We start from the raw sequence: 57,671 nt of genomic DNA, 5'->3' as shown, positions 1-57,671 counted from the left end.
GAAGGTGGCCAGCGCCTGGTACTGCATCCGGGCGAAGGCGCACGCTACGACCGCATCGCTCTCCACCGCCAGGCACTGCCTGCCTATGGCGGCGCCTGGCTCAATGGCATGCTGGTGGTGCGCGACATGCGCCTGGCCGATTTCCTGGCCGAGCTGTCACGCTATAGCGCGCATCCTCTGGGCTGCGCGCCGAGTCTGGCCAAGCTGCGCATCTCCGGCTCCTATCCGCTGGCCGACGTGGGCGCCATCCTCGATACCCTGTGCGCCAGCCTGCAACTGCGGCGCAACACCGTCACCCGCTTCTGGGGCCGCCAGGTCGTCAGGATCGAACTGGCGCAGCGCTAAAAATATTTTCTGCAAAATGAGCTGTTGGACCGTGTTCGCGTGACTTGGAGGATAGGCAATCCCCATCTCACGCATCCACGAAAGGTTTTTTCATGTATCACCTTCCTCTCCGCTTATTGAAACGCAGCGTACTCGCCTGCGCCCTGTCCCATATCGGCATCGGCCTGGTCCTGGTTTTGCCGGCCGAATCTGCCCAGGCCCAGCAAGTACGCGTCTACAGCATCCCCGCAGGCTCCCTGGGTGATGTGCTGACGCGCTTCGGCAGCGACAGCGCCATCCTGCTGTCCTTTTCCAGCGAAGCCACGCAAGGCTTGCACAGCACCGGCCTGCAAGGCAGCTACAGCTTGCAGGATGGCTTCCGTACGCTGCTGGCCGGTAGCGGCCTGCAAGCCGTGCCACAGCCGAATGGCGGCTACCTGCTGCAAAAAATCCCCGCTGGCGGCGCAACCACGCCAGACAGCCGCGGCATGGCCGTCATGAGCGGCGTCACCGTGGTGGCGGCAGCCGAACGCAGTGCCGTCACCGGCGGCACGGGCAGTTATACGGGCGGCCCCGCCAGCGGCGCCACCGGCCTGGCGCTGAGCCAGCGCGAAACGCCGCAGGCGCTGACCATCGTCACGCGCCAGCAAATGGATGACCAGAACAGCAATGCTGTCTCCGAGGTGATGAAAAACGTCAATGGCGTCAATGTGCAAAACTATGACAGCGACCGCTGGAGCTTCTGGGCGCGCGGTTTCGCCGTCACCAATTTCCAGTACGACGGCGTCTCGGCCATCTATGACGGCGTGTATGACTGGGGCACGACCAATAGCGACATGGCCATCTACGACCGCATCGAAGTGCTGAAAGGCGCGACCGGCCTGATGAGCGGTTCGGGCGATCCGTCGGCCACCGTCAACATGGTGCGCAAGCGCCCCACCGCCGCGTTTACCGGTTCGGCCAGCGTGGGCGCCGGCTCCTGGGACAACTACCGGGGCGAGATCGACCTTGCCGGTCCCCTCAACACCAGCGGCTCGGTGCGCGGCCGCGTGGTGGGCGCCTACCAGGACAAGCATTCCTACCTGGACCGCTACACACAGCAAAAGTCGGTTGCCTACGGCATCGTCGAAGCGGACCTGACACCTGTTACCCTGCTGACGGCCGGTTTCACGCACCAGGACTACAAGCCGCGCGGCTCCACCTGGACCGGCTTCCCCGTGCTGTTTTCCGATGGCACCCGTACGAAATTCCCCACCTCGTGGAATCCGGCTACCGACTGGAGCCGCCGCGACATGCAGAACACGACCCTGTTCACATCGCTGGAACACAGCTTTGCCAACGATTGGAAGCTCAAATTCAACGCCAATCAGCTGCGCAGCAAACATGACAGCGTGCTCGGTTCGGCCAGCGGCGGCAATCCCGACCCCGTCACCGGCGAAAATACCTATTTCTTCATGGGCAAATACATGGGCGACCGCCGCCAGAGCACGGTCAGCGTCGACGCCAGCGGCCCATTCACCGCCTTCGGCCGCCAGCATGAAGCCATGTTCGGCTATTCTTCATCGACGGCGAAACAGCACGGCCCCGTCTACGAATCGGTTTATCCAGCCTTGGAAGGCAGTTATTTCGACTGGCGCGGCCAGTACGCGGAACCGGCCTTCACGCGCCTGGGCAATGACAATGACAGCACGCGCCAGAGCGGCTTGTATGGCGCCGTGCGCCTGCATCCGGTCGATGCGCTCTCGCTGATCCTCGGTGCGCGCATCAGCAATTACAAGCAGGACCAGGACCGTACCTTCTTCGACAGCAGCACCGCAGACATCCAGTCGCACATCGAGGAAAACAAGGTCGTCACGCCTTATGCCGGCGCCGTGTATGACCTCGACCAGACCTATTCGGTCTTCGGCAGCTACACCAGCATCTTCGCGCCGCAAAGCAACCGCGATATCAATCGCAACTTCCTCTCGCCCGTACGCGGCAAGGGCATCGAGGCGGGTGTAAAGGCGCAATACCTGGCTGGCAAGGTCAATGCCAGCGCGTCCGTATTCCAGATCCGCCAAAGCAATGTGGCCAGCTATGTGGGCAACGTCAATGGCGAGGAAGCCTACAAAGCCATGGACGGCGTCACCAGCCGTGGCCTGGAAATGGAAGTGACGGGCGAAGTGGCGAAGGACGTGAAACTGAGCGCCGGCTACACCTACTCGCATGTGCGCGACGCCGACGGCAAGGAGGTGTTTTCCACCATGCTGCAAACCACCCAGCCAGTCCACCTGGTGCGCGTGCAAGGCAGCTGGCGCCTGCCGGCGGGCCTGGACAAGCTCACCGTGGGCGGCGGCATCAACTGGCAAAGCCGCTACTACGGCAAGCTGTGGAACCCGGCCGCCGACGACTATGTCCGCATCGCCCAGGGCAGTTACGCCCTGGCCAACCTGATGCTGCGCTATGACATCAGCAAGACCGTCACGGCCAGCCTCAACGTGAATAATCTGTTGAACAAGCAGTACCTGACAGGACTGGGCTTGTTCGAAACAGGCTTTTACGGCGAGCCGCGCAACGTCATGTTCACTTTGCGCAGCAAGTTCTGAGTCAGGCAGCGAACAGCGCCTGCGCCCAGGCTGGCGGATGCAATTCGCCGGCCAGCGGGGCATAACGCATATCGAAGCGCGAAGCGAGTTGATACACGGTGGCGGCGCCATCGCGCTGCCATTGCCCCGAAAAACCCGGCACGCCGGTTGCGGCGCGCTTGCGGTCGAATGAGACGGAGCTGTGGACAAACTCCTCGTGCGTCTTGCTGCCCTTGGCATACGGTTCCAGCCAGGCCAGCGCCGCACCCAGGCGTTTATTCGCGCCATACCAGTCTTCACCGTGGACCTGCGCCATCAGGGCTGCCATCAATAACGGCTCCAGCGTGTAGACCACATAGTGCAGCGCATCACGCTGTTCAAAGTCCATCGGCAAGCCATCATCGTGGATGTTATGCGGCAGGTGCTCGGCAAAGCGCTGCTGCGCCGCTGCGATCAGCGCTGGCTCGCCGCTGACATACGCTCCCGCCGTACCGAGCTTGATGCGGTGGCTGTGCCAGTTGTTGCGCGCCGTGCCCGGTCCGCCGTTGAGGACTTTTTCAGCCAGATAACCGGTGGCCAAGGTGCGGCCAAAGCGGCGCACCTGCTCGCGCTGAGCATCGTCGAGCGCATCGGCGATCAAATCATACGCAAACAGCAGGCTGCTCAAGTCTGTTTCATCGATGGGATTGTAGGAGGGCTGAAAATTGGCCGTCCAGCCCAGCACATAGCGCCGCGCACCGTCCAGATGCTCCTGCTTGCCCGACAAGCGCCAGGCCAGCGCCTGCAGGCGTGCCTGGCGCCAGTCTTCCTGCGCCTGCTGGCTTTGCGCACGCGTGCCTTCGCCATCGAGCAAGCCGCTGGTGCGCACCAAGGACATCAGGTGCAGCGGCCGGTCCAGCGTTTTTTGCGCCGCCCTGGTCAATTCGGCCTGGGCCTGCTGTGCCGTACGTTCGCGCAAAGTGGCCGCGCGCTGTGGCGATGTGAGCGCAAACCGCTGCGCGCCGGCTGCCTGGGGCGCCGCACGGACGCCGGCGAAAGGCAGCGCCAGCAAGCCCGCCAGCAGCAGGCGCCGTTGAGGGTGCATTGTGTGCTGGCTCAAAACCGTGTCTCCCGCGCCGCGCGCAAAAAATTATCGAGGATGGGGGTGCAATCGAGCAGTTCGACGCCACCGGCAGAATGAAACTCGGGATGCCACTGCAAGCCCATCACAAAACGCGCGCGCTGGTAGCGGATCGCTTCGACGATATTGTCGCCCTGCGATACCGCTTCGATCGTGATATCGCGCCCCAGGTCCTTGACGGACTGGTGGTGGATGGAATTGACCAGCGCTTCGCCCGTCTTCGGAAACAGGCCTGCCAAGGAGGAGCCTTTCGGGAAGACGATGGTGTGGCGGTGGCGGTCATACAGATCGTTGACGTGCGAACTGGCGCCTTCCACATCGGAAGCGATATCCTGATACAGGGTGCCACCGAAGCCCACGTTGATCAGCTGGCAGCCGCGGCAAATGCCCAGCACGGGTTTGCCCGCGTCGACGAATTCATGCAGCAGTTCCAGTTCGTACACATCGCGCGCGCGGTCGCCGCTCCACTCGGGGCGGGTGGCCGTCTCCGAATACGTTTGCGGCGAGACGTCGGCGCCGCCCTGCAGCACCAGGCCATCGAGGTGGCGCGCATAGTGGCGCAAGGTGATGTTACTTGGATGTAGCAAGCCACCGGTATTGACGGTGGGGATCATGAACACCAGCACGTCGCGCGACATCACCCACTGCGCGATCGACTCTTCCAGATACTGCAGATTCTTGCTGCGCAAGCCGGTGGCGCCCGGCTCCGGATGGAAAATCCGCGCCGAAATGCCGATACGCAGGGTACGCCGCATGAAATCGCGGCTGGCCTTGTCGCGCATGGCGCGGTAGCGTGAAGTGATCACGCGCCAGGCCAGTGCAAACGGCGTATCGTTTTCCTTCAAATAGCGGGGAACCGCATCGCGCGCGCGGTGTTCACGGTCGTCGCCAGCAGGTGCCTTGCCCACGGTTTCGGGGCGGGGCGGTGGATTCGGATCGGCTGGGTCGGGAGGTTTTTTTTCGTCTGACATGGCATGGCTTGTTGTAAGCGGAGACGGTTTCAATATAAACCGCCCGCCCCTGGTACACGATTCAATTTTGTAACAAAAGCGCATAAGTGCCCCATAAAGAGCCGATATGCGGCGTATAAATGCAACAACGCCAGCCTTACGCGCGCTATCGCATATGCCGTGTTTACGCCGATGCACGCGCTTTTTACAGTATCTTTACGGCGCCGCTGCTAACCTTGACTACATCTCAACCACTGCTGCAAAGCCACCATGGAACCCCTTTCACGTCTGCCAGCGCGCCAGCACCAAGTCAGTCATCATTCCCATGCACGCCATCATCAGTCCCGCCTGCCCACTTTTCTCATGCATATCACGGTCGACAAAGCCTGCCTGGCCGAACTGCGCCAGCTGGTTGTCAAGACTTGCGGCAGCATGCTGTCGTTCATGCGCGTCGAGGCGATTGAACACGCCGAGCGCATGAAAGTATGGCTGTGCGTGACGGAGCCGGCGCTGCGCCTGACGATGGACGCCGTGATGCGCTTGCTGCCGGCGGCGGAATTTGGCCGCATCAGCGAAAGGAAAAGCACATGAGCACCTATCTGCAGCATCCCCCTGAAAAAACCATGTCCTCCTCGCGCATCACCACCCATTTCCAAGGCATATGGGTACCGATGGTAACGCCGTTCCGCGATGGCGAAGTCGATCTCGACGCGGCCCAGCAGCTGGCCGATGAACTGGCCGGCAGCGGCATCTCGGGCCTGGTTGTCTGCGGCACCACCGGTGAAGCAGCCATGCTCGATGCAACTGAGCAGACCATGCTGCTCGACGCCGTGCTCGAAGCCGTCGGCCCCCACTTCCCGGTCGTGATGGGCGTGGGCGGCAGCGATACGCGCGCCGTCACGGCCACCGTGCAGCGCTATAACGACCACCCGCTGGCCGGCCTGCTCATTTCCACACCCGCTTATGTGCGCCCTTCGCAGGAAGGCATCGTGCGCCACTTCCAGAGCATCGCCGATGCCACCGACCAGTCTATCGTGCTGTACAACGTGCCGGCGCGCACCGGCGTCAACATGACGCCGCACACCGTCGCCCAGCTGGCGCGCGACTCGCATTTCGTCGCCATCAAGGAAGCCGGCGGCAAGCTGCAGCAACTGGGCGAACTGCTGCTGGAAACCCGGCTGGACGTGCTGTGCGGCGACGACGCGCTGCTGCTGGCCAGCCTGACCATGGGCGGCCACGGCGCCATGTCGGCCGCCGCCCAAATACGTCCCGACCTGTATGCGCAACTGTACGACCTCGTCAAAAGCGGCCGCCATGGCGCCGCCAGCGTCCTGTTCAAGGCCCTGCTGCCAGTGATCCGCCTGCTGTTTTCCGAACCGAACCCGGCGCCTGTCAAGGCGGCGCTGGCCCTGCAAGGCAAGGTGCGCGACGAATTGCGCCTGCCGATGACACCGATGTCCTCTGCCGGCCAGGCCAGCCTGGCCGAGGTACTGGAACAACTGATGGAACTGCCGCGCTGGAGCGCCTGCGGCAGGGAAGCACAGGAAACACCGCGCGAAGGCTGTTTGCTGCAGCTGGTGTCGACCTCCAACATCATTCCTGCCGTACGCCACGATGATCATCGCTATCACAGCTGAACAGGGACGGATGGAGAAATCCATCCTGGCGGCAAGGCTGGCCAGTTCGCTGGCTGCCCTGCGCGCGCAAGCGGGACGCAAGGTGCTGCTGCTCGACGCCGACCCGCGCCACGGCGCCCTCGACCAGGCCCAGGCCGCGGGCGAGCCTGCATTGGCCCACCTGACGGCGCGCCCCATCAGCGCCAAGGGCTTGCAGCCCGAACTCGAACACCTGGTCAACTGCTACCACGACATCGTGATCGACAGCGAAGCGCGCGACTCGCTCGGCAGCCGCTCGGCCATGATCGCCGCCCGCGTGCTGGTGGTGTCCGTCGACGGCCTGGCCGACGAAGCAAACCTGGTGCGCCGCATCGCCCATGCACGCAGCATCAATCCCGGCCTGCGCGTGCTGCTGGTCACGGCGACCATGTCAGAGGCGGTGCATGCCCTGGCGGCGCAGATCGAAGCGGCCAGCGTGGTCGATGCCGGGCAGTTGTACGCCGCCGTGTTTGAACAGCCCCCTCCTTGCCAGCCTGATCACACCGCAGCCAGTTCCAAAGCAACTGGCTACGGTATCGTGTCAATTAAAACGTCTTGCTAACCGTCAGCTGCAGCGCCGTCTTGCCCAGGAATTTGCCATTCGCGGGCGAAGCGTAAGCCTGTTTATCTGCGTTCGTGCCGATTACGGCCAGTGCGCCCGTGACGACACCGAAATCGCGCGTCAGGCCCACCTTCCAGTCCGCGTAGCTCGACGCGTCACTGTTTTTCACGTTCTGGTAACCGGCGTGCAGATTGGCCGTCCAGCCTTCTGCCAGGCCGATATTCGCGCCCACGTCCACATAGCTGCTGTTTTTGCTGTTGGCGATGCCGAACAGGTTGGAGACCGCCTGCGAATACTTGATGTAGGCAGGACCGTAAGACAGCTGGCCATAGATTTCCTGGGTATTGGCATCGGCCAGGCCGATAACATCGCGCAAGCCATTGTCGGCATACACATACACCAGCACACCCACGTCATAGCCGATATCCCCACCCAATTGTCCACGCTTGCCGGCAGACAGGTCGAGCTCCACACCGCCGCTGCCGCCGCTGTCCCTGGTCCAGCTGATGCTCGAGGCCCAGGCGCTCGCGTACAGGCCGGTCGGGTTGTTGACATAGTCGGCGCCGCCCTGCAGGGCCGGGTTCAGCCGCGTTTGCGAAATGCCGCGATAACGGTAGTCCGAGACGCCGGCGAGATTGAAGCTCAGTTCATTGTCGGGCTTGACCTCGTCGGCGTGGACCGTGGTGCCCGCAAAGGTAGTGGCGACGGCAAGTGCAATCAGTATTTTATTCATGCGATTCTCTTTATTATTGGTATGGGCCTTTGCCAAATGGCGCAGCTGGCCCGATGCTGCAAAAAAAATGGGTAAAGCATCCCCCTGGTGCGCGCAGCACCGCTTTTCAAACAGGGGGAAGGACGGTATTAAAGCGGCAGCAGCAAGCGGTAACCGACTGCGGTTTCCGTCAGCAGATACTGCGGCTGGGCCGGATCGGCTTCCAGTTTCTGGCGCAGATGGCCCATGTAGATGCGCAGGTAATGGCCGTTTTCGCTATTCGACGGCCCCCACACTTCGCGCAGCAGTTGCGGGTTGGTGACCACCCTGCCGGCGTTTTTCACCAGCACCGACAGCAGACGGAATTCCGTCGGCGTCATGTGCACCAGTTGCTTGTTGCGCGTGACCAGGCGGTCTTTCAGGTCGACCCGCACGTCGCCAAACTGCACCACGCCATCCTCATTGGCGCTGGGCTGGCGCTGACGGCGCAAGGTGGCGCGCACGCGGGCCAGCAGCTCGCCTACGCCGAACGGCTTGGTCAGGTAATCGTCGGCGCCCGCATCGAGCGCACGGATCTTGTCCTGTTCATCGACCCTTGCCGACAGCACGATGATGGGCACGGCCGACCATTTGCGGATATCGGCAATGAAATCGATGCCGTCGCCATCGGGCAGGCCCAGGTCGAGCACGATCAGGTCGGGCCGGCGCGTGCCGGCGTCGATCAAGCCGCGCTGCATGGTGGCCGACTCGAAAATCTGCCAGCCCTCTTCTTCCAGCGCCGAGCGCACGAAACGGCGGATTTGCGGCTCATCTTCGACCAGCAAGGCAGTAGCGGAAGGTTCGTTCATCATATTTTTCCTGTGTCATTGATATCGGCGCCCGCCTCTGCTTCGTCGAGCTCCAGCTCGGGCAAGGCCGGCGGCGTCCCCAGCGGCAGCGTGAACACGAGGGCGGCGCCCTGTCCGGGCAGTTGCGCCTGCGCCCGTATCGTGCCGCCATGTGCTTCGACGATGGCGCGGCAGATGGCCAGCCCCAGTCCCACGCCCGGCTTGTTCGATTCGCGTTCGCCGCGCGTGAATTTTTCAAAAATCGCTTCTTCGCGGCCAGGCGGCAGGCCGGGGCCGTCGTCGCTCACCGTCACCTGCAGGAACTGGCCCAGCACCCTGGCCGCGATCGTGATGGTGCTGCCCGGCGGCGTGTACTTGGCCGCGTTTTCCAGCAGATTGCACAGCACGCGCTCGACCAGCACCGCGTCATAGCGCACCAGCGGCAAATCCGGCGCCAGTTGCGTCTGCACCTGGTGGCCCAGCAACTGGGGACGGCTGGCGCGCAAGGCACTGCCGACCACTTCTTCCAGCGCCTGCCATTGCAGGTTCAGGCGCACCTGGCCGCTTTCGATGCGCGCCATGTCGAGCAAATTGGCCACCAGGGCGCTCATGCGCACGGTTTCGGACTGCAGCGAGCGCGCCATGTCCAGCTGCGCACTCGACAAGGCAGGCCTGGACAGCGCCAGCGATTCGGCCAGTCCCACCAGCGACGTCAAGGGCGTGCGCAAGTCGTGCGACAGCGCCGCCAGCAGGGAATTGCGCAAGCGCTCCGATTCCATCTGCACCAGCGCGCCCTGCGCCACGTCGATGTAGTGCACACGCTCGAGCGCAATGGCCGCCAGCGCGGCGAAGGTGTCCAGGTGCTGCCGCTGTTCCGGCACCAGCAGCCAGCGGCGGTGATTCGGTTCATCGAGCGGCAGCAGCGCCAGCAAGCCGCGCGTGCGCATCGGCGCGATCAGCGGCAAATAAAAGATGTTCGAGCCGGGCAAGGTATCGGTGCCCGTGCCGGCCGCTTCCGCGCGGTCGAACGCCCATTGCGCAATGCCCAGGTCCAGCTCCGCCACGTTCGCTGGCGCCTGCAGCCGCCCCTGCTCATCGGGCAGCAGCAAGGTGGCGCGCGCCCGGAACGCCCGTTCGATGGCGCTCTTCGTGATGTCGAAAATCTGCTCGGTCTGCAGCACGCCCGACAATTCGCGCGAAAATTCATACAGGGCGCGGGCACGCGACTCGCGGTGCGACGCCACCCTGGCCTGGAAACGCAGGCCCGCCGTCAGATGGCCGGTGATCAGGCCCACCGCCAGCATCACGCCAAACGTGATGATGTACTGGAAATCGCCGACGGCAAACGAATAACGGGGCGGCACGAAGATGAAATCAAAGCAGGCCACGCCCACCAGGCTGGCCAGCGCCGCCGGTCCACGGCCCAGGCGCACGGCCACCAGCACCACCGTCAGCAGGGACAGCATGGCGATATTGGCCAGGTCCAGGTAGGGCTGCAGCGGCACCGAAGCGATAGCCGTCAGCAGGCTGGCGCCAGCGGCAAAGATATAGCGCCAATGGCGCGAAGGACGGCGCGGTCCATCGGCCTCGTCATCGCCCGTGGCTCTGCGCAGCGGGGCATCACTGGCAGGCAGGCCCACTTCGATCAGGTCGACATCGGGCGCCAGGCTGGCCATGCGCTGCGCCGGCGGCGCATTCCACCAGCGCGCCAGCAGGCCGGCACGGCCACGGCCGACGATAACTTTCGAGATATTCGCACTGCGCGCATACTCGACGACGGCGGCCGCGATATCGGCGGAAGCAACGATGGCGGTGCGCGCGCCCAGGTCTTGCGCCAGTTTCAGGGTTTTCAGGATGCGCTCGCGCTCGCGCGCCGGCAGGCGCTGCAAGTTGGGCGTTTCCACGTACAGCGCATGCCATTCCGCATTGAGCTGGCCAGCCAGGCGCGCCGCGCTGCGGATCACGTGTTCGCCGCCGGCGCGCGGGCCCACGCAGGCCAGCAGGGCCACGCCCGTCTTCCATACGGGATTGATGGATTTTTCGACGCGGTAAGCCTGCACGTCATCCTGCACCCGGTCCGCCGTGCGGCGCAGCGCCAGCTCGCGCAAGGCGATCAGGTTACCCTTGCGGAAAAAATTCTGCGAGGCGCGCTCGGCCTGCTGCGGCTTGTACACCTTGCCCAGCTTCAGGCGGCGCAGCAGTTCATCGGCCGGAATGTCGACCAGCACCACTTCATCGGCGCGGTCAAACACGGTGTCGGGCAGGGTTTCCGCCACGCGGATGCCGGTGATGCCGCCCACCACATCGTTCAGGCTTTCCAGGTGCTGCACATTGACGGTCGATAGCACATCGATACCGGCGGCCAGCAATTCCTCGACATCCTGCCAGCGCTTGGGATGGCGCGAACCGGCCACGTTCGAATGGGCCAGTTCATCCATCAGTATCAACGGTGGCGCGCGGCGCAGCGCCTCGTCGAGATCAAACTCCAGCAAGGTCTTGCCCCGGTATTCGACCGCTTTTAACGGCAGCAGGGGCAGCCCCTCAAGCTGGGCAGCCGTATCCTGGCGCCCATGCGTCTCCACCACGCCGACCAGCAGATCCTGACCATCGGCCAGCATCTTGCGGGCCGCGGCGAGCATGGCGTAGGTCTTGCCCACGCCGGCCGACGCGCCAAAATAAATGCGCAGCCTGCCGCGTGCGGCCTTTTTTTCCTGCGCCTGCACCTGTGCCAGCAGGGCATCAGGGTCGGGACGTTGGCTGTCGTTGGGGTGCATGGATCTCTTTTATGTCAGTACAGGGAGCAAAGCCGGCGGTGGCATGCGGCCCAATGGGGTGCATGCCGATCACGAAGTGACTGCCCCTTATCTTACTTCTGCGCCGCATCGAGCGCCAGATTCAGTTCCAGCACATTTACGCGCGGTTCGCCGAAAAAGCCGATATACGCGGTTTTCTGCAGCCTGGCGATGGTGTTTTCCACCTGCGCCAGGGGCAGGCCGCGCACGCGGGCCACGCGGCGCGCCTGGTAGACGGCGGCCGCCAGGCTGATTTCAGGGTCCAGGCCACTGCCCGAGGCCGTCACCAGGTCGACCGGAATGGCGGTGGTGTTGTCAGGATCGGCTTCCTTCAGGGCGGCGATGCGTCCCTTGACGGCGTCCACCAGGGCTGGATTGCTCGGCCCCAGGTTGGAGCCACCCGAGCCGGCGCCGTTGTTGGCCATCGGCGTGGTGGCCGAAGGACGGCCCCAGAAGTACCTGGGCGAAGTGAAGGACTGGCCGATCAGGGTCGAGCCGACCGGCTTGCCGTCGCGCTCGATGATGCTGCCATCGACCTGGTGGCTGAAGGCCAGCTTGCCGATGCCAGTGGTGGCGAGAGGATACATCACGCCGCAAATCACGGTCAGCGCGGCGAACAGGACGACTGCGGGGCGAACGATAGTGCTCATGATATTACCTTTAAACGAAATTGAGGGCGGACAAAATCATGTCGATCAGCTTGATGCCGATAAAGGGCAGAATGATGCCGCCCACGCCATACACCAGCAGGTTGCGGCGCAACAGGCTGGCCGCGCCGATGGCCCGGTACTGCACGCCTTTCAGCGCCAGCGGTATCAGCACGACGATGATCAGCGCATTGAAGATCACGGCCGACATGATGGCCGACGAGGGGCTGGCCAGGTGCATGATGTCGAGCGCCTTCAGTTGTGGATATGTACCCACGAAAGCGGCCGGGATGATGGCGAAGTACTTGGCGATGTCGTTCGAAATCGAGAACGTCGTCAGGGAACCGCGCGTCATCAGCATCTGCTTGCCGATTTCAACGATCTCCAGCAGCTTGGTCGGATTCGAATCGAGATCGACCATATTGCCCGCTTCCTTGGCGGCCTGCGTGCCCGAGTTCATGGCCACGGCCACGTCGGCCTGGGCCAGCGCCGGCGCATCGTTGGTGCCGTCGCCCGTCATCGCCACCAGGCGGCCTTCGGACTGGTAGCTGCGGATCAGTTTCAATTTATCTTCCGGCGTCGCTTCGGCCAGGAAATCATCCACGCCCGCTTCGGCAGCGATGGCGGCGGCCGTCAGCTTGTTGTCGCCGGTGATCATGACCGTCTTGATGCCCATGCGGCGCAATTCGGCAAAGCGCTCCTTGATGCCGCCCTTGACGATATCCTTCAGCTCCACCGCGCCCATGATGCGGCCGTCATCGACCACCACCAGCGGCGTGCTGCCGCGGCGCGAGATATCATCGACGGCGCGCGCCACTTCTTCCGGATACGGCAGGCCCAGCGCTTCCACATACTTGCGCACGGAATCGGCCGCGCCCTTGCGTACTTCGCGCACGGTGTGTTCATCGGCGCCAGGAATATCCACGCCGCTCATGCGCGTCTGCGCCGTGAATGGTACGAAGGTGGCGTGCAGGCTGGCCATCTCGCGTTCGCGGATATTGAAACGCTGCTTGGCCAGCACCACGATGCTGCGCCCTTCCGGCGTTTCATCGGCCAGCGAGGCCAGTTGCGCCGCATCGGCCAGCTGCTGTTCCGTCACGCCCGGCGCAGGCACGAAATTCGACGCCTGGCGATTGCCCAGGGTGATGGTGCCCGTTTTATCGAGCAGCAGCACGTCCACGTCGCCGGCCGCTTCCACCGCGCGGCCGGAAGTGGCGATCACATTGGCCTGCATCATGCGGCTCATGCCGGCCACGCCAATGGCCGACAGCAGGCCGCCGATGGTGGTCGGGATCAAACACACCAGCAGCGCGATCAGCACGGTAATGGTAACGGGCGTGCCGCTCTTGGCGGCCGCCACGGCAAACAGGGAATATGGCAGCAAGGTCACGGTGACGATCAGGAACACGATGGACAGGGCCACCAGCAGGATCGTCAGGGCGATTTCATTCGGCGTCTTCTGGCGCTTGGCGCCTTCGACCATGGCGATCATGCGGTCGATGAACGCTTCGCCAGGATTGACGGAAACGCGTACCAGCAGCCAGTCCGACAGCACGCGGGTGCCGCCCGTCACGGCCGAGAAGTCGCCGCCCGATTCACGGATCACGGGCGCCGATTCGCCGGTAATGGCGCTTTCATCGACCGAAGCCACGCCGGCGGTGACTTCACCGTCGGCAGGAATCACGTCGCCCGCTTCGACCAGCACCGTCATGCCCTTGCGCAGGTCGGTGGCTGGCGTCGGCAGCCAGGCCGTGCCGTATTTTGGCGTCTGCATCTTCTTCGCCATCACGGTTTGCTTCAGGGCGCGCAAGGAGGCCGCCTGTGCCTTGCTGCGGCCTTCGGCCAGCGCTTCGGCGAAGTTCGCGAACAGCACGGTAAACCACAGCCACACGGCGACGGCGGCGATGAAGCCGAATGGCGCTTCCCCCTTGCCGATCAGGGCCTGGACCGCCAGCATGGTAGTGATGATGCTGCCCACATAGACCACGAACATCACGGGGCTGCGCCACTGCGTGCGGGGGTCGAGTTTTTTAAACGCATCGACGATGGCGGGGCCTATCAATGCGGAATCAAATAAAGTCAGGCTTTTGCGTGACATGGTAGCCTCTTATTGGGTGAAAAGTTGCAGGTGTTCGATGACGGGGCCCAGGGCCAGCGCCGGAACATAGTTCAACACGCCGACCAGCACGACGACGCCGATCAGCAGCATGATGAACATCGGACCATGCGTGGGCATGGTCCCCGAGTTGGCCGTCAGGCGCTGCTTGCCAGCGAGCGAACCAGCGACGGCCAGCACCGGCACGATCACGGCAAAACGTCCGAACCACATGGCAATCGCCAGCATCACGTTATAGAACGGCGTGTTGGCAGACAGGCCGGCAAACGCGCTGCCATTGTTATTCGCAGCCGAGGTAAAGGCGTACAGGATTTCCGAAAAACCGTGCGCGCCAGGATTGGCCACGCCTGCCGTGCCGGCATCGACCATCACGGCAATCGCGGTACCGGTCAGCACCAGGGCAGGCGTCACCAGGATGGCCAGCGACACCATCTTCATTTCATAGGCCTGGATTTTCTTGCCCAGGTATTCAGGCGTACGGCCGATCATCAGGCCGGCGATAAACACGGCCAGGATGGCGAACATCAGCATGCCGTACAAGCCCGTGCCCACGCCGCCGAAGATCACTTCGCCGAACTGCATCAGCAGCAGCGGCACCATGCCGCCCAAGGGCATGTAGGAATCGTGCATGGAGTTGACGGCGCCGCAGGAAGCCGCCGTCGTGATGGCAGCGAACAGGGTCGACGAGCTGATGCCGAAACGGGTTTCCTTGCCTTCCATATTGCCGCCCGATTGCAGGCTGCTTTGCTGTTGGTCCACGCCCAGGGTTTGCAGCGCAGGATTGGCTTGCTGTTCCGCGCTCATCACGCCTGCCGTCAGGGCGACGAAGATCAGGGTCATGGCGGCGATCACGGCCCAGCCCTGGCGCATGTCGCCGACCATGCGGCCAAAGGTGAAGCACAGGCCGGCCGGGATCAGGAAAATCGCCAGCATCTGCAGGAAATTCGACATCACGCTCGGATTTTCATACGGGTGGGCGGAATTGGCGTTGAAGAAGCCGCCGCCGTTGGTGCCCAGCATCTTGATCGACTCTTGCGAGGCGACCGGGCCCATGGCGATCGTCTGCGTCTTGGCCACTTGCGCTTCCATCACCGGTTTGCCGGCGGCGTCGAGCACAGGCTGACCATCGGCCGTGGTTTTTGGCGTTTCATACGCCACCTGGTCGAGCAGGGTCACTTCCTTGTACGGCGAAAAATTCTGGATCACGCCTTCGCCCATGAACACCACGGACAAGGCCAGCGACAGCGGCAGCAAGATGTACAGGGTGGAGCGCACCAGGTCGACCCAGAAATTGCCGATCGATTTGCTCGAGCGCGAGGAAAAGCCACGGATCAGGGCAAAGATCACGGCGATGCCGGTGGCAGCCGAAAAGAAGTTCTGGCAGGCCAGGCCCAGCATCTGCGTCAGGTAGCTCATGGCCTGTTCGCCGCTGTAACCCTGCCAGTTGGTGTTGGCCACGAAGCTGACGGCGGTATCGAACGAGGAGTCGGGGGTAATCGCAGGCAGGCCCTGCGGATTGAACGGCAGCAGGTCTTGCAAACGCTGCAGGCCGTACACGAAGAAGGCGCCCAGGGTGTTGAAGACGATCAGGGCGATGGCATAGCCTTTCCAGCCCATGGCCTTGTCGTTTGACAGCCCCGCCCAGCGGTACAGCAGGTTTTCACATTTCTGCAGCCAGGCCAGGCCAGGCACGGGCGCGTCGCCAGCCACCCTGGCCATGTACAGGCCCAGCGGATACGCCAGGGCCAGCAGCACCACCAGGAACAGCACCAGTAACAGTATCGATTGGGTCGTCATCACAGCTCCTCCGCCTTGAGCAGCGCTACCAGCAGATACACGAGCAAGCCGGCCGACACCACGGCGCCCAGTACATAAAATGCGTTCATTTCACGCTCCCTAATTTGTCGCAGGCGATGGCGAAACCCGCCACCACCACGCAAAACACGGCAATCAAGCCGATATAGACGATATCCATTCCCACCCTCACTCAGGTTTGTGTTGATAAAAACAGGTTAACAAAAAGGGTATAAAAAATTGGTAAAGACTGGGGAGCGCCATGTAAACAACATGTAAAAATCGGGGCTGCAGCGCATATACATCGTGGGATTTGCCCTAGATTAGTACTAAAACATCACGATGCGGCGCACCATTGTTGCCAAGGAGTAGCGCTATTGCTCGCCGATCAAGATAGAATGCGCAAGCGTCCGCACAAGGACGCCATGCCTGCCGCCTGCCCTCCCCCAGTGACGCTGGACGGGATATACTGTATATTCATACAGCTATCGCCGCCGCTGTCATTGCGCCTGCAGCGCGCTGGCCTGGCGTTCCAACCCTTGTCTTTACTTAGCTTGAACACGTATGGCCACTAAAAAACCAGCATCCGACTACAGCGAATCATCCATCCGTGTCCTGAAAGGACTGGAACCGGTCAAGCAGCGCCCGGGGATGTATACCCGCACTGAAAATCCGCTGCATATCATCCAGGAAGTGATCGACAATGCCTCCGATGAGGCGCTGGGCGGCCACTGCACGCACATCGCCGTCACGCAAAACACGGATGGCAGCATCACCGTCGAAGACAATGGCCGCGGCATTCCCGTCGGCCTGCACCCGGAAGAAGGCGTGCCGACGGTGGAAATCGTGTTTACGCGATTGCATGCGGGCGGCAAGTTCGACAAGGGTTCGGGCGGCGCCTACGCGTTCTCGGGCGGCTTGCACGGCGTCGGCGTGTCCGTCACCAATGCGCTGTCCTCGCGCCTGGAAATCACCGTCTGGCGTAAGGAAAGCGACGGCAACGGCTTGCACCACATGGTGTTTGCCGATGGCGACGTGATCGAACCATTGCATTCAAAGCCGGCGCCGCGCGATGGCAAGAAGTCGGGCACGCGCGTGACCGCCTGGCCGAATCCGAAATATTTCGACTCGCCGCAGATTTCGCAAGTTGAGTTGCAACGCCTGCTGCGCTCGAAAGCCGTGCTGCTGCCCGGCGTCACCGTGACCCTGACCAACGCGAAGACGGGCGACACGCAAACCTGGATGTATGCCGAAGGCTTGCGCGGCTACCTGACCGAAGCGCTGGCGCAAACCTCCAGCGGCGAAACCCTGATTCCCCTGTTCGAAGGCGCGCAATACGCCAACGGCGAGAACGACGGTTTTGCCGAAGGCGAAGGCGCCGCCTGGGTGGTGGCGTGGACGGAAGAAGGCGCCATCGTGCGCGAATCGTATGTCAACCTGATTCCCACCTCGAACGGCGGCACGCATGAATCGGGCTTGCGCGAAGGCTTGTTCGGCGCCGTGAAAAACTTCGTCGAAATGCACTCGCTGCTGCCCAAGGGCGTGAAACTGCTGCCCGAAGACGTCTTTGCGCGCGCCTCCTTCGTCTTGTCGGCGAAGGTGCTGGACCCGCAATTCCAGGGCCAGATCAAGGAACGCCTCAATTCGCGCGACGCCGTGAAACTGGTCTCGACCTTTTCCAAGCCGCCGCTGGAACTGTGGCTGAACCAGCACGTCGAATACGGCAAGAAACTGGCCGAACTGGTGATCAAGCAGGCGCAGTCGCGCCAGCGATCGCTGCAAAAAGTGGAAAAGAAAAAATCCTCGGGCGTGGCTGTCTTGCCGGGCAAGCTGACCGATTGCGAATCGTCGGACATCGCGCGCAATGAACTGTTCCTGGTCGAGGGCGACTCGGCGGGCGGTTCGGCCAAGATGGGCCGCGACAAGGAATTCCAGGCCATCCTGCCCCTGCGCGGCAAGGTGCTGAACTCATGGGAAACGGACCGCGACCGCCTGTACGCGAATAACGAGATCCACGATATCGCCGTGGCCATCGGCGTCGATCCGCACACGCATGGCGACACGCCCGACCTGTCGGGCCTGCGCTACGGCAAAATCTGCATCCTGTCGGACGCGGACGTGGATGGCTCGCATATCCAGGTACTGCTGCTGACCCTGTTCTTCAAGCATTTCCCCGCGCTGATCGCCAAGGGCCATATCTGCATCGCCCGTCCGCCGCTGTACCGCGTCGATGCGCCCGCGCGCGGCAAGAAACCGATCCAGAAAATCTACGCGCTCGACGACGGCGAACTGCTGGCCATCGAAGACAAGCTGCGCAAGGAAGGCGTGAAACCGGGCGCCTGGGCGATTTCCCGCTTCAAGGGTCTGGGCGAGATGAACGCCGAGCAGTTGTGGGAAACCACCATGAATCCGGACACGCGCCGCCTGCTGCCCGTGACCCTGGGCGAAGTCGACCACATGGCCTCGGCCGCCCGCTTCAATATGCTGATGGGTAAAGGCGAAGCGGCCGGACGCCGCGCCTGGATCGAAGAACACGGCAATGAGGCGGAGGCGGATATCTGATGATCATCGGTATCGACCTCGGCACCACCAACAGCCTGGCCGCCATCTGGCGCGACGGCAAGGCTTCCATCATCCCCAACGCACTCGGTGAACACCTGACGCCGTCGTGCGTCAGCATCGACGAAGACGGCACCGTGCTGGTGGGACGCGCCGCGCGCGAGCGCCTGCAGACGCACCCGCAGCTGACGGCGTCGGTCTTCAAGCGCTATATGGGCAGCGAAAAGAAAATCACGCTCGGCACGCAGCAATTCCGCCCGGAAGAACTGTCGTCGATGGTGCTGCGCGCGCTGAAGGAAGATGCGGAAGCCTTTCTCGGCCACCCGGTCGAGGAAGCCATCATCACCGTGCCAGCGTATTTCAGCGATGCCCAGCGCAAGGCCACGCGCATCGCCGGACAGCTGGCAGGCTTGCGCGTGGAACGGCTGCTGAACGAACCGACGGCCGCCGCACTGGCTTACGGCATCCGCGACAAGGAACAGGAAAGCAAGTTTCTCGTCTTCGACCTGGGTGGCGGCACCTTTGACGTCTCGATCCTGGAACTGTTCGAAGGCGTGATGGAAGTGCGCGCCTCGGCCGGTGACAATTTCCTCGGTGGCGAGGATTTCGTCAGCGTGCTGGTCGACGCCTTTTTGGAAGAAAGCGGCTTACGCAGCGCTGCCGGCAGCCGATTGTTCGATGCGCGCCAGCAGCAGTTGCTGCGCGACGAGGCGGAGCGGGTAAAGCGCCTGCTGTCCGAGCAGCCGACAGCGCGCATGAGCACGCGTTATCAGGATAAAGACTATCACTGGGAAATCAGCGAAGACAAACTGGCGCAGTTGTGCGAACCGCTGCTGGCCCGCTTGCGCGTGCCGGTGGAACGGGCGCTGCGCGACGCCACCATCCGCGCCTCGGAACTCGATGAAGTAGTGCTGGCCGGCGGCGCCACGCGCATGCCGCTGGTACGCAAACTGGTCTCGCGCATGTTTGGCCGCTTCCCCGCCATCCACCTGGACCCGGATGAAGCCGTGGCCCTGGGCGCGGCCGTGCAGGCAGGCCTGAAGATGCGCGACGCGGCCCTCGATGAAGTGGTGATGACAGATGTGGCGCCATACTCATTGGGCATCGGCATCTCGCGCCAGGTGGGACCGAACCAGTATGAGGGCGGCCACTACATGCCCATCATCGAGCGCAACTCGGTGGTGCCCGTCTCGCGCACGGAAAACATCACCACCATTTACGATAACCAGAAAGAGATCAATGTAACGATCTACCAGGGCGAATCGCGGATGGTGGCCGACAACGTCTTCCTGGGAAAAATCACCTTCCCGATACCGCCCAAAAAGGCCGGTGAGGTAGGCATCGACGTGCGCTTTACCTATGACATCAGCGGCGTGCTGGAAGCGGAAGCGACGGTACTGGCCACGCAGGAACGCCACAAGATGGTCATCAGCGACAACACGGGCGTGATGACGCCGGAACAGATCGAACAGCGCTTCCTTGAGCTGGCCGACCTGAAGATCCATCCGCGCGAGCAGCTCGAAAACCGCACCCTGATTTCACGCGCCGACCGCCTGTACGAACAGTCGCTGGGCGATGTGCGCAATTACCTGGCGCATCATACGGCCAACTTCCAGGCTGCGCTGGAGACACAGGACCCGAACACCATCCGCAAATCGCGGCAGGTGCTCGATGAAGCACTGCGGCAGGTTGAAAGCGAAAGTTTTCTGTAAATGAACGACGGCATGCATCAGGGACAGCGCAGCCTGTGGGATATCCTCGGCACGGAGCCTACCAGCGACGAGCGCGCCATCAAGCGCGCTTATGCCAAGCAGCTGAAAGTTACGCGGCCCGATGACGACCCGGCCGCCTTCCAGCAATTGCGCGACGCGTATGAGTTCGCGCTGCGCCATGCGCCCATGTTTGCCGCGCAGTGGCAGGAACAAGCGCAGCAAGCAGAGACAACGGCGCCCGCCAAGCCGACGCTGGAAAGCGAACCGGCCGCTGTCCAGCCAGCACCGGCAGCGCCGGCCGAACTGTGGGGCGTGGTCGCACAGGAAGACGCGCCCGCAATAGAGACACCAGCAGCGCCCGAAAAATGGGACGGCGGCGTACACGATCCCATCGAAGAGGCGAACGCCCAGTGGCAGGCCTTCCTGGTGCGAGCCCGGCATGACGATCCGCACGCAGTGCTGCGCGACTTCCTGCAACGTTCAGAACTGCTCAACCTCGACGTGCGCGAAGAGTTCGAACTGTGCGCACTGCACTACTGCGCCAGCGCGGACTACGACATCGCCATCCGAGGCTCCCTGTTCGACAGCTTCGGCTGGAATGCAGGCCATGCCTTTTTAGCCCGCCACCACCCGGAGCTGATGCACAACGCCATGGCGCGCTACCGGGCCGACCGTTCCTACGCCCTGTTCCTGGACAACCGCGACCGGCATCGCGGCATCGCCTGCCTGCTGTCGCAACAGCCCCCATCGGCTTACGGGCGCCAGCTGTTCGACCAGGCGTTTACGGAGGAGGTCAAGGATTTGCTGCAGACGGTACGCTGGCACCACCCGGAAATGCTGGTCTACAAACTCGATGGAGATCTGTTTCAACGCTGGGAACACGCTGTCCATACCAAGCGCTATTTCAAGGAAACGGCCCTCACCTCGATAGGCCTGGGCTGCGCTCTCAATTTCATGCTGGCGACCATTGCCGGCGTAGGCCGCCTGCCGCTGCTGCAGCCGCAATGGGCCAATTTACTGCTTTGCCAGGCGCTGGCTTTTGCGCTGATGGCGATGCATGCCTTCAAATGGCCTGCTCCGCTATTCGCGCGCTGGCAATCACTGAAAGAACGCAGTGTCGAAAGCCTGCCTTTCTTGCGCGAACGGCCAGGCCTGCTGCACCTGGGATGGATAGTACCGTTCCTGGTCGTCGGCGTACTGTACTTCATACCGTCGCCAGGCAGCACCCTGCGCACCGCCACTGCCAGCGGCTTATGCTTCGCCACCCTGCTCGCCGGCGCCGCAAGCCGCTCACTACTGACTGGCAGACAATTGCTGTACACCATAGGGCTGACCTTGTTTTCCACCCTGATCATCATGGGTAACGGCACGTCTGCCGTGAACGGCAACGAAGGCATGATGCTGTCATTCTGCGCGCTGATGCTGGCCATCCGCGCCAAGGAAGGGCTGTATGCTGCATGCGGCGGCACCGTAGCGATGCTGCCCTGGCTGCGCATGGCATGGATCGTCGTGTGCATCGCCTTGATACTGGAACTGTATCTGCATCTGTTGCCTGCCGCCCTGCTCGGCGCAGCGCTGTTTGCCTGGTCTTGCATCGGCATGCTGCTCGCACCCTGTGAGTTCACCGTGAAGGCAGGCTGGCCTGTGGCGCTGGCGCCTGCCATCACCTCTTTCATACTGGTCCATCAGCAGGACGCCGGGCAAATGCAGCCGCTGCTGCGCCTGGCCATCGTCCTGGCGCTAGCAGTACTGTACTTCACCGTACGCAGTATCTATCAGTCGTACCGCATGTCCTTGTCCCAACCCGGGCTGTCATAATCAGCGCCATACGTTCAACCGCAACCATTTAAATTACTGAAACCCGCACCATGTCCACACAAACCAATTTATTTGACGATGCCCAGCCTGAGCCCATCGAGCCGGATGAACCGGTGTTCGATGGCGAAGCGCTGACCCTCTCTACTTTCGCCGAGCGCGCCTATCTCGATTACGCCATCTCGGTGGTCAAGGGCCGCGCCCTGCCCGACGTCTGCGACGGCCAGAAGCCGGTGCAGCGCCGCATCCTGTATGCGATGAATGAGCTGGGATTGAATGCCACGGCGAAGCCGCGCAAATCGGCGGCGGTGGTCGGCGACGTGCTGGGCAAGCTGCATCCGCACGGCGACCAGTCCGTGTACGACGCGCTGGTGCGCATGGCGCAAGACTTCTCGCTGCGTTATCCGCTGATCGATGGCCAGGGTAACTTCGGCTCGCGCGACGGCGACGGCGCGGCGGCGATGCGCTACACGGAAGCGCGTCTGACCCCGATCGCCAAATTGCTGATGGATGAAATCGGCATGGGCACGGTGGATTTCCAGCCCAACTACGACGGTTCGACGGAAGAACCAAAGCTGCTGCCGGCACGTCTGCCGATGGTGCTGCTCAATGGCGCTTCCGGTATCGCCGTCGGCCTGGCGACGGAAATCCCGTCGCACAACCTGACGGAAGTGGCCAAGGCGGCTGTCGCCATGATCCGCGATCCCAAGATCACGCACGCCGAACTGATGGCCATCATGCCTGGCCCCGATTTCCCGGGCGGCGGCCAGATCATCACCCCGCCATCGCAAATCCAGGACATGTATGCGAGCGGCCGTGGCAGCATGAAGGTGCGCGCGCGCTGGAAGATCGAAGAGCTGGCGCGCGGCCAGTGGCAAGCCGTGGTGACGGAACTGCCACCGGGTACCTCGTCGCAAAAAGTGCTCGAGGAAATCGAAGAGCTGACCAATCCGAAAATTAAACTGGGCAAAAAGGCGTTGTCGCCGGAACAGGTGGCCCTGAAGGCGCTGATCCTCAATTCGCTCGACACCATCCGCGACGAATCGGGCCGCGCTGCGCCGGTGCGCCTGGTGTTCGAGCCGAAATCGAAGAACCAGGACCAGAACGAATTCATGCTGATGCTGCTGGCGCATACTTCGCTGGAATCATCGACCTCGATCAACCTGGTGATGATAGGCGGCGATGGCCGTCCGCGCCAGAAGGGCCTGGGCGACATCCTGCGCGAGTGGATCGATTTCCGCTTCGAAACGGTGACGCGCCGTACCGGCTACAAACTGGGCAAGGTCAGGGACCGCATCCATATCCTGGAAGGCCGCGAAGCCATCCTGCTCAATATCGACAAGGTGATCCACATCATCCGCAATTCGGATGAGCCGAAAGCGGCCCTGATCGAAGCATTCAACTTGTCCGAACGCCAGGCCGACGACATCCTGGAAATCCGCTTGCGCCAGCTGGCGCGCCTGGAAACCATCAAGATCCAGCAAGAGCTGGCCGAATTACGCAAGGAAGAAAAGACCCTGCAAGACCTGCTCGACAACCCGGGCTCGATGAAGCGCGCCATCATCCGCGAAATCGAAGCCGATGCAAAACAGTTCGGCGATGCGCGCCGCACCCTGATTGAGGAAGCGCAAAAAGCCGTCGCCGAACAAAAAGTCGTCGATGAACCGGTGACCGTGATCATTTCGGAAAAAGGCTGGGTGCGCGCGCGTACCGGCATCGGCCACGATGCGGCGCAATTCACCTTCAAGGCGGGCGATTCCCTGCACGGCGCCTTCGAATGCCGCACGGTCGACACCCTGCTGGGCTTCGGCAACAACGGCAAGATATACTCGGTACCCGTCTCGGCGCTACCCAACGCGCGCGGCGATGGCGTGCCGATCACGACCCTGGTCGACCTGAGCGGCGGCACGCCCGGCAACGCCATCCGCATCCTGCATTACTTCGCGGGCAATGGCGCCACCAACCTGATGCTGGCCTCCAACGCCGGCTATGGCTTCATCGCCAAGGCGGCCGATATGGCCAGCCGTTTGAAGGGCGGGAAATCGTTCATCACCCTGGACGACGGCGACCTGCCGCTCGAACCAAAAGTGATTCCTGATGCGGCCAGCGCCCTGGCTTGCGTCACTGACAGCGCACGCCTGCTGGTGTTCGGCCTCGATGAAATGAAAACCCTGTCCAAGGGTGGCACCGGCGTCAAGCTGATGGAACTGGAAGGCAAGGACAAATTGCTGGCAGTGCAGCCGATCACCCAGCGCGGCGTGGTGGTGTCGGGCATCGGCCGGGGAGCGAAACCGCAAGATGTCACGCTGGGTGCTACCGCTCTCGCCGAGCACTTCGGCAAGCGCGCGAAGAAAGGCAAGCCATTGGCATCCAAGCTGAAACCGCAGAAAATGACGGCGATAGGCTAGTCTCATCACTGAAAAAAGACAGGCTCGCCTGTCTTTTTTTTCGCCTGCCGCCATCAAGGCCAGGCTCTTTCAATGCCGCGCCAGCCTGAGGATATCGGTCGCCGCTTCGACAATTTCAATCACCTCTTGCGGCGCCTCTGGCGTGCCAGCCAAGGCATAACGGTTCATGCCCAAGGGGATCAGCGCGGTAGCTGGCCCCGCACGGGGCCGGTCATCGGGACCGGGCACCATGCTAGTCAGCATTCCGGCACCGTTGGCGGCAGCGTCGAAATCAAGCACCTTGCGCCCCTTGCGGCTGGGTGGGAAGACAAACGTGGCCGTGGGCCGGTACACCTCGATACCGGCGCCATCTTCCTCGAACGAATGCGTCCAGCTGCCGCTGGGCAGTACTCTTGTCATGCCGTGCATGCCGTCTCCTTCGCTTAAAAACACGATATTACGCCGCCCAGGTTTTCATAGCCGCTCACGGACGGCGACCATGCCGTGCCATTCCACGCCTTGTGGAACAGCGCGCCGTTCGTGCCCCTGACGAATACGTCCAGGCGATTTGCGGCCCAGGCCGTGGCGCGCGGGCGCGATGTGCAAATACCGCCGAGGTTTTCAAAGCCCGTCAGCGAGGGCGACCAGGCCGTGCCGTTCCACGCCTTGTGATACAGCGCGCTATCGGTGCCGATGACGAACAGGTCGAGCCGGTTGGCCGCCCACGACACGGCTTCCACTTCACCCACGCAGATGCCGCCCAGGCGCTCGTAGCCATCGACCGATGGCCCCCATTTCGCGCCATCCCACCACTTGTGGTACAGCGCGCCATCGGTGCCCGTGACAAACACGTCAAGCCGGTTCGCCCCCCAGGCCACGACCTTCGGCGACGAAGTGCAGATACCTCCCAGCCGTTCATAGCCCGTCAGCGATGGTCCCCAGGCCGTGCCATCCCACCACTTGTGATACAGGGCGCGATCCGTGCCGATGACAAACACGTCGAGGCGGTTCGGTCCCCACGCCACCGCTTCGGGCTGACCCAGGCAGATGCCGCCCATCGCTTCGTAGCCGGTCACCGACGGTCCCCAGGCCGAGCCATTCCACCACTTGTGATACAGGGCGCGGTCCGTGCCGACGACAAACACGTCGAGGCGGTTCGGTCCCCAGGCCACGGCGCGCGGATCGCCCAGACACAAGCCGCCCAGCGCTTCATAACCGGTCAGCGATGGCCCCCAGGCCGAGCCATTCCACCATTTGTGATACAAGCCGCTATCGCTGCCCGTGACGAACACATCGAGCCGGTTCAGTCCCCACGACACCGCTTGCGGCGCGCTGGTCACGATGCCGCCCTGCGCTTCATAGCCGGTGACGGACGGCGCCCACGCCGTGCCATTCCAGGCCTTGTGATACAGCGCGCTGTCGGTACCCACCACGAAGACGTCGAGGCGATTGGCGCCCCAGGCGACCACGGGCGATGAGCTCTGGCGCGGCGTAACGCCGGTACCGCCGCCTGCCGCCGTGCCGATGCTGGCGCGCGGGCCATCGAGGCAAGCCTGCATGCGCGCCACCTGGCCGGCCGTGAACATGAACATGGCCGGGTCATCCACGTAATCCATGTAATTCATGAACATGTCGCCATTCGGCCCGTTATTGCAGGATACATGCGGGAACGAAGGCGTACCCGTGTTCGCGCCGCCCTGGTTGGGCGTATCGGCCACGTTGTCGGTACCCGTGCAGCCAGTGCCATCGTCGCCCCAGATATGGTTCAGGTTCAGCCAGTGCCCCACTTCATGCGTGGCCGTGCGGCCCAGGTGGAAAGGCGGCGCCGCCGTGCCGATGGTGCCGAAGGCCGACTGCAATATCACCACGCCGTCGGTGGCGGCCGGGCCACCGGGAAACTGCGCATAACCGAGCAAGCCGCCGCCCAACTGGCAGACCCAGATATTGAGGTAGGTATCGGCCGGCCAGGCATTCATGCCGCCTGTCGCTTGCGACTTGACGGCGTCATCGGCGCCAAACGAGGTGACGCTGGTCTGGCGCCGCTCGATGCCGCTGGTGGCCGCGCCATGGGGATCGACCATGGCCAGCGCGAATTCCACGCGCGCGTCGGCCGTCAACGGCAAGAAGGGGGCCGGCGTATTGGCCACATCCGTGTTGGCATGCCGGTAGTCGCGGTTCAGTACATCGATCTGGCTGGCCACCTGCGCATCCGAGATATTCTGCGCCGCCGTATTCCACACCACGTGCACCACCACCGGTATGGTGGTCACGCCAGAACGGGCAGCAAGCCCTTGGTCGCCCTCATACAGGCCGGCCAGGTTTTCGATCTCGTCGCGCACGCGCGCATAGGCCGGGTCTTCGTTCAGCAGGCGGCGATACACCGTCATGGTGGCGCAGGTGCGTACCTGCGGCGTGCCGCCTCCCTGGCCATTGCCTCCATCGCCGCCACCGCCCCCCATGCCGGCGCCACCGCCTGCGCCGCCCATGCCGCTGCCATTACCCGTGTTCATGCAACTGGAACCCATATCCGGCGCCGTACCGGGCATGCCACCGGCATGGCCGGCTGCCTGGTCGGCGTACGACACGCCCAGACGTTCTTCAACGCCAGCGTTCAGATCACCCTCGATGGGCATATCAGCTATCGTTTGCCGGTCGCCAGAACCGCCGGCCGGTGCTTTTTTCGTTTTGTTGATATTCATGACGTCTCCCTTTCAGTCTGCCTGCCAATTCACTATGGCATGCAGAAAACAGGAGCGTTTGAGGCACATCAACACTGTCTAGCGGAGAACAGTGAAAGCACCGGACGAAAAAAAAGACAGCCGTAGCTGTCTTTGGGATTGCAGGCCGCAGCCTGCGCGTACGAATACGCGCTTACTTGGCGGCGGCCGCCTTGATGTCGGCTTCGGCCTTGGCCTTGGCTTCTTCCGTCTTGGTGGCGGCGAGAGCCTTGTCGGCATTCGCATCGACTTTTTCTTTTGCGACCTTGGCATCCGCTTTCACGGAAGCCTTGCCGGCCTTGGCATCAGCCTTGGCAGCGGTTTTCTCGGCCTTGGCGGCTTCCTTGGCCTGGTCTTCAGGATCGGCTTTCACGACCTTGTCGTGGGCCTTGGCCTTGGTTTTAGCAGCCTTGTGGTGGGCGTCGGCTTTCTTTTCGTTGGCCTTGGCTTGTGCCTTGGCGACGTCTGCGTCAGCATTGGCATCGACCTTGGCTTCCGAAGCGGCAGCCTTGTTGACGTCTTTTTGCGCGGAAGCCTGGGCTTTCGCGACGGCTTCGGTGGCGGGCGCCGTTTGTGCAAAAGCAGCAGTGGCAAACAGGGTGGCGATCAGGGCGGCGAGTAATTTGTTCATGATGTGACCTTTCAATGTCGTTAAAATTATTCTTACCAAAGGCGGGCAAAATGTTCAAAGTTTGCCTGGCACCGCTGTCGTTTTCACGTCCGGCGATGGCATGACTACATCGTAGAGCAAGAAGCAAAACCACACTGTGCGTTAGCCCACGCAAGGGGGAAATATGTTCAGTTGAGCAATTTCCCCTGTGCCATTCAGACAGCCAGCGCCGCGTGCCGGGCGGCCACCCACTCTTCATTGGCCGGCTCCACGCCCACCACGATGCGGCTGTCCGCGCTGGAAATCACGCTGGCGTTGCCTGCATTGGCGGCGCTATCGAGCACGGGGCCAACAAAACCCAGCTCCGCGCAGATGCGCCGGCGCAGTTCTGCACTGTGCTCGCCGATACCGGCCGTAAACACCAGCAGGTCCAGTCCTTTCAATACCGCTGTCAGCGCGCCGATTTCACGCACGATGCGGCGCACATACAGGGCCAGCGCCGCGCGTATGCGCTCGCCCGTCGCATCCTGACGGCCTTCCTGCGCCAGCAGCACGGGCGGGTCGGCCGACACGCCTGAGACGCCCAGCAAGCCCGATTCGTGGTACAGCACATGCGCCACTTTTTCCAGCGACAGCTTCTCGATCTCCATCAGGTAAATCACGGCGCCCGGATCGAGCGCGCCGCAGCGCGTGCCCATCATCAGGCCATCGAGCGCGGAAAAACCCATGGTCGTGCCCACGCTGCGCAGTCCCTCCATCGCGCACAGGCTGGCGCCGCTGCCCAGGTGGGCCACGATCACCTTGCCGCGCGCAACAGGACCGAAGCGCTGCTCCAGCACCAGCGACTGGTATTCGTACGACAGGCCGTGAAAACCATAGCGGCGCAAGCCCCGCTCCCACGCATCGTAGGGCAAGGCCAGCATCTGCTCCACCTGCGGCACCGTATGGTGGAAGGCCGTGTCGAAGCACGCCACCTGGGCGATATCGGGCCGCGATGTCAGCAGCACTTCGATCGCTTCCAGCGCGAAAGGCTGATGCAGGGGCGCGAGCGGGATAAAACTTTTCAGGTCGGCCAGCACGGCGAAATCGATGCGCACAGGAGCGAAATACTTGCTGCCACCGTGCACCACCCTGTGCGCCACGGCCTTCAAGGTGCGCCCGGCCAGCTGGACCAGCACCTGCTCGCGGATAAATTCCAGCGCCGCGTGATGCGGCAGCTGCGGGTCCAGCTGCAAGGCTTGCGGCGGCTGGCCGCCAGCGCGGAAGGTGGCGCTTTCGCGGCCGATGCCTTCCACCTTGCCGCTCCATTCCGGCTGCTGCGGCACGGTGCGGCCGCTGGCTTCGAACAGGGCAAACTTGATGCTGGACGAGCCGCAATTGAGCACCAGGATCAGGGCGTTTTCTGTCGTGCTCATGGTGGCGTGCTCCTGTAATGATGGGCCAGCATCACGGCCAGCGCGCACGACGCGATGCGGCTGGCGCGCGAATCGGCGCGGCTGGTGAGAATGACCGGTATTTTCGCGCCCAGCACGATGCCGGCGCTGTTGGCGTCACCCATGTATTCGAGCTGCTTGGCCAGCATATTGCCGCTTTCCAGGTCCGGCACCAGCAAGATATCGGCGCGCCCCGCCACTTCCGAGACGATGCCCTTCACCGTGGCGGCCGCAATCGAAACGGCGTTGTCAAACGCCAGCGGACCGTCCAGGATTGCGCCCGTGATCTGGCCGCGGTCGGCCATCTTGCACAGGGCTGCCGCATCGACCGTGGCCGGCATGGTCGGATTCACCGTTTCCACGGCGGCCAGGATGGCGACCCTCGGCTGCGCCACCCCGATCACGTGCGCCAGGTCGATGGCGTTGCGCACGATATCGGCCTTGATGTCCAGGGTCGGTGCGATATTGACGGCAGCGTCGGTGATGATGAATGGACGCGGATAGGCGGGCGTCTGCATCAAAAAGCAATGGCTGACCCTGCGCTTGGTGCGCAGCCCGGCGCTGGCCGCCAGGATGGCCGACATCAGTTCATCGGTATGCAGGCTGCCTTTCATCAGCGCTTCCACTTCGCCCTTGCCCGCCAGTTCGGCCCCGCGCGCGGCCGCCGCATGGCTATGCTCGACGTCTTCGATGGCGATGCCTTCCAGCGACAGCCCGGCTGCTGCCGCCACCGCTTCCAGCCGCGCCCGGGGCGCCACCAGCACGGGCGTGATCAAACCTGCAGCATGCGCGTCGAGCGCGCCCGAGAGGCTCAGTTCATCGCAAGGATGGACCACGGCCACCTTGATCGGCCCCAGGGTGCGCGCATGTTCGAGCAGGCGGCGCGTGCCGTCGCCGTTATGCAGCCGCACTTCGGGCAAGGTGGCGCGCGCCCGTTCGATCTGTTCGGCCGGCGCAATCACTTCGGCCTCGCCATCGAGCACCACGGCGCCGTGCTGGTTGACGCAGCGGCAAGCCAGGATCACATGGCGATTGAGCGGTTCCAGCGCCGTCACGGTGACGCGGATATCGAGCGTGTCGCCCACGCGCACGGGCTGCAGGAAGCGCAGGGTCTGGCCCGCATACACGGTGCCGGCGCCGGGCAGGCGCGTGCCCAGCACGGCTGAAATCAGGGCCGCGCCCCACATGCCGTGCGCGATCACGCCCTGGTAGCGGCTGGACGCGGCAAATTCCGGGTCCAGGTGCTGCGGGTTGTCATCACCCGACATCACCGCGAACAGGGCAATGTCGTCGGCGCTCAGGGTGCGCACGATGCTGGCGCTGTCGCCCAGGGCGATCTGTTCGAAAGTGCGGTTGCGCACGACATGCAAATCATCGTCTTTACTGTTAATCATGTGAACCTTCTAGGCTGGACTGCTATTTTTGACAGGTTTGGTTTTCGGTTTGGATGCGGTGGCCGCTGCAGCGGCTTTTTCACCCGCTTGCGCACTGGCTGCCCGTTCGAATACGTCCAGCATCTGCTGCAGGCTGGCTTCTTCGTCTGGCGTGGGCGCGTCGGGCACCAGCAGCACTTGCTGCAGCCACTCGGCCAGCGCGCGGATGGCGTCCGGTTTGGCGCGCGACAACAACAGCGGCAAAGCCGCCATGGCGCCGTCGAAGTCATGCAGCATCAGGCGCGACTGCTGGCGCACGGTGCGGCGGAAAGTCTCCATGCCCAGCCCGCCCGTGTACTGCGGCTGTATCAGTTTCAGGGCCAGGTTGACCCGGCGTTCATCGGCGATCATGCGGAAGCGGTAGATATAAAACAGCGCGCGCACGCCCGCTTCGGCCAGCGCGCCCTGATTCACGTCATCGTCCATATGCCGGGTTTCGCAGCGCACGTATTCCAGGTGTTCGGGCGAGACGCTGGGGTGCGGCCGCGGCGTGACATCAGGCCCCTGGCCTGCCAGCGCCTGCAGCAGCGGCGAACCGTAGATCAGGTCGAAGGTCTGTTCCTGCACCGTGTCGCGCCAGTCGCGCCAGCTGTTCAAGCCCGCAGTCATGGCGCCGGAAAACGCCGCCTGCATGGCCAGCAACGGATTGTCGGGCGAGGCCGGCTGGCGATGTTCGCGCACTTTTTCCGCCTCTTTGGCCACCAGCGCGGCCAGCGGATTACGGTCCGTCCAGCGCTCGTACGATATGCGCAGCGGATGCATCAGTTGCAGCCAGCGCGCCGATTGCGGCGTGACCACGGCACGCACCCACGGCTGCACGAAACTGCGGTACAGCGACAGATTGACTTCCGACACGCGGGCGGCAGTGGCGAACTTGCGGTCGTTTTCCACCGATGGCTGCACGATGGCACGCACGTCATCGATGCTGCGGCGCTCGACCGACAACACATAATCGCCGCTGGCCAGGTCGGCGTTCGGCGTGTCGGGCGTCTTTTCAACGATCAGTGCCTGATAGATCCCGGCTGGCAGCAGGTTGATCAGGTCGATATTGCTGGCGAATTTCTGGTGTTCCTTGTGCCCCACCTTGCCGGACACGAAGATGCCCAGGTGGCCCACGCTGTCATGCACCGCATACACGATGGTCTGGTCATGCAGCAGCACGTCATTGTCGTCGCGGTACAGGTCCGTGATCCAGCCCAGCGCCTGCGGCGGCGGCGTGATGTTGTCGCCTTTCGAGCAGAATACGACGATGGGCGAGCGGATATTGCGCAAGTCCAGGCGCACGCCTTCGGAGGTGATCAGTTCCGCCGTGGCCAGGCGGTTGCCGATAAACAGATTGTCGACGATGTACTGCATTTCGACAGCGTTCAGGAATACATGGCCGCCCCAGTATTTTTCAAATTCCAGGTAGCGCGGCGCTTCCGTGTCGATGTTTGCGTACAGGTTGTACTGCTTGGTCCACAGGGTATTGGCCGGATTGAGTTTTTCGAAGTTCTGCACCAGGCTGGCGCCGTCGAACAATCCATTGCCCAGGTCGCCCGCCATCGCCGTGGCCCAGCTGCCGCCCATCAAGCCACCCGAATAGCGCATCGGATTGCGGCCATGCCAGCCGGCCCAGTACGACACGGGCGCACCGGCCACGATGATGGGGCCGAACAGTTCCGGGCGCATGGCCGCCGTCATCAGGATCTGCCAGCCGGCCTGGCAATTGCCGATGACGACAGGCTTGCCTTCGCTGTCGGGATGCAGGGCGATGACCTTTTCCAGGAAAATCGCTTCCGCATGCATCACGTCTTCCACCGTCTGGCCTGGCACGGGATTGGGCAGGAAGCCGATGAAATAGCAGGGATGGCCGGCGCGCAGGGCCACGCCGATCTCGCTTTCGGCCTTGAAGCCGCCGATGCCGGGGCCATGGCCCGCGCGCGGATCGACGACCACGAAAGGCCGTTTCGATGGCAGGGGATCGGGCGCATCGGGCGTCAGGATGCGCACCAGGCCATAGTTGACCGGGCGCTCCAGCTCCAGCCCCGTCATCACCACTTCGGCGGGGAAATCGAGCACGTTCGGCACTTTTTCAGCCATGTGCTCCTGGTACTGGTTGCCACGCCGGCGCATCACGTCCGCGTACAGCACGATGCGCTGCCACGAATCGCGCGCATAGTCGCCCAGCATGCCCAGGGACGGCAAGCCGCCGGTGGAAAAAGGTGCTGCAGTGTTGTTCGTCATGGCTATCCTTTTTTGCAGATGTCTACTTACAGAGTGCTGCCGGCCTGCGCCGGCGACAGAATCACATGAGGGTTACCTATCAGGCCATCTGGCTGATGGTCTTCCTGAAACGGGCCAGCGCAAAAGAAAACAGGGCCGTGCCGATCACCAGCAGGGCCAGGAACGGCTTCCACACCACCGCAATGCCCGCGCCCCGGTACAAAATCGCCTGGCTCAGTTCGACGAAGTGCGTGGTGGGCGCGATCAGCATGATGTTCTGCACCAGTTCCGGCATGCTTTCGCGCGGCGTGCTGCCGCCCGACAGCATCTGCAGCGGCAGCAGCACCAGGATCAGCAGCATGCCGAATTGCGGCATGCTGCGCGCCAGGGTGGCTAAAAAGATGCCCATCGAGGTGGTGGCAAACAGGTGCAATGCAGCGCCGCACAGGAACAAGGCTATCGAGCCTTCGATCGGCACATGCAGCAAGCCGCGCACCACCAGGTTCAGCGACAGCGCGGCGGCGATCAGCACCACCAGCCCCATCGACCAGACCTTGGCCAGCATGATTTCGGCCGGCGTGACCGGCATCACCAGCAAATGCTCGATGGTGCCGTGTTCGCGCTCGCGTATCAGGGCCGCACCCGTCAGGATGATGGACAGCATCGTCACCTGGTTGATGATTTCCATCAGCGAGCCAAACCAGGCCTGGCTCAGCGACGGATTGAAGCGCGCGCGCATCACCAGGTCCACCGGCAATGCCGTAGTGGCCCGGTAGCGCTTTGAAAATTCCGCCACTTCGCCGGCGACGATCTGCTGGATATAGCCGCTGCCGCTGAAAGCCTGGCTCATGCGCGTGGCGTCCACATTCAGCTGCAATTTGGTCTGGCGCCCGGCCAGCACGTCGGCCTGCAGTTTCGACGGGATCGTCAGCACGAAGGTGTAGCGGCCCGCATCGAGACCGGCGTCGACTTCGCCCTGGCTGATCATGGCCGGCTGCGTGAACTGCGGCGGAAAGAAGGCCGAGGCGATGCGCGCCGACAGGGGGGAGCCATCTTCATCGACGATGGCAATCGCCGCCATGTGCAAAGTTTCCGGCTTGGCCGTGGCGGCCACGTAGATCGCCAGCGTAAAGGTGTAGGCGATCAGGATCAGCATCATCGGATCGCGGATCAGGCTCCAGATTTCCTTTACGCCCAGACGATAGATATTTTCAAGGTGTCTCAAATCAGCTCTCCTGCTTCTTCAACAGCGCCACCGTCACGCCGAGGATCACGGGAATGGCGATCAAAAGCGGCAGGAACGAGGCGTGCAGGTCCGAAAAACCCAGCGCCTTGTTGAAAATGCCGCGGCTGATATTGAGCATGTGCGTGGCCGGGTAAATCAGGCCGATGACCTTGCCCGTGCCTTCCATCGACGACACGGGATTGAGCAGGCCCGAAAACTGGATGGCCGGGATCATGGTGCCGATCATGGTCACGAACAGGGCCGCGATCTGGCTGCGCGTAAAGGTCGAGGCGAACAGGCCGATGCCGGTGGCGCAGATATTGAAGATGAAGGTGGCGGCGATCAGGGTCAGCAAACTACCCTTGATCGGCACGTCGAACGCCGTCACCGCCAGCAGCGCCATCAGCACGAAGTTCAGCATCGCCAGCACCACATACGGCACCTGCTTGCCGAGCAAAAATTCCAGCCGCGTGACGGGCGTCACGTACAGGTTGATGATGGAACCGAGTTCCTTTTCACGCACCACGGACAACGCCGCCAGCATGGCCGGCAGCATCAGCAGCAGCATCGGGATCACGGCCGGCACCATCGCGGGCAGGCTTTTCACGTCGGGGTTGTAGCGGAAGCGCGTCTCGACGGCGACCGGGCTGCTCATCGTCATCCCATAGCGGTGCAGCGCCTGGTCGGCCAGCCAACTCTGATGCATGCCTTGTACATATCCCTGCACGGTTTCCGCGCGCATCGGCATGGCGCCATCGATCCAGGCGCCCACTTGCGCCGGCGCGCCGCGCTGCACGTCGCGCGCAAAACCGGGCGGGATTTCAATCGCCAGCGCCAGCTCGCCGCTGCGCATGCGCTTATCCAGATCGGCATAATCGCGCAGCGGCGGCTTTTCCACGAAATAGCGTGACCCGGCCAGGTTGTTCGTGTAGTTCTGGCTCAAGCTGGTCTGGTCGTGGTCCAGCACAGCGTAACTCAAGTCTTCCACGTCCAGGCTGATACCGAAACCGATCACGAACAGCAGCAGCACGGAGCCGCCCAGGGCCAGCGTCAGGCGCACGGGATCGCGGCGCAGTTCCAGCGTTTCGCGCCACATATAGCTGAGCATGCGGCCCAGGCTGAAACTGCTGAAACGGCTGCGCCGCTGCGGGTGTTCGGTTGCTTCCTGCTTGACGACCGGCGCCGGCGTCTCGGCCTCCTGCGCCGGGGCCGTGCCGCCGCCCGCCTCTTCCAGGTAGGCGATGAAGGCCGCTTCCAGCGTCGGTGCACCCTTCTTGCGTACCAGTTCGGCCGGCGCATCGCTGACCAGCACTTTACCCGCGTGCATCAGCGAGATGCGGTCGCAGCGCTCGGCCTCGTTCATGAAGTGGGTGGAAATGAAAATCGTCACATGGTCGCGCCGCGCCAGTTCGATCATCAGGCGCCAGAAATTATCGCGCGCGATCGGGTCCACGCCCGACGTCGGTTCATCGAGGATCAGCATTTCCGGCTTGTGCACCATCGCCACGGCCAGCGACAAACGCTGGCGTATGCCCAGCGGCAGGCTCTCGGGCAGGTTGTCGAGCACTTCGGCCAGGTCGAAGCGCTGCACCATTTCATCAACGCGGGCCGCGATATCAGCTTCCGGCACGTGGAACAGGCGCGCATGCAGCACCAGGTTCTGGCGCACCGTCAATTCGCCATACAGCGAAAATGCCTGCGACATGTAACCGACGCGGCGGCGCGTATCGATATCGCTGGAATCGACTTCATGGCCGAATAGCCAGGCCTTGCCTTCGGTGGCGGGCAGCAAACCGGTCAGCATCTTCATGGTGGTCGACTTGCCGCAGCCGTTGGAGCCCAGGAAACCGAAGATCTCGCCACGGCCGATGCGGAAATTCACATGGTCGACGGCCGTGAAATCGCCGAAGCGCATGGTCAGGTCTTGCGCCTCGATGGCGATATCGGCCGCGCTGGCGGCGTCCAGCGGCGTGATCACCACCGGCTGGTGACCCGCGCGCTTGGCTTCGGGCAGCAGCTTGATGAAAGCCGCTTCCAGGTTTTCGCTGTGCGTGCGCGCCAGCAGTTCGGCCGGCGTGCCCGTATCGAGCACCTTGCCGTCGTCCATGGCGACCAGCCAATCGAAGCGCTGGGCTTCGTCCATGTAGGCGGTGGCCACCATCACGCTCATTTGCGGGCGCTGCACGCGGATGCCGGCGATCAGGTCCCAGAATTGGGCCCGCGCCAGCGGATCGACGCCGGTGGTCGGCTCGTCGAGGATCAAGAGGTCAGGATCATGGATCAGCGCGCAGCACAATCCCAGTTTCTGCTTCATGCCGCCCGACAGCTTGCCGGCCGGGCGCGCCAGGAACGATTGCAGGCCCGTGCTGCGCGTGAGCTGGTCGATGCGGCGGCGGCGCTCGGCCGCGTCATGGCCGAACAGGCGCGCAAAAAACTGCAGGTTTTCCTCGACCGACAGGGTCGGATACAGATTCTTGCCCAGGCCTTGCGGCATATAGGCGATGCGGGGGCAGACGTCGTCGCGGTGACGGCCATCGCGCATGTCGCCGCCCAGCGCCATCACGCTGCCTTCCTGCACCGCGCGCGCGCCGGCCACCAGCGACAGCAGGCTCGATTTGCCCACGCCATCGGGGCCGATCAAGCCCACCATGCAACCGGCCGGCACGTCGAGGTCGATGGCATCCAGCGCCAGGGTCGCGCCATAACGCTGGCTGACGCCCTTGATGCTGACGACAAAGGTATTAGCGACAGGCGGGTTCACGGCCACGCTCACTGCGGAACCTTGGCCGTCAATTCAGCGGGCCACTCCTGCTTCGGATCGAGGCGCACCCAGGCCACGCCCGGCAAGCCCACTTTCACCAGCGCCAGGTGCTTGAGCAGCAATTCGCGGCTGATCTGCGCTTTTACGCGGAACATCAGTTTCTGCCGCTCGCTGGCCGTTTCCACCGTCTTCGGCGTGAACTGGGCGCTGGCCGCCACGAACGAGATCGTGGCCGGTATCACGTAGCTGGGCGCTGCGTCGAGGATGATGCGCACTTCGCCGCCCAGCGCCACCTTGCCGGCAGCCGTCTCGGGCAGGAAGAAGGTCATGTAGACGTCGGACAAATCGACCAGGTTCAACACCTTGCCGCCGGCGCCCAGCACTTCTCCCTGCTGCGCCACCAGGTATTGCACGCGGCCGTCGCGCGGCGCCTTCAGCTGGCCATCGGCCAGGTCGGCGTCGATGCGGGCGGTGGTCGCTTCAGCGGCAGTGACAGCCGAACGCGAACCGACCACTTGCGCCCTGGCCGCGTCGATGGCGGACTGCGCGGCCGTGACCTGGGCCTTGGCGGCATTCAGGGCGGCGGCCACGCTGCGTACGCGAGCGCGGTCGTCGTCGAGTTCCTGCACCGATGAAGCGCCCTCTTTCGACAGGGTTTCGGAACGGGCCAGGCGGCGCTGGGCTGCATCGAGTTCGCTTTCGCGCTGCGCCACCACGGCCAGCGCGGCCGCCTTGTCGCTCTCGCGCACGGCCACCTGCGCCTGCGCGCCCACCACCGCATCGGACGCCTGCTGCTGGCGCGCGCGCGCCTCGTCGCGCTGGGCCGACAGGGAATCGACCTGCATGGTGGCCAGCGGCTGGCCCGCCTTGACGAAATCGCCTTCGCGCACACTGATGCTGTTGACGCGGCCAGCCAGCTTGGTGGCCACGTCGATTTCCGTCGCCTCGATGCGGCCATTGCCGCTGACGAAACCTTCGCCGGGGCCGCTGGGGCGCATTTTTTGCCAGGCCACATAGCCCAGTACGACGGCGGCCACGATCAGCGCGGCAGGGATGATTTTTTTCTTCAGTTGTGGAGTCATGGTATCGGCGCGGTCAAATTAGTTGGTGAAGGTGGCGGCATTGGCGGCGTCGGGAGCGCCGCCGCCCAGGGCCGCGTACAGGCTGACCTGGCTGGACAGCAAGGCGCGGCGCGTCTGCACCAGCTGCTGTTCCACCGTCAGCAAGTCGCGCTGGGCGTCGAGTACTTCCAGATAGGGCGCGGCGCCATTGTCGTAGCGCAGCTTGGCCAGGCGCGCGCGTTCCGTCTGCGCAGCAAGGGTGGTCTTGCCGATCTCGACCTGCAGCGCCAGCCAGCGCCGGTTCGACAGCGCATCGGCCACTTCGCGGAAGGCGCCCTGCACGCTTTTTTCGTAATTGGCCACGGCCACGTCGCGGCGTACTTCGGCCAGGTCCATATTGGCGCGCAAGCGGCCCGCGTCAAAAATCGGCAGGGCCAGTTGCGGCGAAAAACTCCAGGCGCCGCTGCCCGAGTCGAACAGACCGCTCAATTGCGCGCTGGCCGTGCCATACGAGGCTGTCAGGCTGATGCGGGGGAAGAAGGCCGCGCGCGCGGCGCCGATATTGGCTTGCGCCGCGCGCAGCTGGTGTTCGGCCGCCACCAGGTCGGGCCGCTGCGTCAGCAGGGACGATGGCAGGCCTGCATGCAGCGGCAACAGCACGCTGGCGTCGTCGAAGCGGCGCATGCCAGGCGTCAGATCAATGGGGCCGCCCACCAGCTGGACCAGCGCATGCGCTTGCGCGGCGCGCGATTGTTCCAGTTGGGCCGACAAGGCCAGCGCCTGGCTGAGCAGGGTTTCCACCTGGGTCAGGTCCAGCTTGGAAATCGAGCCCACTTCAAAGCGGCGCGTAAAGATGCGCAGCGATTCGGCGCGGCTGTCGACGGTGGCCCGCGCCAGCGCCACGCGCTCGTCCAGTTCACGCAAGACCAGGTAGCCGTTGGCCACTTGCGCCACCAGCGCCACGCCGACGGCGCGGCGCGCCTCGTCGCTGGCCAGCAGGTTTTGCAGGGCGCTGTCTTTCAGACTGCGCACCCTGCCCCAAAAGTCCAGCTCCCAGGCACTGACACTCAAACCCGCCTGGTACTGCGCCGACGTCATGGGCTGGCCGGTGATACTCAAGTCGCCCGGCACGCGCGCGCGGCTGCCGGAGGCGCCCAGGCCCACCGTTGGAAACTGCTCGGCGCGCTGTATGCCATAAGCGGCGCGCGCCTCTTCCACGCGCAGGGCGGCGATACGGATATCGCGGTTATTGGCCAGCGCCAGCTCTATGGTCTGCTGCAAGCGGGGATCGGCAAAATACGCGCGCCAGCCGATATCGATGGCGTTGGCGCCAGCCGGATCGGCTTCGGGATACTGCGCCGGCACCGGCAACGGCGGTTGAACATAGGGTGGCGCCATCGAGACGCAGCCGGCCAGCGCCATGGCGGCAACGACCGCCAGCAGGGCTGCAGGCCTACGGTGCAAGGAAAAATCGGGAACCAGTTTGCTCATCGTCTTCCAGTCAATTGAGGATGTTGTAGCCGCCGTCGACATACAGGGTGCCGCCCGTGATGGCGCGCGCGCCGTCGCCAGCCAGGAAAGCGCACAGCGCGCCCACATCATCGATGCTGGCCAGGCGGCGCATGGGAGAACGCGCTTCGGCGTCTGCCAGCAGGCGGTCGAAATGGGCGATGCCGGAGGCGGCCCGCGTGGCCAGCGGCCCCGGTGAAATCGCATTGACGCGAATGCCGGACGGTCCCAGTTCGGCAGCCAGGTAGCGCACCGATGCTTCCAGCGCCGCCTTTACGGGCCCCATCACGCCGTAATCGTTGACCACCCCTTCGGCGCCCAGATAACTCATAGTCATCAGGCTGCCGCCGCCCTGCATCAGCGGCTCGGCCAGGCGGGCCATGCGCATGAAGGAGTGGCACGAAATATCCATCGCCTGCGCAAAACCGGCCGGCGAGGTGTCCACCACGCGCCCATGCAAATCCTGCTGGGGCGCGAAAGCGATCGAATGGACGAGAAAATCGAGCCGGCCCCACTGCTGCGCGATCTGCGCAAACAGCGCTTCGCCTTGTTCCGGCCGGCTGACATCGAGCGGCAGCGCAATGGCCGCCTGCACTTGCTGCGCCAGCGGTTCGACATGGGGCCGCGCCTTGTCGTTCAGCCATGTCACGGCCAGTTCCGCACCGGCGTCGCGCAATGCGCGCGCACAGCCCCAGGCGATGCTCTGGTCATTGGCGATGCCAATCACCAAGCCTTGCTTGCCGTGCAGGCTAGTCAAACTGCTCACATTCCCATTACTCATCTTTTCTCCATCGTGTGTGCGCTGTCGCTTTATCGCAACAGGACAAGGCAACAAAGCGACCGGCCATAGGCCAGGCTGGCGTCGCTGCGCCTTGTGACATCGCAACTATACGAGTCATTGCGGCAGCGCAACATTGATCTATATCAAATTTTGCAATATGAACTGATATTTAACACTAATCGCTCACAGATGCAGCGCGATACGATGAAGATAGCGTTACATCATCCACCGCAGCTGCAACATAAGAAGAGAAAAAATTGCAAATGAGCAAGCCCAGAATATAAACCAGAGCCTGCTTTTGGTGTCACACGGGAGAGCATGCGGGGTAACTGTTTGAAAGCCGCAACGCTTGCCTGACTCTTACTCTTTTTCACTTTGATTGAAAATCATTCTCATTTAGAATTGATTTCCTTTGAGATTGATTCTCATTCACATTTTATGTACAGCAAAGGTAAACATAAAAAATGCGTATCAAAGTGATGGTGTTGGGCCTGGTGAGTGTGTTGGCAAGTTGGCAGGCATATGCGGATGACACTGCAGTCGTGGCTGTGCCGGGCACGACCGCCGATGGCAGCGCGCCGGTCGAACAGGTGGTGATCAGCGGCGACAAACTGAAACGTACGGAAATCGACAGCAGCACCAGCGTGGGGTCGCGCAATGGCCGCCAGATCAGCGAATCGGGTAGTACCACCCTGGAAGACGTGGCGGCACAAATGGCCAACGTGGGCACGGCCAGCGGCCTGTCCATCCGCGGCATCAATTCCTATGGCCCGGCTGGCGGTGGCGGCGGCCGCACCATCACCATGGTCGTCGATGGCGTGCCGCAAGACGGCTTCGGCCAGGACATCAGTGCCCTCAGCGTCTGGGATGCCGACCGCGTGGAAGTGCTGCGCGGGCCGCAATCGACCAACCAGGGCCGCAACTCGCTGGCTGGCGCCGTGGTGCTGAAAACGCGCGATCCCTCCGACATTCCCGATTTCAGCTACCGCGTCAGCGCCGGTAACGAGAACGCCAGGCGCGTCGCGGTGGCAGGCGGCGGCGCCATCATCGACCAGGTGCTGGCCGGCCGCATCACCTTCGAAGACCGCAAGCGCGACGGCGATGTGTTTGACCCGACCCGCAACGACAAGCGCTTCAATCACGACGATGGCCATACCTTGCGCGCCAAGCTGCGCATCACGCCGTTCGGTAGTAACTACCAGGCGCTCGTCACGCTGGTGGACGACAAGCAGCAGCTGGGCAGCCCAGGCGTGGAAGCCGTGACCCGCCCTATCGACGCGCGCCAGAACCTGTCGAACGATCCGCGCAATGCCGATAACCTCACGCGTTCGGCGGCACTCGAACAAACCTTCAAGCTGGGCGGCGCCGACATCACCCTGCTGACCACGTATTCGCATAATCTGTACTCGCGCGTGCAGGACTATGACGGCACGGAACTCAATCAGGGGGACCGCACCGGCGAAAACATCGACCGCCAGTTTTCACAGGAAGCGCGCGCCAACTTCGAGACCACGCTGTTCGGCCATTCGTTGAAGGGCGTGGCGGGCATTTATTATCAGAACGCGCATTACAACGAGAAGGATCTGTTTACCGTGCCCGTATCCTATGTGCTGGGCCTGACGGGTCAATGCCAGGTGCAGGCGGCCTGCGATGCAGCCTATGGCAGCGAATTCATCAATCGCGGCAATCTGGAAGCGGACGACACCAAAACCCACGCCGTCTTTGGCGAATTCGATTATGTGATCGGCAAGCTGACGGCGACGGCCGGCATGCGCTACGACAGCGAACGCCAGACCCGCGTGCTGACGACCGCCACCAGCGGCACCTCCCCGCTGGCCACCAGGATCGTGGGCCAGTTGATCGGCGGCGGCATTTTTGCACCCGATGGCGTGCAAAATCTGGCGACTGACAATGCCGTCTGGCTGCCCAAGCTGGGGTTGCGCTACGCGCTGGCGCCAGCGTGGGTAGCCGGCCTGACGGCGCAGCGCGGCTACCGCACCGGCGGCGTCAATTACAGTTATGAACGTGGCTCGAACGCCTATGGCCCGGAATTCACCAAGAACTATGAAGCCTCGCTCAAGGGCGTGGTCGGCAACGGCATGGTGGTGGCGCTCAATGCCTACCGGATCGACTGGTCGAATCAGCAAGTCGATATCGGCCGCAATACGCTCGATACCTACCTGGTCAACGCGGGCAGCTCGCGCCTGCAAGGGCTGGAGGCGGAGATACGCGGCAAGGTGATGCCGCATCTGGAACTGTTTGGCGCACTGGGCTTGTCGAAGTCGCGTTTCATCGATTTCGATACGCCGCAGGGTAATTATGCGGGCAAGGAGTTTGCCCGCTCGCCAAGGCAAACCCAGTCGATCGGGTTCAGCTGGACGCCCGACCACTGGCTGCTCAATGCAAACCTGGTGCATAGCGGCAGCAATTACACCAGCCCGGATAACACCGACCGCAATGACGGCTCCACCGTGCTGGGCGCCAAGGCATCCTACACCTTGTCCAGCGGCGTGTCGCTATTCGCCTTCGGCAGCAACCTGACCAACCGCACCTACATCACGGCCAACCATCTGGACTCGGTCACGGGCCGCTACCTGGTCAACCTGGGCAACGCACGCCAGATCGGCTTTGGCGTGCAAGGCCATATCTGACATAACTGGCAAATCAGGGTGCGGCCGGACGCGAATACAAGTCGATGATGGTGCTGATCGCGTCCTGGCACACCGAGCAGAATTGATCGCTGCGGTCGAACATGATGCATTGCATCTCGGGCCGGTAGTAGCCGCTGGCCTCGTAATTGGCACCTTCGAACGCCCCCACCTGATGCTGGTGCGGGGCTTTCGAAAACAGTGCCTCGCTCTGTTTCAGGTCGCGGTGAAACAGGGCGCTCATTTCTGATTCTGGCCGGTTGTCCTTGCGCAGCTGGGCCCGCTCTTGCTGGTAAGCGCGCGAATCTGCTTCATATTCTTCCTTCGGCCATGGCGTCGGCATGGGCGTGCCATCCTTGACGTGCTTCTTCCACTTCACGTTGGCCGGGTCATGCAAGGCCGTGACGTTCGGCTCCCACGGTTCGCGGCGCTCGCCGCTGGACTGATAAGCTACCGGCGAGGTGTAGTACTCGTCGGCCAGGCCGGCAAAATGGTGGCCGAATTCATGCACGAACAGGTAATTGGCCCAGTCGTTATTGGCCGCCGCCGTGCTGAACTGGCCAAAGATGCCGCCACCGCCATAGGTATCGTTATTGACCAGGATTTCGATGAATTCATACGGCGCATACTGGGCCAGGTCGCGCAGCGCGCGGTTATCCACCGCCAGCACATAACGCTCGCTACCGAAGATATCGTAGCGCGTACCCAGGGGCGAAGCGTGATACACGCCCGTCGATGGACGCGAGACACCCGACTCCTGGGTCGGCACGGCCATCGCCCATACGTTGAAATCCTTGGCACGTTCGCGGAATGGCGATACGCTGAACAGGTGATCGACCATGCGGCGCACCGTCGCTTCGAACTTGCCCATCTCGGCCGCCGTGTAACCGTCGCCCAGCACCAGCAGATCGACTTTTTCCGACGAAGGGCCGCTGATGCGGATCGGAATCGGCTTGACGGGCGCCGGCGGCTGCTTGCGGATCACATCCTGCGCGGCCGGGTCGACATCGGTGCTCCAGACAACCGAAAACAGGCCGCGCTCGTCGCGCTTGAGGATGCGCACGCGTACCGGCTGCTGCGGCTGTGGAAACCGCACCGATTCCTGGAAGGCGCGCGTGGTGGTTTTCGCTTCATCGGTACTGCTCCACTCGCCGAACACGGTGGAAAAACCGCGCGAATACAACAGTTTTCCCGTCTTGATGTCGACCACTTCCACCATATTGTTGCCACGATTGCTATCGTCGATGGTGCGCGCCATATTGCCTGGCCACGGCAAGGGCTCGACCAGCACCCTTTCGACCGCATAGTGTTCGTCCAGCGCATTGCCGCTATGCTGGTAATCGAGGCGCATGGTGGCTGGCTGCGCGGGGCTGGAGCTGGCTGCCTGCGCCATCGGCAGGATGCCGATGGCCAGCGCCAGCGCGCACAGGAAGGATCGTATCGGGGTGTGCTGCATGGCGTTCCTAAAACGGTAATAGGTAAGCCTTGATTGTAGCGACAGGACCGGCGCTTTGAAAGCGCCGGTGTGGCCGATGTATATCCTACTTGTAGCGGTACAGCGGCTGGCGCAGCTGGATCGGACGGATATCGAGGCGCAGTTTCAGCACCGAATAGGCCTCCGCCTCGGTGGAGCTGTAGCCGACGCTGTTGACGGTCTTGCTGAACCTGAACTCGAAACCCAGGTCCGGGTAGGGATCGCGCGGATTGCCGAAGGCGATACCAATCGCTTCCTGCTGGGCGTTGTCGATCAGGTTGCCCATCAGGTCCAGCACGGCGTTATTGCCGAGGATATCGTTGGTAAATACGGGTTCGCGCATGTCGGGCTGGTTCGGATCGAGCTTGTTGTCGGCCTTGTCCGGCGACGGCGTGAAGGCGCGCGTGACGAGGTTGAACTTATCGCCCCGGTCCAGATAGCTGATGGCGGCATTGCTGATATTGAAATTTTTCACGCCGCGGTCGCTGATGGCGCCCGACAGGTCGATCAGCAGGGCGCCGCTGTAGCCGATGATTTCCACGTCGCGCTTGGCGTCGACCACCATGGCGCTGTTTTCATCGATGCCCAGGCCCAGGTGATAGCCTTTTTTCAGCATCACGGGAATCATGCGGGCGAAACGGCCACGCACCAGCAAATGCTGGTCGACGAAGACATCGCTGCCGATGAAACCCAGGCCAGGCGCGATCTCCTTGCCATCGGTGACGCCCATTTTCAGCATGTCGAGCACCGGCTTGGCGTCATAAAACATGGTGGTGCTCATGATGGCCGCGCCGGCGCTGGAGCCGGCGATCACGCCCCCGTTGCGGTAGACCGACCAGATGGCTTCCAGTGCGGCCGTGCGGCTGCCGTCCGGGCGCAGCAAGGCTTGCGTGATGCGGCCCTGGTCGCCACCGGCAAAATAAATGCCGCTGGCCGATTTGATTTGCGCAACGATGGCAGGATCTTCGGCCGCCTTGCGGTAATCACTATTGGGCAGCTTGACGCCCAGCGGCACGAAAAAAGCGTCGGCGCCATACTGGTTCAATTTGGTGATGATGCTCTGGCCCGATTTTTCCGGGTTGATCGAGGCCGACGCCAGCACGGCGATGCGGGCACCCTTGCCGCCAGAGAGGGTCACAATGCGTTGCCAGACTTCCGCATTGTCGGCGCGCAGGCCGCCGCCGATGATGACCAGGGTACCCTGCGGCGCCGTGTTGGCAGCTGGCGCCGCGTTAGCCGACAAAGCCAGCACATAGCCGAACAGGAGAGTAAAACAGAATTTGAACAGCGAGATAACGTTTGGTTTCATGGTGCCTTTCAGATGCATGGAAGGCGGCGCGCAACAGGCACGCGCCGCTGACTACAAATACACACTGCGACATACTGCAATTACCGTTTGAAACTGAAGGTTGAAACTGACTGCTGCGGTCCTTATTTGAAGCTGTAATTAGCCGAGGCATAAAAGCGCCGGCCGCGCGGATCGGTGTAGCTGGGATCATAACCAGACAGGAAAAAATACGCCTGGTTCGAATATGGCGGGCTGGTATTGAACAGATTCTGTATGCCCGCGCGCAGCTTGAACTGCTTGCTGACGGCATAGGCGCCCGACATGTCCCAGATGGTATAGGCTTTCACGCGGTTGGCCGCCACCACGCTGCCATCGTCGGTATTGATGGCCGAGTTCTGGTCCTGGTAGCCACTCGAATAGGTATTCGACAGGCTGGCCGAATACGGGCCATTATCCCAATCGAGCGTGATCGTATGGCGCCAGCGCTGCACCACGCCTTCGGTCACGAACGTGTTCAAATTACTGATGAAGGTGTCGCCAGGGCTGGTCTGGATTTTCGAGTCCAGCACATAGGTGCCGCTCAAGTGGCCGCCGAAACGTCCCCACGCCGTTTTCACGCCATGCAGGTCAGCCGTGAAATCGATGCCCGACGCCTTTTGCGCGCCGCGGTTTTCCTTGCGCAGTTCGATGTAGTCGATCAGGCCATCCGCATCGCGGTGTACCAGGTTGCCGTACTTGGCCAGGTTGCCCAGGATGATGTCATCGCCGATCTCGCTGATCAGGTCGGTACGCTTGATGTTCCAGTAGTCGGCGCTGAAGGTCCAGCGCTCGCTCGGTTCCAGTACCAGCCCGGCCGAGAACTGGCGGCTGCGCTCCGGTTTCAGCTTGTCGTTGCTGTAGCGGCGCGTGTCCCAGTTATCGGCACACACGGAATAGTCATTATTCTCTGCAGCGCAATACACGGGATCGGGCAAGGTCGAGGTGCTGCTGTAGACGGTAGGGCGGTGCAGGTCCGACATCGACGGCGCGCGGAAACCCTTGCCGGCCGATGCGCGCATCAGCACCTGCTTGCTGGGCATATAGGTCAGGCCGATCTTGGGACTGAGGGCGCCGCCCACCTGCTGGTAATGGTCATAGCGGCCCGACAATTGCGCCTGCCACTGCTTCGTGAATGGCAGCAGCAATTCGCTGTAGACGGCCTGCACATTGCGGCTGTCGCTGGTGGCCATACCGCCTTCTGGCGCCGCATCGTTGTTGATGTTGTCGCTCATCAGCAGCGCCGATGGCCGAAATTCCGTGCGTTCGCGGCGCACTTCGCCACCCACGGCCAGCGCCAGGTCGCCGCCGCCCAGCGGCATCAATGCACGCGATACCTTGAAGTCCAGCGAGTCCATGGTACCGCGCGCATGGCGTACTTCATCATTGACCTGGATGCTGTCGAGCAGCGCCCTGCCCTCGGCGCCCGATGGCCCGAACGGGTTGATGCGGCCATCGGCGATCCCTGCCAGCAGCTTGTCGTACAGGACGTAGCCGTGCGTGTCCCTGTCCTTGACGGTATTGACGCTATGGTTCAGGCCCACGTCATAATCCCAGCCGCCCACCGTGCCGGTCGCCCCAACCACGATACGCTGGCTCTCGCTGGTCAGTTCGCTGGTGCGCATGCCCGCTTCATTGAGGCGCATGCGCAGTTCCAGTTCGCGCCCCGTCGGATTGCCGTCGTCATCGACGATGTTATCAAGGCCGCTATTGGCCAATTGCGGCACCTTGCTGTAATCGATATAGCCGATCACGCGCGCCGACGAACCCACGTAATAACTGCGCGAACGGCTCAGCGCCACTTCCGCATACAGCTGGTTGTCGGCGTTGAGTTTCAACACGCCGCGCGTGAGCAGGTTCTGCTTGTCCGTTTTCGGATACAGCTCCGTGTCGCCCATGTAGTCGTAGGTGCAGGCGTCGACGCCGCCCGTGCCCTTGGGCAGGTACAGATTGGCCGGCGGTGCGCAGTTGGGAATCGACAGATTGATCTGGCGGTTGGTGATGGGACGGCCATTGAGCAGGAAACCATTGTCCTGCAAATAATCGCGCTGGTCGCCCGACAGGCGGATATTGGAGGGACTGGTAAAGCTCGACAGCAAGTGTCCCAGGCGCTGCGGAATCTGCAGGTTGGGAATGAACTTGCGCTGCGAAGAACTGAGGCGGTCCGTCTTTTGCAGGTCGACCACGGCAAAGATGTTGTAGCCATCGGTCTCCAGGTCGCCCTTGCCGGCCGTGATGCTGGCCGTGCGCTTGCCCGCGCCGCCCTCCTGCGTGCCGCTGCCATACACATTCAATTCCACCCCCTGGTAATCCTTGCGCGTGATGAAGTTGATCACGCCGCCGATGGCGTCCGTGCCATACAAGGCGGACGCGCCGTCGAGCAGCACTTCCACGCGCTGCAGCGCGGCGGCCGGGATGTTGTTCAAGTCCACGCCCGCGTCGTCGCCGGGCGAGGCGAAGTTGGCCATGCGCCGGCCATTAAGCAGCACCAGGGTCGATGAGGTGCCGACGCCGCGCAGATTGGCGCTGTTGAAGCCGCGCTGGTCGCCGCCCACATTGATGCTGCCGCCATCGGTCAGGCCGCCTACGTTGGCCGACACGCGCGCCATCAATTCGGACGCCGTCGTCACGCCCGCCTTTTCTATGTCGGCGCGCGTGATGATTTGCACCGGCAGCGCCGTTTCCGATTCCAGCCGCTTGATGGCCGAACCGGTGATTTCCACGCGCTGCAGCTTGGACGGCGGCACCACCGGCGCCGCCGGATCGATGGTCTGTTCCTGCGCCAAGGCGGCGCTACCGAGCATGATGCTGAAAGCGCCCAGTGCCAGGCGTACGGAATACGCCAATACCGACTGGCGCGGCCTGTTGATGGACAGCCTGCCTTCTTGTTTTTCTTGTTGCATTCGAACTCTCCCCGATGATATTTAACCCTGATTTTTATGTGGACTGCTTTTTTTTCACTGCTTTGTGCTGCCTCGCTGCTGTTTTTCGGGGGCCCGGCACACCATGTTCGCCGCCATACAGGTAGGCGGCGATGACATCGCTCAAGCGCGCCGCTTTTTCCACGTTGCCCTTGTTGGAGACCATCAGCGCCACGGCCAGCGCCTCGATCATGGCCAGCGCCGTGCTGGCGCTACTGGGCAAGACCGGATGGGTGCTTTGCGCATACAAGGTGTGGTCGGCCAGCTCGGCCAGCGGCGATGCGGGGGAATCGGTCAACGCCACGATACGGGCGCCGCGGGCGCGTGCAAAGCTGGCCAGGCCGATGCAATCGAGCGTATAGCGGGGAAACGAGATCACCACCAGCACATCGCGCGCCGTGAGATTGACCAGATGGCCGGCCGCCACTTCCGAGCCACCGATGCCCACCACTTCCACCACGTGCGGGCAAAACGGCTGCAGATGCTGCACCAGCATGCCGGCCAGGTTGGCCGACAGGCCGAAGCCCATCACATAGACGACCTTGGCGCGCGTGAGCCGGCGCACCACGGCCTGCATTTCGGGCAGCGACAGGGCGCCCGCTGTGGCGGCGATATTCGCCGCCGCGTATTCCAGGCTTTCCGTGACGGGCGATGTGGCGCGGGCGCGACGTTCGATGGTGTGGCGCAGCTTGTCGACCGGCTGCAACAGCGCTTGCAGGGTTTCCGCCATGGCGCCGCGCATGGCCGAGTAATTCTTTTGGCCGATGTCGCGCGCAAAGCGGCTGATGGTGGCGGTCGAGACCTGGCAGCTTTCGGCCAGTTCCTCGATGCCCAGCGCGGTTACGCGCATCGGGTTACGCAGCAAATGGTCGGCGATCTGCCGCTGCGACGCCGAGCCAGTCGCCAGCACGTGCATCAGCATCTGTCCCAGCGCCGATTGCGCAAACGCGGCATCGGGCGCGGACAGGGAAGCGGCAGCACTGACAGAATGTTCAGATGGCTTCATGACACGGCGGGCTCTTTTTATTTTGTACTGCTGGCAGTGGATCGATATGCAAAAAACATGCGTCGGAATCCACTCTACGCATATCAAAAAGAAAACTCAACAACTATTTGTAAAAGGATTTTCATTGATTTACTTAGTGAAAATAATGCTACATAATCGACCGAAATCCACCAACCATGCACCATTCCTGGGCACCAGACCATGCAAGCACAACAGCATCCGATCTCCACCGAACACGCCAGCGTTGCCTATCAATTGAGCAGCTTTCACTTCGGTGTGCCTGCCGCTGGCAGCCGCAGCGGCAAGAAGGTGTATATCCAGGCGGCCCTGCATGCAGACGAAGTACCAGGCATGCTGGTGTCGCAATGCCTGCGCCGTGAACTGCTGGCGCTGGAAGCGGCTGGCAAGCTGCACGGCGAAGTGATCCTGGTGCCGGCCGCCAATCCGATCGGCCTGTCGCAAGCCATCCACGGCGCGCCGTTCGGCCGCTTCGACCTGTCGACCGGCATCAACTTCAACCGTGCCTACCGCCACGTGGCCGATGAACTGAAAACCACGCTGGCAGGCAAGCTGGGGCAGGATGCAGAAACCAACGTGGCCCTGATACGCAGCCATGCACGCGAGGCCATCGACGCCTGGCAGCCACGCACCGATGCGGAAACCCTGAAAAAAACATTGCTGGCGATGGCCATCGACGCCGACATCGTGCTTGACCTGCATTGCGATAATGAAGCGGCCCTGCATATCTACACCGGCACGCCGCTGGCCGAGCGCATCGCCCCCCTGTCGGCGCTGCTGGGCGCGCGCGCCGTGCTGCTGGAACTGGCGGCCGGCGAAGAGCCGTTCGATGAAGCATGCAGCCGCCTGTGGTGGGATCTCGATGCGCATTTCAAGGGCGCCCACCCGATCCCGATGGCCTGCCTGTCGACCACGGTGGAATTGCGCGGCGAAGTGGAAGTGAGTTACGCGCTGGCCGAACGCGATGCGCAGGCGCTGCTGCGCTTCCTGTCCATCGAAGGCGTGCTGGAACTCGACGGCGCGAACGAGGCGCTGCCGGCGCCGCTATGTGAACCAACGCCGCTGGCCGGCGTGGAACCGATATTGGCGCCGCACGCGGGCGTGCTGGTGTATCTGCGCGAAATGGGCGATGTGCTGGCGGCTGGCGATGCGCTGGCCGACCTGATCGACCCGGTCAGCGGTGCGACGACGACTTTGCGCTGCACGGTCGCTGGTGTATTCTTCGCGCGCAGCGCCCACCGCCACGTCTTGCGCGGCATGAATGTGGGCAAAGTCGCGGGCGCCATCGCCTACCGCGGCGGCAGTCTGCTGAGCCAATAAAAATACAAGAAAACCACCCGATCGACGACATGAAAAAATTCAAGCTGCCCAACACCTTCGTCCTGCTATGCGGCATCCTGGCCATGATCGCGCTGGCGACCTGGCTGGTGCCGGGCGGGAAATTCGATACGCAACTGGTCAACGGCAAGCACCTGATCATTCCCGGCACCTTCCATTACGTCACCAACCAGCCGCAAGGCCTGGCGGCGCTGATGATGGCGCCGATCAAGGGCTTCGTCGACGCCAGCCTGATCATCGGTTTCATCCTGATCGTCGGCGGCGCCTTCGCCGTGCTGCAAAAAACGGAAGCCTTCGATGCGCTGATCAAGGCCATCGCCAAGGCGCACACCAGTTCGCGCTTCGTGCGCGCCGCCATCATCCCCGTCTTCTTCACCATGTTTTCGCTCGGTGGCGCCACCTTCGGCATGAACGAGGAAGCGATTCCCTTCATCCTGATCTTCGTGCCGCTGGCACTGGCACTGGGTTACGACACCATCACCGGCGTGTCGATACCGTTCATCGGCTCGCAAGTGGGGTTTTCAGCCGCCTTCCTGAACCCTTTCAACGTGGGCATCGCGCAAGGCATCGCCGGCATTCCCATCTTTTCGGGCATCGGCTACCGTTTGATCGTGTGGGCCATCGCCACGGCGGTCAGCATCGTGTTCCTGATGTGGTATGCGGCGCGCATCAAGCGCCACCCTGAAAAAAGTCCCACCTACCTGCTCGACATTGAAAAACGCCGCGAGCATTCGATGGACCTCGACAGCTTTGCCGGCATGACGCGCACGCACAGCGCCGTGCTGTGGATCTTCCTGGCTACCTTGCTGACGATGGTAGTCGGCGTGGTCAAGTACGACTGGTTCATTGATGAAATCGCCGCCCTGTTCCTGGTGATGGCCATCGTCGTCGGCCTGGTAGGACGGCTCGACATGGATAGCCTGGTCGCCGCCTTCGTGCAGGGCGCCCGGGATATGGTCAGCGTGGCGCTGGTGATCGCCCTGGCGCGCGGCACCATGATCCTGGCGCGCGACGCACAAATCATCGACACCATGCTGCATGCATTGACCCCGCTGGTGGCGTCATCGAGCCCCGTCTTCGCTGCACAAAAAATGTTCTTCATGCAGTCGGTGATCAACTTCTTCATTCACTCGGGCAGCGGCCAGGCCGCGCTGACCATGCCCATCATGGCGCCGCTGGCCGACCTGGTCGGCGTGACGCGCCAGACAGCCATCCTGGCCTTCCAGTTCGGCGAATTCACTACGCCGATGATACCGACCTCGGGCATCACGGTGGGCGTGCTGGCCCTGGCGCGCGTGCCCTGGATTACCTGGGCCAAGTGGATGATCCCGCTGCAGCTGATTTATCTGGTGCTGGCATTGCTGCTGCTGATACCGCCTTGCCTGATGCATTGGCAGTAAAAAAAGCCATGGCGCCGTACAGTCGCCATGGCTTTTTTACGTGCGTTTGCTTGCACAAACCAGCAATATATTTGCGTTCGCTTGAAGGAAAAGTCAGATGTCCTGGTGCCGGTATCTGAATGTTCCAGCTGGTAGCATCAGTGGTGGTGCAGTCTTACCAGCTTCGGCAAGTACCACATCGGCCGGCACCGCATCCGCCTTATCATCTGTGTAATAGGCCATGATGAGGCGCCTTCCTTGTTTGGGCAGTAATTCCGGCGGGATATCGTGTGGCGTACGGTTTGCCATTGTCTGCAACCAGCTTGCACGGCCATTGGGCAACGTGACGGCAGGCAGATGGAATACCTGCATGTCCATCCCCCCTTTGTATTTACCGAATACCTGATAACTGCCATTGGCAGACTTGATAACAAACGGCTGCTTGAGGCCGGCGCGATCTACTGCAGAACGGTATCCCTGTGCTTCAAAATGTTTCTGCGAATGACTTAACATTGTGGTTTGATCGATAGATAATATCTTCGCTTTATGCAGCCGGACTAACTGCGCCGCCATCCACGCAAAATCCTTGTCGTTAGTGGCTTCCGGTTTTTTCAACGCATGCGAGTAGCCGACGTAGACAAAGACTTTGGCCGCACTATCCTTGGCGAAGATGCGCTCGATCAGATTTCTGGCCTCGCCGATCTCTCTCTGCAAACGGGTTTGGTTCTCTTCGAAGGGTTCGTATGCAATGAACTTCCAGCCATCGCCGGCCGCGTCGCGCAGGAATTGCCCATACATCGGCTCGTTGCTGTAATAGCCGGTAGAGCTCAGAGCATAGCCATCTCGCACAGGCTCTAATTCCTCGAAGGTTTCGCAGGCCAGATAGCTGTAGCCAATCTTGCGCAGTGCGCGCGCCAGCTGCATGGCGAAAGCACGATGCATCGGCACATGATGGGCTTCGTTCAAAATTACCACGTTGCGCGTTCTGGCCTCGAGTACGATGGCGTCGATTGCCGCCTCTACGTTAGCGTTAGCCGGTAGATCTGGTTCGTCGCTGGTTTTATTCTCCGGCACGGCCAAACCCCGGGAGTATCCAGCAAGTTCATCCATGGTTGCGATGGCACCATCAACGTCGCCAGAAAAGGAGCGCTGAGTAGCCAGCTGTTGCATGCTCCCTGACAGGCGGCCAGCGACTTCTTCGGCCCTTCCATCCTTGCTGATTGCCTGAAACGTTTTTTCGGCTTTATCTAATTGGTACAGATAATCGTAGCCCGGTTTTGCATCCTGGGCGAGTGCGCTCAGGGAAAACAGAAGAAGTGACAGCGATACTGCGGCTTTCATGTGCAACCTTGTTTTGATTATAATTTTCTTATTTTATATGCTTGGCGCTCGCCTTGATATTTGCTCGCATATAGATACCTCCCCCATAAGCTCGCCATAGCATGCTTAAACTCTGGTCGCAGAGTCGCTGATCAAGCGGGCGAACGCCACCTGGCGGCCATCGATATAGCTACCAAAACAGAGGGAATGATCGATCGCGCGCTGCACGGTTGCCAGCGGTATGCCGATGGCCCATGTCGATTGCGTGCTGAGGAAATGGTGGATCGCGGGAACGTCGAGTTCCGCCTTGTTGCTGCTGATCGTCAAAAAAGACATGATGCCGGCCCGCCTGTCCTTGAAAACACGATCATCGGCGATCTGGCCTGCGCAGTCACTGAGACTGTCACTGAGGCTGGAAAGAACCGGGGGCGCCGCCCGTCCTGACTAGCTGTGAGAGTGTGCTGTTGTTGTTGCGTACTGCGTGTACTTCTGCTGCGATTGACTTCATCAATTACAGGACTGCTTTTTCAGCTGCGCTCAAACGCCTGGCGCTGACGTACACGGTGTGCATGGTGACGTTATCGGCACTGGCGACCACGTTAGCAGCGGCTGGCGCGGCATGGAACTTCGGCACGGCGGCAGTGGCCAGGGTGGTGGCGCCGGCGATGGCGATAATGGCGACGAAGATGGCTTCCATGTTTTTAGCGATGTTCATGATGTGCTCCCTGACGTGGTGGGTGAGTTGGGCTTCCTGCCTTGCGATGATTGAACTGTAGGCCACCCCACCTTGCATCACCACCGGATTGCGACGAAACGCGCCGTTGGCGGGACAGAATGCAAAATAGCCATACTGATCCCGCTGATCGACATCTGCACCACATCGCGTGCGGAAAAAACGTGCTGATAAGCGCGTACGATCAAGCCTTCCCTGACTGATAAAGATCAGGCACATAGCGCTCCATCAGCGATGCAGGCCGCAGCGCAGGCGTGAAGCCATACTGCGCATACAAGCCGTGCGCCGTGCTGGTCGCCAGCAAGAAGCGCCGCAAGCCTTGCAAGTCCGTATGCGCCATGACGGCGTCCATCAAGCGCTTGCTATAGCCTTTTCCCCGGTGCTGTTCCAGCACATATACATCAACCAGATAGGCAAACGTAGCGTAGTCGCTGACCACGCGGGCGAATGCAACCTGGCGGCCATCGATATAGCCGCCAAAGCAGAGGGAATGGTCGATCGCGCGCTGCACGGTTGCCAGCGGTATGCCGATGGCCCATGTCGATTGCGTGCTGAGGAAATGGTGGATCGCGGGAACGTCGAGTTCCGCCTTGTTGCAGTTGATCGTCAAAAAAGACATGATGCCGGCCCGCCTGTCGTTAAAAACACGATCATCGGCGATTTGGCTGATGCTGTCACTGATGCTGTCAATGAGGCTATCAATGAGGCTATCAATGAGGCTGTCACTGAGGCTGGAAAGAACCGGGGGCGCCGCCCGTCCTGACTGCCGGTGAGAATGTGGTGCTGCTGCGTACTGCGATAACTTCTGCTGCGATTGCCTTCATCAATTACAGCGCTGCTTTTTCAGCTGCGCTCAGGCGTTTTGCACTGACGTACACGACGTGCGTGGTGACGTTGTCGGCACTGGCGACCAGCGTGGCAGCGGCTGGCGCGGCGTGGAACTTCGGCACGGCGGCGGTAGCCAGGGTGGTGGCGCCGGCGATGGCGATGATGGCGACGAAGATGGCTTCCATGTTTTTGGCGATGTTCATGATGTGCTCCTTTGTGTGGTTGGGTACTTGTGTTGTTGTGCTGCGATGATTGAACTGTAGACCCAAGCCCCCTTCATCACCACCGGATTGCGACCAAACGCACAATTTGCGGGACAGAATACAAAAAGCGGGGATGGAAGGTAGATACCGCCCGCGCGACGCCGATTTGTCGCCTGCCAGCCCCGTTACGTACCCTTCGTCGCCCCGGAAAGCCCCTAAAAGCCCTACCGCAAGCCAACCTTGTTTATAATCGCCGTACACTAAAGGACCTCTTTCTCATGACTGATCAATTCTCCAAAAAGGGCGAAGCCTGGTCGGCCCGGTTTTCCGAACCGGTCTCGGACCTCGTCAAGCGTTACACCGCATCTGTATTTTTTGACAAGCGCCTGGCGCTGTTCGATATCGAAGGTTCGCTGGCCCATGCGGAAATGCTGCATGCGCAAGCCATTATCAGCGCCGCCGACTACGCTGAAATCCAGCGCGGCATGGCGCAAATTTCGCAGGAAATCGCCAGCGGCCAGTTCGAATGGCTGCTGGACCTGGAAGATGTCCACCTGAATATTGAAAAACGCCTGACCGAACTGGTAGGCGACGCGGGCAAGCGCCTGCACACGGGCCGTTCGCGCAACGACCAGGTGGCGACCGATATCCGCCTGTATGTGCGTTCGGCCATCGACGACATCACCGGCCTGCTGGCTACCCTGCGCGGCGCGCTGACGGATCTGGCGGAACAGCACGCCGACACCATCATGCCGGGCTTCACCCACATGCAGGTGGCGCAGCCGATCACCTTCGGCCACCACATGCTGGCGTACGTGGAAATGTTCGGCCGCGATGCCGAGCGCATGGCCGACACCCGCAAGCGCGTCAACCGCCTGCCGCTGGGCGCCGCCGCACTGGCTGGCACCACCTTCCCGATCGACCGCCTGCGCGTGGCCAAGACCCTGGGTTTCGACGACGTTTGCCATAACTCGCTGGACGCCGTCTCGGACCGCGATTTCGCCATCGAATTTTGCGCCGCCTCGGCCGTGCTGATGATGCACGTGTCGCGCATGGCCGAAGAACTGGTGATCTGGATGAGCCCACGCATCGGCTTCATCGATATCGCCGACCGCTTCTGCACCGGCTCGTCGATCATGCCGCAAAAGAAAAACCCGGACGTACCGGAACTGGCGCGCGGTAAAACCGGCCGCGTCTACGGCCACCTGACCGGCCTGCTGACCCTGATGAAAGGCCAGCCACTGGCTTACAACAAGGACAACCAGGAAGACAAGGAACCGCTGTTCGACACGGTCGATACCGTCATCGACACCCTGCGCATCTTCGCCGACATGGCGGGCGGCATCACCGTCAAGCCGGAAGCGATGCGCGCGGCAGCCCTGCAAGGCTACGCCACGGCGACCGACCTGGCCGATTACCTGGTCAAGAAAGGCTTGCCCTTCCGTGACGCCCACGAAGCGGTAGCCCTGGCCGTGCGCGCCTGCGTCGATGCCGGTTGCGACCTGGCCGACCTGTCGCTGGAACAGTTGCAGGCCTTCTCGCCACTGACGGAAGCAGACGTGTTCGAGGTGCTGACGCTGGAAGGTTCCGTGGCGGCACGCGACCACGTGGGCGGCACCGCGCCGCGCCAGGTACGCGCAGCGATTGCCCGCGTGCGTGCACAGTTGGAAAAATAAGCGGAGTCTCCCCGTAAAAACGCCCCGCCGCAGTCATGCGGCGGGGCATTTTTTATGGCTATGTCACCGTCAGATGTGGGAAGTCCCCTAGTGTTGCCTTCAACAAAGTTTCAGCCGACAGGATGCGCCTGGCGTCGAGTATCCAGCGCCAGCCCAGGTAATTGGGTAGATAACGTGTCGCCACGCCATGAAAAATGCTGAGCCATCCGCGCAAGCGGCTGTGATAAGCGTTGACGTTCTGCACGTGAGCCGCGCCACGCACGCGTATACCGGCGCGCAAGTTGACGGCTTGATGACTGATGTCTGTCTCCCGGGCGAAAGCAGCATAGGCCGCATGGCCATCTGTCACCAGCAGGATGTCGCGGTCGATCACGGGTAGCAGGCAATGCAGCAGCTGTTTCCTGGTCAGTTGCCCCTTGCCCGTGACGGTAGCGATGGTTTGCCCCGTGCGGTCGCGCGCCACCAGGATGCAAACCTGCTCGCTGGAAATGCCACGCTGACGGGCATGACCACCACGCCGGCGTGCCGGACG

At 62.3% G+C, this 57,671-nt stretch carries 43 protein-coding genes (1 of these 43 running past the window's edge); 13 read left to right on the top strand and 30 right to left on the bottom strand.

What is annotated here, in order from left to right:
- Together ACL9RI_RS00215 and ACL9RI_RS00210 are read left to right on the top strand one after the other, a co-directional pair.
- Positions 1-345: the end of a FecR family protein gene (locus ACL9RI_RS00215; protein WP_422725150.1), read on the top strand. It extends 435 nt beyond the left edge of the window; the window shows 345 of its 780 coding nt (coding positions 436-780); the start codon falls outside the window, past its left edge; it ends in the stop codon at positions 343-345.
- 92 nt (positions 346-437) lie between these two features.
- The gene (locus ACL9RI_RS00210; protein WP_422724612.1) at positions 438-2,909 is read left to right on the top strand and encodes a TonB-dependent siderophore receptor; all 2,472 of its coding nucleotides are present in this window, start codon (positions 438-440) and stop codon (positions 2,907-2,909) included.
- 1 nt (position 2,910) lies between these two features.
- Here the strand turns inward: ACL9RI_RS00210 and ACL9RI_RS00205 are convergent, their stop codons facing one another.
- Together ACL9RI_RS00205 and ACL9RI_RS00200 are read right to left on the bottom strand one after the other, a co-directional pair.
- Entirely contained in the window at positions 2,911-3,987 is a 1,077-nt protein-coding gene (locus tag ACL9RI_RS00205) for an alginate lyase family protein (RefSeq protein WP_422724611.1), read from the bottom strand.
- Entirely contained in the window at positions 3,984-4,979 is a 996-nt protein-coding gene (locus tag ACL9RI_RS00200; RefSeq protein ID WP_422724610.1) for a gamma-glutamyl-gamma-aminobutyrate hydrolase family protein, read from the bottom strand. Before ACL9RI_RS00200 ends, ACL9RI_RS00205 begins: the two co-directional genes overlap by 4 nt.
- Positions 4,980-5,321: 342 nt before the next feature.
- On the opposite strand from ACL9RI_RS00200, the gene ACL9RI_RS00195 reads away from it, so the two are divergent.
- The 3 genes from ACL9RI_RS00195 to ACL9RI_RS00185 are packed head-to-tail and all read left to right on the top strand — an operon-like array spanning position 5,322 to position 7,175.
- Positions 5,322-5,549: a hypothetical protein gene (locus ACL9RI_RS00195; protein WP_422724609.1), complete on the top strand. Its 228-nt coding sequence runs from the start codon at positions 5,322-5,324 to the stop codon at positions 5,547-5,549.
- The gene (dapA, locus tag ACL9RI_RS00190; protein WP_422724608.1) at positions 5,546-6,595 is read left to right on the top strand and encodes a 4-hydroxy-tetrahydrodipicolinate synthase; all 1,050 of its coding nucleotides are present in this window, start codon (positions 5,546-5,548) and stop codon (positions 6,593-6,595) included. Before ACL9RI_RS00195 ends, dapA begins: the two co-directional genes overlap by 4 nt.
- A 10-nt stretch (positions 6,596-6,605) precedes the next feature.
- On the top strand, positions 6,606-7,175 hold the full coding sequence (locus tag ACL9RI_RS00185; RefSeq protein ID WP_422724607.1) for a cobyrinic acid ac-diamide synthase: 570 nt from the start codon (positions 6,606-6,608) through the stop codon (positions 7,173-7,175).
- Here ACL9RI_RS00185 and ACL9RI_RS00180 read toward each other — a convergent pair.
- The 7 genes from ACL9RI_RS00180 to kdpF all read right to left on the bottom strand — a co-directional run bounded on the left by ACL9RI_RS00180 (position 7,159) and on the right by kdpF (position 16,155).
- Positions 7,159-7,908, bottom strand: coding sequence for a TorF family putative porin (locus ACL9RI_RS00180; RefSeq protein WP_422724606.1), 750 nt, complete (start codon positions 7,906-7,908; stop codon positions 7,159-7,161). The two genes, ACL9RI_RS00185 and ACL9RI_RS00180, sit on opposite strands and share 17 nt — an antisense overlap.
- A gap of 128 nt (positions 7,909-8,036) precedes the next feature.
- Positions 8,037-8,735, bottom strand: coding sequence for a two-component system response regulator KdpE (gene kdpE / locus ACL9RI_RS00175; RefSeq protein ID WP_183674826.1), 699 nt, complete (start codon positions 8,733-8,735; stop codon positions 8,037-8,039).
- A complete protein-coding gene (locus ACL9RI_RS00170; RefSeq protein ID WP_422724605.1) occupies positions 8,735-11,488 on the bottom strand; it encodes a DUF4118 domain-containing protein in 2,754 nt (917 codons plus the stop codon). Before ACL9RI_RS00170 ends, kdpE begins: the two co-directional genes overlap by 1 nt.
- A 92-nt stretch (positions 11,489-11,580) precedes the next feature.
- A complete protein-coding gene (kdpC, locus tag ACL9RI_RS00165) occupies positions 11,581-12,156 on the bottom strand; it encodes a potassium-transporting ATPase subunit KdpC (RefSeq protein ID WP_422724604.1) in 576 nt (191 codons plus the stop codon).
- A gap of 10 nt (positions 12,157-12,166) precedes the next feature.
- Entirely contained in the window at positions 12,167-14,251 is a 2,085-nt protein-coding gene (gene kdpB / locus ACL9RI_RS00160) for a potassium-transporting ATPase subunit KdpB (protein WP_422724603.1), read from the bottom strand.
- Positions 14,252-14,260: 9 nt separating this feature from the next.
- Entirely contained in the window at positions 14,261-16,066 is a 1,806-nt protein-coding gene (kdpA, locus tag ACL9RI_RS00155; RefSeq protein ID WP_422724602.1) for a potassium-transporting ATPase subunit KdpA, read from the bottom strand.
- Positions 16,066-16,155: a K(+)-transporting ATPase subunit F gene (gene kdpF, locus ACL9RI_RS00150; RefSeq protein WP_034746483.1), complete on the bottom strand. Its 90-nt coding sequence runs from the start codon at positions 16,153-16,155 to the stop codon at positions 16,066-16,068. Before kdpF ends, kdpA begins: the two co-directional genes overlap by 1 nt.
- 472 nt (positions 16,156-16,627) lie before the next feature.
- Here kdpF and ACL9RI_RS00145 point away from each other — a divergent pair, with 472 nt between their 5' ends.
- From ACL9RI_RS00145 to parC, 4 genes are read left to right on the top strand one after another with little or no spacing between them, the layout of a single operon-like run.
- Positions 16,628-18,625: a DNA topoisomerase IV subunit B gene (locus ACL9RI_RS00145; protein WP_422724601.1), complete on the top strand. Its 1,998-nt coding sequence runs from the start codon at positions 16,628-16,630 to the stop codon at positions 18,623-18,625.
- Positions 18,625-20,334: a molecular chaperone HscC gene (locus ACL9RI_RS00140; RefSeq protein ID WP_422724600.1), complete on the top strand. Its 1,710-nt coding sequence runs from the start codon at positions 18,625-18,627 to the stop codon at positions 20,332-20,334. Before ACL9RI_RS00145 ends, ACL9RI_RS00140 begins: the two co-directional genes overlap by 1 nt.
- Positions 20,335-20,346: 12 nt before the next feature.
- Entirely contained in the window at positions 20,347-22,152 is a 1,806-nt protein-coding gene (locus ACL9RI_RS00135) for a hypothetical protein (RefSeq protein WP_422724599.1), read from the top strand.
- Between the two features lie 50 nt (positions 22,153-22,202).
- On the top strand, positions 22,203-24,557 hold the full coding sequence (parC, locus tag ACL9RI_RS00130; protein ID WP_422724598.1) for a DNA topoisomerase IV subunit A: 2,355 nt from the start codon (positions 22,203-22,205) through the stop codon (positions 24,555-24,557).
- A 69-nt stretch (positions 24,558-24,626) separates the two neighbouring features.
- Here parC and ACL9RI_RS00125 read toward each other — a convergent pair whose 3' ends face one another.
- From ACL9RI_RS00125 to fabI, 11 genes are all read right to left on the bottom strand, one after another.
- Positions 24,627-24,956 (bottom strand): hypothetical protein, encoded by a 330-nt coding sequence (locus tag ACL9RI_RS00125; RefSeq protein ID WP_422724597.1) that lies wholly within the window; start codon positions 24,954-24,956, stop codon positions 24,627-24,629.
- Positions 24,957-24,979: 23 nt separating this feature from the next.
- Positions 24,980-27,235, bottom strand: coding sequence for a M43 family zinc metalloprotease (locus tag ACL9RI_RS00120; protein WP_422724596.1), 2,256 nt, complete (start codon positions 27,233-27,235; stop codon positions 24,980-24,982).
- 172 nt (positions 27,236-27,407) lie between these two features.
- Positions 27,408-27,884 (bottom strand): hypothetical protein, encoded by a 477-nt coding sequence (locus ACL9RI_RS00115; protein WP_422724595.1) that lies wholly within the window; start codon positions 27,882-27,884, stop codon positions 27,408-27,410.
- Between the two features lie 194 nt (positions 27,885-28,078).
- Positions 28,079-29,278, bottom strand: a complete 1,200-nt coding sequence (locus ACL9RI_RS00110) for an acetate/propionate family kinase (protein ID WP_422724594.1) — start codon at positions 29,276-29,278, stop codon at positions 28,079-28,081.
- Positions 29,275-30,690 (bottom strand): bifunctional enoyl-CoA hydratase/phosphate acetyltransferase, encoded by a 1,416-nt coding sequence (locus ACL9RI_RS00105; RefSeq protein ID WP_422724593.1) that lies wholly within the window; start codon positions 30,688-30,690, stop codon positions 29,275-29,277. Before ACL9RI_RS00105 ends, ACL9RI_RS00110 begins: the two co-directional genes overlap by 4 nt.
- A 9-nt stretch (positions 30,691-30,699) precedes the next feature.
- Positions 30,700-32,901 (bottom strand): DUF3141 domain-containing protein, encoded by a 2,202-nt coding sequence (locus ACL9RI_RS00100; RefSeq protein ID WP_422725149.1) that lies wholly within the window; start codon positions 32,899-32,901, stop codon positions 30,700-30,702.
- Between the two features lie 133 nt (positions 32,902-33,034).
- Positions 33,035-34,159, bottom strand: coding sequence for an ABC transporter permease (locus tag ACL9RI_RS00095; RefSeq protein ID WP_422724592.1), 1,125 nt, complete (start codon positions 34,157-34,159; stop codon positions 33,035-33,037).
- A gap of 1 nt (position 34,160) precedes the next feature.
- A complete protein-coding gene (rbbA, locus tag ACL9RI_RS00090; protein WP_422724591.1) occupies positions 34,161-36,920 on the bottom strand; it encodes a ribosome-associated ATPase/putative transporter RbbA in 2,760 nt (919 codons plus the stop codon).
- A gap of 8 nt (positions 36,921-36,928) precedes the next feature.
- Complete coding sequence (locus ACL9RI_RS00085; RefSeq protein ID WP_422724590.1) at positions 36,929-38,002, bottom strand: HlyD family secretion protein; 1,074 nt, start codon at positions 38,000-38,002, stop codon at positions 36,929-36,931.
- Positions 38,003-38,020: 18 nt separating this feature from the next.
- A complete protein-coding gene (locus ACL9RI_RS00080; protein WP_422724589.1) occupies positions 38,021-39,472 on the bottom strand; it encodes an efflux transporter outer membrane subunit in 1,452 nt (483 codons plus the stop codon).
- 10 nt (positions 39,473-39,482) lie between these two features.
- A complete protein-coding gene (fabI, locus tag ACL9RI_RS00075; protein ID WP_422724588.1) occupies positions 39,483-40,271 on the bottom strand; it encodes an enoyl-ACP reductase FabI in 789 nt (262 codons plus the stop codon).
- A gap of 548 nt (positions 40,272-40,819) precedes the next feature.
- Between fabI and ACL9RI_RS00070 the strand changes: the two genes are divergently transcribed.
- Positions 40,820-42,922, top strand: coding sequence for a TonB-dependent receptor (locus ACL9RI_RS00070; RefSeq protein WP_422724587.1), 2,103 nt, complete (start codon positions 40,820-40,822; stop codon positions 42,920-42,922).
- Between the two features lie 13 nt (positions 42,923-42,935).
- Here the strand turns inward: ACL9RI_RS00070 and ACL9RI_RS00065 are convergent, their stop codons facing one another.
- The 4 genes from ACL9RI_RS00065 to ACL9RI_RS00050 all read right to left on the bottom strand — a co-directional run bounded on the left by ACL9RI_RS00065 (position 42,936) and on the right by ACL9RI_RS00050 (position 49,644).
- A complete protein-coding gene (locus ACL9RI_RS00065; RefSeq protein WP_422724586.1) occupies positions 42,936-44,375 on the bottom strand; it encodes an IgA Peptidase M64 in 1,440 nt (479 codons plus the stop codon).
- An 85-nt stretch (positions 44,376-44,460) separates the two neighbouring features.
- The gene (locus tag ACL9RI_RS00060) at positions 44,461-45,702 is read right to left on the bottom strand and encodes a cyanophycinase (protein ID WP_422724585.1); all 1,242 of its coding nucleotides are present in this window, start codon (positions 45,700-45,702) and stop codon (positions 44,461-44,463) included.
- Between the two features lie 122 nt (positions 45,703-45,824).
- Positions 45,825-48,620 carry a TonB-dependent receptor gene (locus ACL9RI_RS00055; protein WP_422724584.1) on the bottom strand — a complete coding sequence of 932 codons (2,796 nt, stop codon included), beginning with the start codon at positions 48,618-48,620 and terminating at the stop codon, positions 45,825-45,827.
- A 34-nt stretch (positions 48,621-48,654) separates the two neighbouring features.
- Positions 48,655-49,644 (bottom strand): MurR/RpiR family transcriptional regulator, encoded by a 990-nt coding sequence (locus tag ACL9RI_RS00050; RefSeq protein ID WP_422724583.1) that lies wholly within the window; start codon positions 49,642-49,644, stop codon positions 48,655-48,657.
- Positions 49,645-49,845: 201 nt separating this feature from the next.
- Between ACL9RI_RS00050 and ACL9RI_RS00045 the strand changes: the two genes are divergently transcribed.
- On the top strand, positions 49,846-50,982 hold the full coding sequence (locus ACL9RI_RS00045; RefSeq protein WP_422724582.1) for a succinylglutamate desuccinylase/aspartoacylase family protein: 1,137 nt from the start codon (positions 49,846-49,848) through the stop codon (positions 50,980-50,982).
- Positions 50,983-51,011: 29 nt separating this feature from the next.
- Complete coding sequence (locus ACL9RI_RS00040) at positions 51,012-52,400, top strand: YfcC family protein (RefSeq protein ID WP_422724581.1); 1,389 nt, start codon at positions 51,012-51,014, stop codon at positions 52,398-52,400.
- Positions 52,401-52,493: 93 nt separating this feature from the next.
- Here the strand turns inward: ACL9RI_RS00040 and ACL9RI_RS00035 are convergent, their stop codons facing one another.
- The 5 genes from ACL9RI_RS00035 to ACL9RI_RS00015 form a co-directional block, all read right to left on the bottom strand.
- Positions 52,494-53,720: a hypothetical protein gene (locus ACL9RI_RS00035; protein ID WP_422724580.1), complete on the bottom strand. Its 1,227-nt coding sequence runs from the start codon at positions 53,718-53,720 to the stop codon at positions 52,494-52,496.
- A 105-nt stretch (positions 53,721-53,825) separates the two neighbouring features.
- Positions 53,826-54,035 (bottom strand): hypothetical protein, encoded by a 210-nt coding sequence (locus ACL9RI_RS00030; RefSeq protein WP_422724579.1) that lies wholly within the window; start codon positions 54,033-54,035, stop codon positions 53,826-53,828.
- A gap of 175 nt (positions 54,036-54,210) precedes the next feature.
- The gene (locus tag ACL9RI_RS00025) at positions 54,211-54,414 is read right to left on the bottom strand and encodes a hypothetical protein (protein WP_422724578.1); all 204 of its coding nucleotides are present in this window, start codon (positions 54,412-54,414) and stop codon (positions 54,211-54,213) included.
- Positions 54,415-54,616: 202 nt separating this feature from the next.
- On the bottom strand, positions 54,617-55,051 hold the full coding sequence (locus ACL9RI_RS00020; RefSeq protein ID WP_422724577.1) for a GNAT family N-acetyltransferase: 435 nt from the start codon (positions 55,049-55,051) through the stop codon (positions 54,617-54,619).
- Between the two features lie 208 nt (positions 55,052-55,259).
- The gene (locus ACL9RI_RS00015; protein ID WP_422724576.1) at positions 55,260-55,463 is read right to left on the bottom strand and encodes a hypothetical protein; all 204 of its coding nucleotides are present in this window, start codon (positions 55,461-55,463) and stop codon (positions 55,260-55,262) included.
- A gap of 278 nt (positions 55,464-55,741) precedes the next feature.
- Here ACL9RI_RS00015 and argH point away from each other — a divergent pair, with 278 nt between their 5' ends.
- Positions 55,742-57,139 (top strand): argininosuccinate lyase, encoded by a 1,398-nt coding sequence (argH, locus tag ACL9RI_RS00010; RefSeq protein ID WP_422724575.1) that lies wholly within the window; start codon positions 55,742-55,744, stop codon positions 57,137-57,139.
- Between the two features lie 58 nt (positions 57,140-57,197).
- Here argH and ACL9RI_RS00005 read toward each other — a convergent pair.
- A partial coding sequence (locus tag ACL9RI_RS00005) for an IS1595 family transposase (RefSeq protein ID WP_422724574.1) occupies positions 57,198-57,671 on the bottom strand: 474 nt, incomplete at its 5' end.

Source organism: Janthinobacterium sp. Mn2066, from assembly GCF_049319705.1.
In the GTDB taxonomy this organism is placed as follows: Bacteria; Pseudomonadota; Gammaproteobacteria; order Burkholderiales; family Burkholderiaceae_D; genus Janthinobacterium.
Note: the sequence above shows the minus strand (reverse complement) of the source record. Positions and strands in the feature narration are given on the sequence as shown.

Bases quoted from the DNA above. Each gene is read 5' to 3' on its own strand.
- ACL9RI_RS00210 (WP_422724612.1), top strand. From the start codon at position 438: ATGTATCACCTTCCTCTCCGCTTATTGAAACGCAGCGTACTCGCCTGC.
- ACL9RI_RS00170 (WP_422724605.1), bottom strand. From the start codon at position 11,488: ATGCACCCCAACGACAGCCAACGTCCCGACCCTGATGCCCTGCTGGCA.
- ACL9RI_RS00040 (WP_422724581.1), top strand. From the start codon at position 51,012: ATGAAAAAATTCAAGCTGCCCAACACCTTCGTCCTGCTATGCGGCATC.
- kdpE (WP_183674826.1), bottom strand. From the start codon at position 8,735: ATGAACGAACCTTCCGCTACTGCCTTGCTGGTCGAAGATGAGCCGCAA.
- ACL9RI_RS00050 (WP_422724583.1), bottom strand. From the start codon at position 49,644: ATGAAGCCATCTGAACATTCTGTCAGTGCTGCCGCTTCCCTGTCCGCG.
- ACL9RI_RS00185 (WP_422724607.1), top strand. From the start codon at position 6,606: ATGGAGAAATCCATCCTGGCGGCAAGGCTGGCCAGTTCGCTGGCTGCC.
- ACL9RI_RS00045 (WP_422724582.1), top strand. From the start codon at position 49,846: ATGCAAGCACAACAGCATCCGATCTCCACCGAACACGCCAGCGTTGCC.
- kdpB (WP_422724603.1), bottom strand. From the start codon at position 14,251: ATGTCACGCAAAAGCCTGACTTTATTTGATTCCGCATTGATAGGCCCC.
- ACL9RI_RS00015 (WP_422724576.1), bottom strand. From the start codon at position 55,463: ATGAACATCGCCAAAAACATGGAAGCCATCTTCGTCGCCATCATCGCC.
- ACL9RI_RS00135 (WP_422724599.1), top strand. From the start codon at position 20,347: ATGCATCAGGGACAGCGCAGCCTGTGGGATATCCTCGGCACGGAGCCT.
- ACL9RI_RS00085 (WP_422724590.1), bottom strand. From the start codon at position 38,002: ATGACTCCACAACTGAAGAAAAAAATCATCCCTGCCGCGCTGATCGTG.
- ACL9RI_RS00020 (WP_422724577.1), bottom strand. From the start codon at position 55,051: ATGTCTTTTTTGACGATCAACTGCAACAAGGCGGAACTCGACGTTCCC.
- kdpF (WP_034746483.1), bottom strand. From the start codon at position 16,155: ATGAACGCATTTTATGTACTGGGCGCCGTGGTGTCGGCCGGCTTGCTC.
- ACL9RI_RS00105 (WP_422724593.1), bottom strand. From the start codon at position 30,690: ATGATTAACAGTAAAGACGATGATTTGCATGTCGTGCGCAACCGCACT.
- ACL9RI_RS00100 (WP_422725149.1), bottom strand. From the start codon at position 32,901: ATGCTGGGCGACTATGCGCGCGATTCGTGGCAGCGCATCGTGCTGTAC.
- dapA (WP_422724608.1), top strand. From the start codon at position 5,546: ATGAGCACCTATCTGCAGCATCCCCCTGAAAAAACCATGTCCTCCTCG.
- ACL9RI_RS00065 (WP_422724586.1), bottom strand. From the start codon at position 44,375: ATGCAGCACACCCCGATACGATCCTTCCTGTGCGCGCTGGCGCTGGCC.
- ACL9RI_RS00120 (WP_422724596.1), bottom strand. From the start codon at position 27,235: ATGAATATCAACAAAACGAAAAAAGCACCGGCCGGCGGTTCTGGCGAC.
- kdpA (WP_422724602.1), bottom strand. From the start codon at position 16,066: ATGACGACCCAATCGATACTGTTACTGGTGCTGTTCCTGGTGGTGCTG.
- ACL9RI_RS00115 (WP_422724595.1), bottom strand. From the start codon at position 27,884: ATGAACAAATTACTCGCCGCCCTGATCGCCACCCTGTTTGCCACTGCT.
- ACL9RI_RS00145 (WP_422724601.1), top strand. From the start codon at position 16,628: ATGGCCACTAAAAAACCAGCATCCGACTACAGCGAATCATCCATCCGT.
- ACL9RI_RS00140 (WP_422724600.1), top strand. From the start codon at position 18,625: ATGATCATCGGTATCGACCTCGGCACCACCAACAGCCTGGCCGCCATC.
- ACL9RI_RS00025 (WP_422724578.1), bottom strand. From the start codon at position 54,414: ATGAACATCGCTAAAAACATGGAAGCCATCTTCGTCGCCATTATCGCC.
- kdpC (WP_422724604.1), bottom strand. From the start codon at position 12,156: ATGAGCACTATCGTTCGCCCCGCAGTCGTCCTGTTCGCCGCGCTGACC.
- ACL9RI_RS00195 (WP_422724609.1), top strand. From the start codon at position 5,322: ATGCATATCACGGTCGACAAAGCCTGCCTGGCCGAACTGCGCCAGCTG.
- ACL9RI_RS00110 (WP_422724594.1), bottom strand. From the start codon at position 29,278: ATGAGCACGACAGAAAACGCCCTGATCCTGGTGCTCAATTGCGGCTCG.
- ACL9RI_RS00125 (WP_422724597.1), bottom strand. From the start codon at position 24,956: ATGACAAGAGTACTGCCCAGCGGCAGCTGGACGCATTCGTTCGAGGAA.
- argH (WP_422724575.1), top strand. From the start codon at position 55,742: ATGACTGATCAATTCTCCAAAAAGGGCGAAGCCTGGTCGGCCCGGTTT.
- ACL9RI_RS00055 (WP_422724584.1), bottom strand. From the start codon at position 48,620: ATGCAACAAGAAAAACAAGAAGGCAGGCTGTCCATCAACAGGCCGCGC.
- ACL9RI_RS00060 (WP_422724585.1), bottom strand. From the start codon at position 45,702: ATGAAACCAAACGTTATCTCGCTGTTCAAATTCTGTTTTACTCTCCTG.
- ACL9RI_RS00200 (WP_422724610.1), bottom strand. From the start codon at position 4,979: ATGTCAGACGAAAAAAAACCTCCCGACCCAGCCGATCCGAATCCACCG.
- ACL9RI_RS00080 (WP_422724589.1), bottom strand. From the start codon at position 39,472: ATGAGCAAACTGGTTCCCGATTTTTCCTTGCACCGTAGGCCTGCAGCC.
- fabI (WP_422724588.1), bottom strand. From the start codon at position 40,271: ATGAGTAATGGGAATGTGAGCAGTTTGACTAGCCTGCACGGCAAGCAA.
- parC (WP_422724598.1), top strand. From the start codon at position 22,203: ATGTCCACACAAACCAATTTATTTGACGATGCCCAGCCTGAGCCCATC.
- ACL9RI_RS00035 (WP_422724580.1), bottom strand. From the start codon at position 53,720: ATGAAAGCCGCAGTATCGCTGTCACTTCTTCTGTTTTCCCTGAGCGCA.
- ACL9RI_RS00030 (WP_422724579.1), bottom strand. From the start codon at position 54,035: ATGTCTTTTTTGACGATCAGCAGCAACAAGGCGGAACTCGACGTTCCC.
- ACL9RI_RS00180 (WP_422724606.1), bottom strand. From the start codon at position 7,908: ATGAATAAAATACTGATTGCACTTGCCGTCGCCACTACCTTTGCGGGC.